Source organism: Clostridium sp. UBA4395, assembly GCF_002390995.1.
GTDB lineage: Bacteria > Bacillota > Clostridia > Clostridiales > Clostridiaceae > Clostridium_J > Clostridium_J sulfidigenes.
Window position 1 is genome coordinate 1 of sequence record NZ_DGRF01000050.1, and the last position, 57671, is coordinate 57671.

Here is a 57671-nt window from a genome sequence, read left to right on the forward strand (position 1 = left end):
GTGTTTTTGCACTATTATAGTATATTATTAAAAATACATATTATATCCATATACTCATATCTATTATATACATTTTTATAGATTTAAAACCCAGGAACAATAGCTCCTTTATAATTATCTTCGATGTATTTTTTTACTTCTTCAGAAGTGGCTGCCTTTGTTAAAGCTCTTATTTTATCCTTTTCTTTATCTTCAGTTCTAACAGCAATGATATTTGCATATGGACTATCTGTACCTTCAATTACTAAGGCATCTTTTAAAGGGTTAAGTCCTCCCTCTAAAGCGTAGTTAGTATTTATTACTGCTAATTCTACATCTTTTAGAACCCTTGGTAACTGTTCTGCATCTAGCTCTGTTATCTTAACATTTTTAGGATTTGAAGTAATATCTTTTGCAGTTACTAGATCCCCCTCCGAAATTTCAATTACTCCATTTTTAGCTAAAAGTTTTAAGGCTCTTGCTCCATTAGATGGATCGTTAGGAATTGCTATTTCCGCACCATCTTTAATAGCCCCTATATCATCTAATTTTTCTGAATATACTCCCATTGGTTCTAGGTGTACCTTTGTTGTATAAGAAAGATCATAAGATTTTTCCTTTACTGTAGCTTCTAAAAAAGGTACATGCTGAAAATAATTTGCATCTATTTCACCTTCTTCAAGGGCAGTATTAGGTAGTACATAATCTGAAAATTCTACTACTTCTACTTTATATCCTTGATTCTCCAATAGTGGCTTTATAGCATTTTCCACTATAGCTTTATGAGGCTCTGGAGATACTCCTATAGCTATAACCTTATCTTCATCCTTATCCTGTGAGCCTACCTTTCCTTTAGAACCACAGCCTACTAAAGTCACCCCTAAAGCTAATGTTAACGTTAAACTTAATAATTTCTTTACTGATCTTTTCATGTATATATTCCTCCTTGATTATAAATTTCTAAACTTAAATTTTGAATACTAGCTTAGTTTCTTATATATGTAGTTTCCTAAGCTTTGAATAAATTGAACAAATATAATTAAAACTACCACTGTAAATATCATAATTGGAGTATTAAATCTATTATATCCATAGGTTATAGCTGCTGCTCCAAGACCGCCTCCACCAATAGAACCAGCCATGGCAGAATATCCTATAATGCTTATAATAGTTAAAGTAAGACCTGACACAATAGATGGTAAGGCTTCTTTTATCATTATTTTAAATATTATTTGAGTCTTAGTAGCTCCTAAGGATTGAGCTGCTTCTATAACTCCTTTATCTACTTCTTTTAAAGAAGTTTCAATAATTCTTGCAACAAAAGGAGCTGCAGCTATAGTCAAAGGTACTATGGCCGCTGTAGTTCCTATGGATTTACCTACAATAACTCTAGTAACAGGAACTACTACTACCATCAATATTACGAAAGGTAAACTTCTTAAAGTATTTATAACCCCATCTAATATTTTATATATATATTTATTTTCCATTGGACCTTCTTTGGTTGTTAGTATTAAAGCTATGGCTAAAACCATACCAATAATTACTGCAAAGATCGTAGATATCACTACCATTATTAAAGTTTCTATTAGTGCACTACTAAGGATCCCTATAATTGCTTCTGCTGTCATAACTATAACACCTCCCATTGGAATTTATTCTTTTCTAAGTAACTAGTAACAACTTCCTTCCACTGTTCATCAACTCTTATGACTAATGATCCCAATATATTTTCCCTAAATCTTTCTAACTTGCCCCACACAATAGAAAAATTTACATTCAAATCTCTAGCCATGTTGGTTATAAATGAATTTTCACTTTTATTTGCCGGAAAATATATCTTAATATTGACTCCATCTTGAAATAAAATTTCTTCTTCTTCTCCTAAGAATTTTCTTAGAGAATATCCTGGTCTTAAGAACAGTTCATCTACATTTCCTTCAGCTTTAACTTCTCCGCCTTCTACAAGCACTATTCGCTGGCATATAGACTTTACTACTTCCATCTGATGAGTAACCATTACTATGGTAATCCCCATTTCTTTATTAATTTTAGATAACAGCTCTAATATGTCCTTTGTAGTTTTAGGATCCAGTGCTGATGTTGCTTCATCACAGAGTAATATTTTAGGTTCTAAAGCTAAAGCTCTTGCAATTGCTACTCTTTGCTTTTCTCCGCCACTTAACTCTTTAGGCATAGACTTTATCTTGTGGGATAATCCAACAATTTTCAACAATTCTTCTACCTTTTTTTCTATATGCTCTTTATCATATCCCCATAGTTGTAATGGTAATGCTACGTTATTATATACATTAGACCTTTTAAGTAAGTTAAAATTTTGAAATATCATTCCAACATTTTTTCTAAACTCTCTAATATCTCTTTCTGTCATAGAGGAAACTTCTTTTCCCATAACTTTCAAACTGCCTTCATCATAACATTCTAATCCATTTATACATCTTAACATGGTAGATTTTCCAGCTCCACTGTGACCTATAATTCCATATACTTGTCCCTCTTCTATGGTAAATGATACATTCTTTAAAACTTTTAAACTCTCAAAACTCTTATTGATATGTGATACCTCTATCATTATCTAGCACCGACCTTTACTGTAGATATCCTATTTACTTTAAATCTAGATTTAATTATTTGGGGCAAAATTAAAAGCACTAGAGAATAAATCTCTAGTGCATAAAACTTCATGCATGCCAATTCATTCTCTTATCTTCCAGCTCAAAAAAGCTGCAGGATTTAGCACCATGACGCACATATAAAGATATATGATTCAATATATATACACAGGTTGCTGGGTTTCAAAGGGCCAGTCCCTCCACCGCTCGTGATAAGACAATATTTACTTTTACCTTGGCACTAATTATACATAACAATAAATAAATAGTCAACATAAAAATACCAAATTTTTTAGATTTTTTTGAATACAAGAATAAAGGTGCAAATATCTTCTTCGACCACCAAAGAGTTGATTTCTTTTATTTCATCCATCTTACCTAAATCACTAAGTAAATTTTTAAAAGTAGTAAAATCCCCCTTACACTTGATAGTTACTTCACCCCAAGAGTCATAAACAACAATGTTATTTAAAGAAATATCATTATAACTTCTTAATCTATTTAAGAATTCTCCAAGTTTAAACTCTTCCTTTTTATTTTCTTCTACAAGGTTACTTACAACTAAATTTCTATGATTTTTAGCATTATTTAAATCTATTTGTGTTTTACCATAGGCTATTAAGAGTATTATAGTTGCTATAACTATAGTAATATTAATTAATTTATATTTTCTAGTATCCATTAATCTTTACCTTAGCTGTAAAATATAGCTCTTCCTTCTCTTTGAGAATAGATGAAACTTCAACTATTGAAAACTTTTCTTCTAAAGTTTTAATACACATTGAATAATCTTCCTTATCTTTAATCTTTATATTAAATCCTATATTATTGTCATCTATATTCATAGAATTTATCTCAAGCTCTTCCTTTGAAATTATTTCATAAATATAGTTATATGCAAAGGTTGTAATACTTTTTTTGTCATTATTTAATTCTATGTTTTTGTTATACTGCACTTTACCTACAATATTTAATCTCTTATAATAATTTCCTAATATTCCCATGGAAATAATTATAAATAATACAGAAAAATATATCAAAGTCCTTATTATATTTTTCTTATAGATGTACCTTAAACTCTCTATATACCATTGAGGATAATATCCTTCTTTCATTGTCTCCCTCCCTTTCATAAATTAAGAATTTACAGGAAAACTCCTTTTCATCTCATATAAATTAGCGACCTTAACCTTTTCCTTTTTCTCATTTGTAATGATGTAAATTCCCTTATTATTATGTTCTTCTCCATTAATCTCTCTCAAAAATGCTAAGATTTCTATATTTACATTTTCGTTACTTCCATTTATAACTCTATTTGCTCTTATAGTTCCATTTTCTACTTCAATGATATAAACATACTTATTTCTATATATTATTAAAGTGAATTCTCCATTTTTAATCTTTTTGTTGTATTTATTTGTATATAACTGTTGTATAGGTATTATAGAATTTATATTTGCTCCTAAAAACAATTCTCCATTCATTAAAAGTGAATCCTTTACATTTATGCAGTATATGGCTACCTCTAATTTTCCTCTTTTATTCCCAATAATTTCATAGTTAAATATTATATTTTCTATATTATAAAAAATTTTTATTACTTGATTTTTAACAATTAAATCTAGTTTATTTTTATTTACTTTAGGCACAAAAATATTATGTACAAATATCTCTTCTCCCTCTAAAATTATGTCCAAATTAAGCTTTCTTAAATTTTCCTCAACTGCTACATCAGTGTCTTTATAATTTTTCTTACAGCAATATGTGCAGTAAAAATTCTTATCCTTTTTTAAATCTTTAATCTTTTCTTTTACAAACTTTATTCCTTCTTCACTTATTTCAATCGTACACCTTTTCTTCATAACTCTCCCTTCTACTGTACTAAATTCCCCTTAAAAATATATTTAACTTCACTACCACTAATCTCCATAGCGAACCTATAAACTCTATTTAATCCATTGATTTGAAAATACTTATTACTTAAATCATAGGTTATATAACTATTATAATAGGTGATTAGTTTTTCACCAGCCTTCCTTTCAAAGTATTTCGCTGGAGTCTCTGCATTTATAGTTTCTATATTTTCTAGTACATAACTATTAAAATTAGCTATTAAGTGCTCCTTATAGCTATGGTCCTTATTTTCTTTCAAGTTATATTCCACATAATTTTTAATATAAGAATTTCTATTAATAAAGGATTTCATAGAATAACATATAGTTAGGGAAATAATCATTCCTACAATTACCACATAAGTTAATATCCACCCCCTATGAATTTTTCTATACTTGCTTAAACCTGTTTTATATTTTACCAATTGCTCTCTCTCCACTAATTCCTTTATTCGTAACTATTTTAATGAATATAACCTTACCATTTTGCCTAACTTTAAATTCTCTCACATCATATAAAAGAGGCTGATTGGTGTGGCCTACTCCATGTTTATTCTTGAAAAAAAACCTAAGTTCATTCCCATCTAAAGAAACATAACTTTCTCCTACAGATGTAGGTATAATTATATCCCCCTCTTTTAAAAAACATCCTTCACCTCTATAATTAACATAATTCTCTATATACATAAGTGCTTCATAAATCCCTGTAATTTCACTAGAATAATACACTCGTTCCTTATAGCTTTTCATCCAAATACTATAACTGCTAATAATAACTGTAATTATTAACGAGGAAATGCTTAAAGCCGCTATTAATTCTAATATAGTAACACCTTTAGCTTTTCTCATAATTACCCTTGTAAAATACATAATTTATTTCCTTTCCATCTTGAAACCTATATAAAACCTGTATTTTTATAATTTCTTTACCAGTTTCTTCAGTTCCCATTAACATTATAATTGGGTATTGCTTTACTTCATCCTTTATAATATATTTTATATTTATACTACCTAGAGCTTCCTCTGATAAATCACTAGTATTTATGAATCTAGTTTTTTCAACTATTTCTTCTTTAATATCACCATAATCCATATTGCATAAAATAAGCTTTTTAACTGCATCTATCTGAAAAGTGGCCTTCATTTCCTTTTTCTCTTCTTCTTCACACCTTCCCATTACACCATAAAAAGTAAGTGCTCCTATGAGAATAGTAGATATAACTAACATGCTTATTATAGTTTCTAACAGTGTAATTCCTTTATTTTTGCTTACTAACATAATCTGTTCCTACCTTTATGGTTATAACTTCTCTACGTCCCTCTGGATCATATATATTTATAGACCTTCCCAAAGATGTATTTCCGTCAATATCTAATGGTATAGTTATACTAGCATCATTAGATATATGTATCCTTAGTGAATCTGGTAATAGATAACTCTGTACTTTTACAGTTCCATGATATAGATTTAATTCTCTACTTTGGATAACTAATCTAAAGAGTTTCCTATTATCATAATTATTTCTTGCATACATCTTACAGCTATTTATAAATTCAATTGTGCCATTAACCCCATGTTCCATTTCCATGGCTAACTTCTTTTCATCATAGGAGTTTAAATGAGGATATATTATAAATGAACATATAGATAATATACCTAATACCACTATTAATTCTATTAGTGTAAATCCATTTTTCTTCATAGTTTTCTACCTTAATACCTTTTAAAACTTTGTATTGTACATATTAAACAATGGAATCATAATTGCAATAATGATAGATCCTATAAATAGACCTACAAAGACTATTAGTAGTGGCTCTATTAGGGATGTGATCCTATCTAATTTCCCTTCAAGTTCTTCTTCGAAAACTTCATTACAACATTGCAACACCTCTTCAACACTTCCATTAATTTCTCCTATATATATTGTTGATAGAAAATAATTTGAAAAAATATTGCACCTCTTAAGGCCCTCATAAAGGCTATCACCTCTTTCTAATCCTTCTATACATCTATTTAACCGCTCCTTAATGTAAATGGCATTTTCACAATTTCTCAGTAAGATTAAAGAAGATTTTATATCAATACCACTACCTATCATCATTGAAAGGGCCATAGTAAATTTACAACAAAATCTATTTTTCTCTAAATTTCTCGTTAGTGGATTTTTATATTTTAAATTATAGGTTATCCCTTTCCCCTTTAGATAGATATGTATAAAGCTTATGCCTATAAAAATCCCTATGCCTATTGGTACTACAAGTATACCTAGACTATTTATAACTCTAGATAATCCTAAATAAAATCTAGTTATGTAAGGAAGTTTCATATTTTCTATATCCATAGAATTAAAAAATGTAGGTACTAACTTGTAAATGGCAATCATGCCCATAATTAATACAAATACAAATAATCCTATAGGATAAGTACTTACGCTAATAATTTTCTTTCGCCTTTTATATTCCTTCATATAGTACTTTTCCATGAAAGTTAGAATCTGCTGCAATCTACCACTTTCTTCTCCAAAATGAATTAATGTTATAAAAAATTCAGGGAAAACACTTTTAAACTTCTCTAAGCTTTCTGAAAAGGATAAACCACTTTTTATATTATTTATAACTTTATTTAGAATTTCACATAACCTTTTATCCCCTAAATGCTCTACTAATAGTTTCAAAGCATTAACTAAAGGAATTCCCGCCTTTAAATTATTCTTTAAATTTCTGCAAAAAGTAGATAAATTTTTTTCTGAAATCCTTCTTTTAAACAAATATGTATTTTCTTTATGCAATTCTTTATATTTAATACAATATATTTCTTCCTCTTCTAATCTCTCCATTAAACTCCAATGATCTTCTACTATAACTTTTCCTGATACAATTTTCCCCTTTACATTTATCCCCTTATACTTATACTCCATAATCCACTCCTAAGGCTTTTTCAATGTTATAAACCTGCATATTTCCATAATACTCTTCCACTGAAGTACTTCCCTCTACAACTAATTCCTTAAAATATTCATTCATAGTAATCATTCCCTCTTCAATAGCTATGTTTCTTAATATATCACTATCCCCAATATCCATAGACTCCTTTAATCTCTTTCCCATAATCATAATCTCATAGGCTACAGTTCTTCCTCTGTATCCAGTGCTATTACATTTAATACATCCAGTTCCTCTATAGCCTTCTTCAATCCTATCCATGGCTAGAAGCTTCTTTTCTTCCTTGGATAATTTATATTTCACCTTACACTTTTCACATATTAATCTTGTTAACCTTTGAGCAATTACAAGAACAAGAGAACTTTTAATTATATCTCCATCTATCCCCATGTTAGTTAGTCTATTTATAGCACTGCTAGCATCGTTAGTATGCAAGGTAGTTAAAACTAAGTGACCTGTTAAAGATGCTCTTATAGCTACTTCAGCAGTTTCCTTATCTATAATTTCACCAACCATTATTACATCAGGATCCTGTCTTAATACTGCCTTTAATATATTTCCATAGGTAGCACTACCTTCTCCTATGGAAACTTGATTAATTCCCTCAACTTCACACTCCACCGGCTTTTCTACAGTGACTATATTCCTAGTTTCTTCGTTCAACTCATTTATCATAGAATATAAAGTAGTAGTTTTTCCACTTCCTGTAGGACCTGTAATTATGATTAACCCTTGTTTAAACTTTAATATATTTTTTAAGAGTCGATAATCTTTAGGTGTAAAACCTAGCTTATTTATATTTAACAAAGGTGCATTTCTTTGTAATATTCTTATTACAAATTTTTCTCCGTGAACAGTAGGCATTGTAGATATTCTTAAATCATAAATATGTTCCTTTACTTTAAGATTTATCTCTCCATCTTCTGGAGTATATTTATTAGTAATATCCATATTTGCCATAACTTTTATTCTCGTTGCTATAACCTCATAAATATTCTTAGGTAAAGTACTAAAAATATTTAAAACTCCATCAATTCTATACCTTACAGTGATTCTATCCTTCCATGACTCTATATGTATATCACTTGCACCTTTTTCAATACCTTCTCTAAAAATTGAATCAACTAAAGAAATAATGGGTCCCTTTACTTCTTTATCAAGCTCCTTTCTAGGATACTCTTCACCTTTAAGTCCCTTAACTATTTGCTTTCTATAAATTTCTTCATAATATTTATCTAAATAAATCTTAAATTGATCTATAGTACATAAGTTAAATATAATTTTTTTCTTTAAAATAAATCTTAATATATTAATTTCTTCATTGGAATGCTCCATAAAGGTAGCTAAATAGATCTCATTATTTTTTATGTCATAAGGTAAAATGCTATACTCTTCACACACTTCCTTGGAAAGCATAGACATAGCCTTCGTATTTATTGCTATTGAATCTAAATCTATTTTGTTGATCACCAGTTTATCTCCTTAAACATATTAAAAATATAGATTTCTTTTATCACAACTATAATTATTACCATTTATTTCAAATATAATTCTATAAATAAGTAAAAAAGGGGTTATATTAAAACAAATTTATAAATTGTTTAAATATAAACCCTTAATGTTCACTTATACTGCTATTTCACCCTTAAATACATTCTCCGCTGGCCCCGTCATCATTATTCCACCCTCAGTTATTTCTATAGTTAAAATACCTCCTGGAGCCATAACCTTCACAGATTTATCTACTAAATTTAATTTATTACAAACCACCACCGATGAACAACATCCTGTTCCACAGGCAAGGGTTGGCCCTGCGCCTCTTTCCCAGGTATTAACCTTTATTTCCCCTCTATTCACAACTCTACAAAAGTTAACATTGGTCCCTTGTGGAAATAATTCATGGGTTTCTATGGCTGCACCTTCTTCAACCTTAAACCCTCCCTCTTCAGTTAATAAAACAGTATGGGGAACTCCAAGTAATAATGAAGTTATATTATAGTTTTTTTCATTGGCACATATATCTTTTTTAATAATTTCTTCCTCTCCTAAGGCAGGAATAAACTTTGGATTAAAACTCTCTCTTCCCATATTTATCTTAACAGCTTTTACCTTATTATCTTCTATGAACAGATGACAAACCTTTATACCATCTCCTGTTTCAACGGTAAACTCACTTTTTCTTACTATGTTGTTTTCATATACGTATTTTGCAAAGCATCTTATTCCATTTCCACACATACCAGCATAGGAACCATCACTATTTATTATTATCATTTGAATATCAGCAATTTTACTTCTTCTTACTACTAATATTCCATCTCCTCCTATGCCAAAATTTCTATCACATAACTTTTTAGCTAAAGTATCTAAATCATTGTGTTTTACTTCCATATCTTCAAAAACCACAAAATTATTTCCTGCTCCCTGCATCTTTGTAAATTTTAAAATTTCCATAATATTCTCCTCTTAAAAGTAATTCTTAAGTATAACAGCTCTTATAGATTCATAATTAATTGTCTTAGGTAACTCTGCCTTTACCTTACTAACCTTATCATAGCCAACTCTTTCACAAACTTCCATGATAATTTTTTCTTCATCTTGGTTAAAAAATTTATTTAAAGGAATAGTAAACTTAGGTCTTCCATACTCCTCTATATACTCTGTAACGTATCCAAGTATAGTTGAAATTGATACCTCAATCTCTTCTGCAATATCCTCAATTGCAAAGTCTTCATTTAACATGTCTAAAGCTATTTCCTTATTCTTTCTTTCATCTCCATCTATAACTAATCTTTTTTTCTTTTTTTCTTCCCATATAGGAGTTATTCCCTCTTTTTCTATGTATGTATTTACTGCTTCTATTAAAGTCACTCCATATTTTTCTATCTTCTTAGGCCCCATACCTCCTATATCCTTTAGCTCTTCTAAGGTTTTAGGATATCTTCCACTTATCTCTTTTAGAGTATTTTTTGCTATGATATTCTGTTCCATAGCACCTTCTACCCTGCTTAATTCCCTTCTCACTAAAACTAACCTTTCAAATAGTTTTTTATCAGTATTTACATAAAAATCCACTGATTCCTTATTAATACTTCTATCTTCTTCTGATTTAGTTACACTAGCTTCTTCATAACTTTTGTCAGGGTTATTCTTTTCATTAACAGTTAGATTGTTAGCTTCAACATACTCTATAATAGCACCTTGAAATTCCTTACCATACTTACTATACTTAGTTTCTCCCACTCCAGATATCTCTAAAAACTCCTCCTTATTTGTAGGATGCTTAACACTCATTTCCCTAAGGGTTCCATCACTAAAAATTATATATGGAGGAATTCCAGCAGCCTTTGCCATGCTATATCTAAGTTCTCTTAATATATCAAAGAGTTCATTTCTTACCTCTGCATTTACTTTAACTTTAAATTCTTTAAAGTGAACTACTTCCTGACCTCTAAGTACTTCCATAGACTTATTATTTAATGCAAGGACAGGATAAGTTCCTTCAACTTGATTTATATATCCATGAGAAATTAATGTGTTTATAAAAGTTTTTAGATTTTCACCTGAATAATCCTTCATTATTCCATAGGTAGATAGCTCTTGAAAATTAAACTGTGTAACCTTTTTATTTTTTGATCCTCTAAGTACATCTATAAGCATAGTTGCACCATAGTTTCGTTTCATCCTATATATACAAGATAGTACCTTTTGAGCATCTACAGTTTTATCAACTATCTCTCCTTGATTTAAACAATTACTACAATTGTTACAGTCATCTTCATAGCTTTCTCCAAAGTAATTTAAAATATATTTTCTATAACAATCATTACTATAAACAAAATCCACCATCTGCTGAAGTGCTTTATACTGATTGTTTTTTCTCTCTGGATTTTCTATACTCATCTCTATTAAATACTTTTGAACATGGATATCTCCTGGAGAAAATAATAATATACACTGACTCTTCTCACCATCTCTACCAGCTCTTCCAATCTCTTGGTAATAACCTTCTATATTTTTAGGCATATTATAGTGAACCACATATCTTATATTAGACTTATCTATTCCCATACCAAAGGCATTAGTTGCCACCATAATCTTAACTCTATCATAAATAAAATCTTCTTGATTCTCTTTTCTTTCCTCATCAGATAAACCCGCATGATATCTAGCTATATTATATCCCTTACTAGAAAGCTCTCTATAAATATTATCTACTTCCTTTCTAGTAGCTCCATATATAATACCAGAGTTCTCTTTATTGTCTTCCATAAATTTAAGAAAATATTTCTTCTTATTCTCAGATTTAACTATATTTATAGACAAGTTTTCTCTATCAAAGCCAGTAATAAATATTTTAGGACTTTGAAGCTTTAAAAGTTTTACTATGTCCTGTCTTACTTCTTTAGAAGCTGTAGCAGTAAAGGCTGTAACTATAGGTCTCACCATAAGCCTTTCTATAAAACCTGCAATTCTTTTATAGCTAGCTCTAAAGTCATGACCCCATTGAGATACGCAATGGGCCTCATCTATAGCTATCTGGCTAATAGGTATCCTAGAAATTACATTATAAAATTCTATATTATCTAACCTCTCAGGGGCTATATAAAGTATTTTATATTTTTCTTCCTTTATTCCATCTAATACTTCCTTAAAATCTTTACTGCTTAAGGAGCTATTAATATAGCTACAAGGTATACCCATGTCCTTAAGTGCATCTACTTGATCCTTCATAAGGGAAATTAAAGGTGAAATTACTATAGTTAATCCCTGAAGGATTAAAGCAGGCACTTGGTAACATATAGACTTACCACTACCTGTAGACATTATAGTAAGTGCATCCTCTCCCTTTAAGATAGATTCTATAACTGGCTGTTGACCTGTCCTAAAGCTTTTATATCCATAATATTTTTCCAAAATTTCTTTCATTGCTTCTTTCAAAACTACACATCCCTTAGCTTGTTTAATTTAGTAAATTTATCTCAAGTTTAATTAAATCATACTCTTTTGTAAAAAGGTTTTTATCATACATACATAAGCATCATGACCTATTATAAGTGATTCTTCATTAAAATCAAAATGAGGATTATGATGCGGTGCCACAATAGAAGATGGAATTATAAAATACATTCCCTTTCCACCTTGCTTTTCCACCTCTTCTAACATATAAGTTATATCCTCAGAGGCTCCAAATGAAAACTCTTCAATAATATCTATAGGTAAACTTCTAAGATTTTTTACTACTACCTTAGAAAATTCATTATCGGGGCTATTATATGCCCTTGCAGAACCAACTACTCTTATATTATATTCCACATTGTAGGAAATTGCTGCACCCTTAACTACTCGACAAACCATATCCATGATTCTATCATTAATTTCGTTAGTATCGCCCCTTGTTTCCAACTGTAAAACTGCTTTATCTGCTATAACATTTTTTCCAGTTCCTCCATGAAGAGTTCCTACGTTAAGTCTTCCTACTCCTTTTCCAAATTGCACTTGGCTATGAAGATTTAAAATGCAGCTTGCTCCTGCTAAAAGAGCATTCCTTCCCTCTTCTGGGCAAAGTCCTGCATGGGCAGATTTACCTAAGAACTCTACCTCTACTTTATTAGTAGCAAGCAAATTTTTAACTTTAACAGCTATGGCATTATTTTTATCAATAAAGCCCATGTGACCAGAAAATAAATAATCTACATCTTTTAAAACTCCAGCTTCTACCATAGACTTAGCCCCTCTAACCTCTTCCTCTGCCGGTTGAAATATGAGCTTTATTTTTCCTGCTAATTTTTCTTTCATCTCTACAATAGTATTTGCAAGCTGAAGGCCCATAGCTATATGAGCATCGTGACCGCAACAATGACATATTCCTGGATTTTTAGAAGAAAACCCTTCTTTAAAAGGTCTATGATTTTCCTTAGCTTCCTCAACCTTAAGACCATCTATATCAAATCTAAAAGCCATGGTAGGACCCGGAACTCCTGTATCTATAGTTGCTACTACCCCAGTATAGCCTTGTAGAATTTCATCTACATTATAGGACTTGTTTTTAATTGCTTCACTACACTCTATCCTATGATTAGCAAGTATTTCTTCATCAGCCATACCCATTGGATTACTATGTATTTCCTTACCATATTGTAGATTATATCCGAGTTTTTTCAAGTAATCCATTATTTTTATGGTGGTTTCAAATTCTAACCACCCTGCTTCTGCACATCTATGAAATTCCCTTCTTAATTTAATGATACTTCCCCTTAATTCCATTTATATCCACCCTGCCTTTATAATTTTTTTCTATATATGTAACTCTTATGTAAATTCATTCTTATTACTTCTTAAACAACTACAGTTCCTTTAACTTAAATATTCCTTAAATGCAATATTACTTTTATTATATCATCTTCAATTAAGGAAATTATCCTTGTCCTAACTTATTTTGTATTTTATTTATAAAATAATAGTGATATACTGTAAAATATATGCTTAAATGAAAGGATGATTTATATGGCACTAGATGGATTATATTTGCGCTCTCTAGCCAATGAAATAAAAAACACTCTAATAAGCAGTAGAATAGATAAAATAACCCAACCTGAAAAGGATGAAATAGTACTGAGCTTTAAAATAAATAGGAAACCTGTTAGACTACTGCTAAATGCTAACGCTTCTTATCCTAGAATAAACTTTATTGATTACTCTAAGGAAAGCCCACTTAAGGCACCTGTATTTTGTATGGTTTTAAGAAAATATCTCAATACTGCAGTTTTAAAAAATGTGACTCAATTAAATAATGACAGAATCCTACTTTTAGATTTTGAAAGTAGTGATGAATTAGGCTTTAACAGTATATATACCTTAATAATTGAAATCATGGGTAGACACAGTAACATTACTTTGATAAGAAAAAGAGATGGACTCATCATGGATTCCATAAAACATATTACACCAGATATAAATAGCTATAGAGTACTCTATCCTGGTATTGAATATGTATATCCTCCTGAAAGTAATAAACTTGATATATTCAACGCTACCTTTGAATCATTTCAAGAAAAAACTTTTAGTCTATATGAAGATGAAGTTCTAAATGAAAAATTCTTTACTAGAGTTTTAGATGGAGTAAGTAATCCTATAGCTAAAGAGATTTCTTTTAGGCTAAATAAAAGAAATATTCCTTTAAGTAAAAATAACCTAAAGGGAATCTATGAATTCTTAATAGAGTTTTTTGATAAATCCAAAGATAATAATTATGACCTTTATAGCTATTCCATAAATGATGAACTAAAAGATTTCCACTGTATAAGGCTAGAACATATTTTAGATGATGGTGGACAATGTGAAGAATATTCTTCTCCTAGTAGTCTTCTAGAAAGCTTCTATCATGCAAAGGATAAAATAAATAGACTTCAAAGCAAAAGTCATGATATGCAAAAGCTAGTTATAAATAACATAGACAGAGTTGAAAAAAAATTAAACATTCTAAAGAAAACTTTAATTGAATGTGAAGAAAAGCAAAAATATAATCTATATGGAGAGCTTATAACTGCAAATATTTATAATATCAAAAAGGGTGATAAAGAGGTTGAAGCATTAAATTACTATAGTGATGAAGAAGAATATATTAAAATTCCTTTAGATGTAAATAAAACCCCTTCTGAAAATGCTCAAAAGTATTTTAAAAAATACAATAAATTAAAAGCTGCAGAAGAAAATGCTTATATCCAAATAGAATTAGCTGAAGAAGAGGATGAATATCTTCAATCAGTACTTAGTAATATTGAAAATGCTGATAACTATAAAGATTTAGAGGATATAAAAAATGAGTTAGTGGAAACTGGCTACATTGCTTTCAAAAAGTCTATGAAAAGTAAAAAAACTAAGCCTTCAAAACCACTCCACTTCATATCTAGTGATGGCATTGATATATATGTAGGTAAAAACAATCTAGAAAATGATTATTTAACTCTGAAGTTTGCTCATAACAATGATATTTGGCTTCACATAAAAAATATCCCAGGTTCCCATGTAATCATTAAAAACCATGGAGAAGTACCTGATTCCACCCTTCTTGAAGCTGCTACCTTAGCCGCCTTCTATAGCAAGGGTAAAAACTCTACAAAGGTACCTATAGACTACACAGAAATTAGAAATGTTAAAAAAATGGCTAAAGGAAAGCCTGGTATGGTAACCTACTCCACAAACAAAACCATCTATGTAGATCCTATAAAACTTGATTTAAAGCAAGTTTAAAACAAAGACTATCTCAAAACTTTTTGAGATAGTCTTTAATTTATTTCTTCGGATTATATTGATAGTAATAACACTGAATTCTTCCATTATAAAGTTTCCTGTTTTTATCAGCCTTTTTTCCAAATACCTTTTGAAAGTCATCATAAGATGTTAGTACATAGCAAGACCAATCCTCTAGTCCTTCATACACATTAGAAAAAGTTTTGTAGAGATACTTAACCTCATCTTCATCTAAAAGTCGCTCTCCATAAGGTGGATTAGTTATTATCATACCACCTTTTTTTCTATTTCTTACATCCTTCATATCAAGTCTTTGGAAGTTAACATACTTCTCTACACCTGCTTTTTTAGCATTATCCATGGCAGTTCTAAGTACTCTTCCATCTATATCAGAGCCTTGAATAACGAAGTCTTTTTTATTAACACTTCTTTTTGCTCCTTCGCGTACCTGCTCCCAAATTTCTTTGTCAAAGGTAGGCCAAGTTTCACTTACAAAGTGTCTATTAACTCCTGGTGCTATATTTTTAGCTATCAGTGCAGCTTCTATAGGTATAGTTCCTGATCCACAAAATGGGTCTATTAAAAGCTCATCTCCATTGAATTTGGCTATCAAAACTAAGGCTGCTGCTAAGGTTTCTTTCAAAGGAGCCATTCCTGCATTTTCCCTATATCCCCTCTTATGAAGTCCTACTCCAGAGGTATCTACTGCAAGGGTTACCTTATCCTTTAGAATTCCAACTTCTATCTTATATACTGGTCCATCTTCACTAAACCAATTAGTATCATATTTTTCTTTCATTTTTTCTACTACAGCTTTTTTTACTATACCTTGACAGTCAGGTACACTATGTAAAGTAGATTTAACAGATTTTCCTATAACATGCATCTTACCATCAATAGGTATTAAGCTACCCCAGTCAACTTTTTTAGTTCCTTGAAATAATTCTTCAAAGGAGGTAGCTTCAAATTCTGCCATCTCTAGAAAAACTCTCTCTGCAGTTCTTAAATGGATATTACAGATAGCAACATCCATTTCATCTCCTTCAAAGGTTATCTTTCCATTTTCTATTTTTAAGTCTTCATATCCTAAATTCTTTAGCTCCTTGCCTGTAATAGCCTCTATACCAAAGGTAGTAGTTACAATTATTTTATACATAAATTTTTTCTCCTAATTATTCTCGTATAGACTTACAGAGTCCACTCCATCTTTTTCTACTAGTTCAACAGATATATCCTCTTTTCTTGAAGTTGGTATGTTTTTCCCCACATAATCAGCTCTTATTGGTAGCTCTCTATGACCTCTATCTACAAGTACAGCTAGCTGAATCATTTCAGGTCTTCCTCTATCTATGATTGCATCTATTGCCGCTCTTACACTTCTTCCTGTAAATAAAACATCATCCACTAGAATTATTCTCTTCCCAGTTATGTCTACACCTAATTCTATACTATTATGTTCCTTTAAGTTTTCAGGTTTTTTTAGGTCGTCTCTATATTTAGTTATATCTACACTACCTACTTCTACCTCTTCACCTTCAAACATGTTGATTAGTTCAGCAATTCTATTAGCTAGTGGCACTCCTCTACTTTTAATTCCTAATATAACTAAGTTTTCTGTACCTTTGTTTTTTTCTATAATTTCATGAGAAATTCTCGTCAGAGTTCTCTTAATTGCTTTATCGTCCATAAGTACTGATTTCAGTTCCATAACAGTCCCTCCCTAAACTTCTTTTCTTAATTTATCTAATATATCCTGAAAATATTCTGGAAGTTGTGAATCAAATTCCATATACTCTCCTGTGGTAGGATGTATAAAGCCTAAATTTTTCGCATGAAGTGCTTGACCTTGCAATTTAAACTTCTGTTTTTTATATCCATATACTTGATCTCCAATTAGTGGATGATGTAAATGAGCCATATGAACTCTAATTTGATGTGTTCTACCTGTTTCTAATCTACATTCCACCAAGGTATTACTTTTAAATCGCTCCAGCACTTTATAATTAGTAATAGCTTCTTTTCCATTCTTAACTACAGCCATCTTTATTCTCTCTACAGGATGTCTTCCTATGTTGGTTCTAACAGTACCCTCTTCCTCCTTTACTATACCTTCTACTATGGCATAGTAAGTTCTCTTCATGGAGTGGTCCTTTAGCTGCATAGCTAATGAATTATGCGATTTATCATTTTTAGCAACTACTAATACCCCAGAAGTATCTTTATCAATTCTATGCACTATGCCAGGTCTTATAACTCCGTTTATACCTGATAAGTCCTTACAATGATAAAGAAGACCATTAACAAGAGTTCCAGTATAATTTCCTGGGGCAGGATGGACTACCATGTCCTGTGGTTTATTTATTACTATAACATCACTGTCCTCATAAATTATATCTAAAGGAATATCTTCAGCCTCTACTTGAAGTTCCACTGGCTCAGCTAGTTCTACTTGAACCTGATCCCCTACTCTTAATTTGTAATTACTTTTTTTTATCTGTCCATTGACTTTCACTTGTTGTTTTTCAATGATTCCCTGGACAAAAGATCTAGACATATCTACTTCATTTTCACTTACAAATAAGTCAAGTCTCTTCCCTACATTTTCTTCTTCTATAATATAATTTTTAAAATCCATTAAATCTCATCCTTCAGTATACATATTAATAGAAAAAATGTTCCTATACAAACTAGCATATCAGCCACATTAAAGGTTGGAAAATAATATACATCCCTATAATGAACCATAATAAAATCCACTACATAATTATAACTTATTCTATCTATAAGATTACCTATTGCTCCCGCAATTATCATAGCAATAGATACATATACTAACTTGAACTTAGGCTTATACTTTAATAAATAGAATATCATTCCTATAACTACAACTATAGTAATAACAATAAATAACCACTGCTTATTTTGAAGCATTCCAAAGGCAGCTCCACGGTTTTCTAGATAATCAAGAGTAAAGAAATCCTTAATTACAGTTAATCCTTCTGAACCCTTTAAGGTACCTATAGCCCACCATTTTGTTCCTCTATCTATTATTAGACCTAATACTACTATTATTATTCCTAAAGTCAAAACCACTCCCCCTTATCTTAACTCGGATAAAATATTTTTAATGGCATTAGACTTATTTATAATTTTTTTTAAATTTTCTACATTAATAGTTTGTCTTGCATCTGATACAGAATTATCAGGATTTACATGACTTTCTATAATTAATCCATCTGCACCAGCTGCCACAGCAGCTAAACTCATAGCTTCAACTAACTCACGCCTTCCAGTTCCATGACTAGGGTCCACAATAACAGGAAGTCTATAATTTTCCTTAATCACTGCTACAGAGTTTAAATCCAAGGTATTTCTAGTGGTAGTCTCAAAGGTTCTTACTCCTCTTTCACAAAGTACTACTTGATTATTACCTTCCTTTAAAACATATTCAGCTGCATAAATCCATTCAGCTACAGTTGCACTTATCCCTCTTTTTAGAAGTACAGGTACTTTAAGCTTTCCTAATTCCTTCAAAAATGTATAGTTATACATATTTCTAGAACCAACCTGTATCATATCTACATAAGGAAGAGAAATTTCTATATCTCTAGCATCCATTACCTCAGATACTACTGGCAAACCAAATTCATTTCCAACTTCTTTAAGTATTTTTAGTCCCTCTATACCGAGACCTTGAAAATCATAGGGAGATGTTCTAGGCTTGAAGGCACCTGCTCTCATCACATGTGCTCCCTGGTCCTTCAAGGCTCTTCCTATCTTTATCATTTTATCATAGTTTTCCACTGCACATGGTCCAGATATAAACACTAAGTCATCTCCACCAATGATTACATCCTTAACCTGTACTGTAATTTTTTCTCCACTATTTTTTTCTGCAAGTATTCTTTTCATATAATATCACCTTATAAAGTTTTTAACATAGAACGTAGTATGGTATTTGAATTTTTAACTGATATTTCTTTAAATTTTTCATAGTCCATATGTGCTCCATTATTAGCATTGTCAGAAATTGATCGTATTATAACAAAAGGTTTATTATTAAGATAAGCTGAATGAGCTATACTTGCTCCTTCCATCTCACAAGATAGCGCATTAAACTCGCTTTTTAACCATCTTATCTTCTCTATATCAGCTATAAATTGATCTCCAGATACTATTCTACCAGTGAAAATATTTATATCTTTTATACCTTCACAAGCACTTTGGGCTTTTTCTACTAATCCCTTATCACATTTAAAGTCAAAGACTTCCATATTAGGAACTTGACCTGGTCTATCTCCAAATTTAGTTGTGTCCATATCATGCTCCACTAAGTCTGTTGCAATAACCACATCTCCTGGATATATATCTTCTCCAATACCACCAGCTATACCAACATTTATAACAGCATCCACATTGAAATCATCAACTAAAATTTGTGTACAAACTGCTGCATTTACCTTACCTATTCCACTTCTAACTATTACAACATCCTTATCGTAAATAGTTCCATGATTAAATGTCATCATTGCTCTTGTAACTTTTTTCTTTATTTCCATATCAGCTATTAGAGAACTTACTTCCTCTTCCATAGCTCCTATAATTCCTATTCTCATGCTAAAATCTCCTCTTTTCTTCCTAGGTACAAATAATTCTAGGTACTTTTCTTTAATACAAATTTAGGTCATCAATTATGTTAATACATATTCAAATATAATTTTTCACATTAATTGGGTACAACTACATCTATTATAATATACATGTTCCGGGATATGTCAATAGCTTTCAGTAGATAAAAAAATCTCACCCTAAAGTGAGATTAAAGAGCTGCTACGTCCCTGGATAATGATTTTTCCTAAAAGACAACGAATTATAAGTATGAATAAATTCATACTTATAATACTATTAATAACCTTCAGTGAGAGTAAAAACTCTCTCTAAAGCAAAGAACTCGGTTTATACATTAATCATATTTACCAAAAATTACACAATATATGTAAATAAAATTTCAATACTACTTATCTACAAAAAAACTTTTTATATCCTCTAATTCAGCTGTATTATATTCAAAGCTTTCTACATCCTTCTCAGAAGCAACTTCTAATACTGGCTCATGCACCTTTTCTTCCATTACAGTTGAAATATTATAATTTTTATCAAAATCTTTTTCTAGTGCTTCAAACATTTCCATTTGTGTAACTATAAAGTTTCTAAACTTGCTCCTAAACTTAGCAAATTCCTGTTTTGTTCTATCGAATTCATCATTGATATTTAAAACATCAGTGTGAGCTTTATCTAAAATTCTTTTAGCACTTTCATTTGCATTTTTAATTATAAGTTCAGCTTCTGATTGAGAACTTTGCTTTGCCTGTTCTGCAGCATTTTGTGCTAATAACAAAGTGCTTTGAATAGTAGTTTCCATCTTTGAATAATGATCTAATTTATCTTGAAAAACATCTAATTTTTCCTTTAAAATAGCATTTTCCTTATACACGGTTTCATAATCCTCAGAAATTTGTTCTAAAAATTCATCCACCTCATCCATGTTATATCCTCTCATGGCTTTTTTAAAATCTTTGTTCATAATGTCCATAGCTGTCATCTTCATATCCTTCACCCCGCATTAAATATATTTACCTATTAATAATTTAATTCGTCCCTTACTAGTTTCTCCTTCAATTGAATTAATTTTATACTTTCCAAATCCCCTTATGGTAATAGTATCCTTCATTTCTATTAATTTATCCTTTCTATTACATTTAAGATAATTTAATAATACAGACCCATTACTTATAAGGTCTGTGCCCTTAGCCCTAGACATATTGCAAATACTAGGTACCACATTATCTAGTCTAAGGGATGTAACCATTATAATCTTTTCTTCAAATTCAATCTTTGGGATATCTTCACTATTTATATCTATTCTATCAATAGTACATGGACAATTTCCAATGTTAGTTAAATTATATTGAACATATTGAGAAACTGACCTTGTCATTGGAACAAAGCAAGCACCTCCTTTTACTACTAAGTCTCCGAATAAGCTTCTCTTAACTCCTAAAGCCATTATAGAGCCTAAATAATCTTTATGCTTAAGTTCTTTAAACTTTGATTTATTTTCTATCTTAACAATATGAATATCATAGTCCAGAGTTTCATATGTATTAGTAGAAAAACATAACATCTTTCTCTCACAATCCGCAAGCACACCAGTACCATGAACAAAAACCCCAAGTTTACTTTGGTTGTTTTTTATATTCATATAGATATCCGGAGTCACAAACTCCTTTGTATATATAGGAATTTCTATGTTCTTACATAGTTCTATGTCCTCATATATACTTGAAATATAATTTTTATCGTGGTCTTTAAATATATCTAAAAATGCCTTCTTCTCCATAGCTTTCCTCTAATTCATTATATATTATTATATTAATTATGATTCCTCTTAATACTGTTCATGTTTTTCAAGCTATATTCTACCACTCAAATATATAAAAAATTAACCACGTAATACTTTACCAAGTTCGAGTACTAGACTTATTTGAAGGAACTAAAAATTCCTTTGTTTGTAAGCTCATTTTTTAATTCATTACTAACTTCAATATTAGATGGAGTTAATATAAATACTCCCTTTTCTACAGGTTGAAGACCTCCCTCTAATGCGTAAATAGATCCTATTAGGAAATCAAGTATTCTTTGACCTTCCTTAGGCTCTACTCCATTTAAGTTAACAATAACTATTCTTCTAGACTTTAAATTGTCTACAATAATTTTCCCCTCATCATAATTTGAAGGCTTACTAATTACAACCTTTGAGGATGATGCAGTATGAATATTAACTATTTTATTTTGCTTCTTGCTTACGAAAGGTTCAATTTCAATCTCCTCTTCACCTTCATCATAGTTTTCTTCCCTGTTCTCTAATAATTCTTCATCATCTTCTTCATCAAATCCCATCATTCTACTTATTCCTTTGAAAAATTCCATAATAAACCTTCCTCCTACTTTAATTTGTTATAATCTCTTTTCCCAAAAACCCCTTCACCAATTCGAATCATATTTGATCCTACTTTTAAAGCTTCTTTATAATCTCCACTCATTCCCATAGATAAAATCTCCATGGTAATATTTTTATAGCTTTTAGTTTTCAGGGTATCAAATACTTCTTTAGTCTTAGTAAAATAGTAATTACAACTTTCAGTATCTCCTTTTGGAATAGTAGCCATAATACCTTTCACCTTGACGTTTTTACACTGTTCACAAGCATTTATAAGTTCATCTAAATCTTCCATCATAATCCCAGTTTTAGACTCTTCTCTACCTATATTAATTTGAATTAATACATTTGCAATAAGTTCCTTACTTGAAAATTGTTTTTCAATCTCCTGTAAAAGTCTAACACTATCTAAAGAATGTATTAAATAAACTCGTCCAACTAAATATTTAACCTTATTTCTTTGAAGATGACCTATTAAGTGCCACCTAATATCCTTAGGTAAGATTTCTTGCTTTTCCATTAACTCTTGAACTTTATTCTCTCCAAAATTTCTTTCCCCTAATTCATATACATTTTGTATTTCAGCTATAGATCTAGTTTTTGATACTGAAATCAATGTAACTTCTTTTGGCAACTCATTCTTCAATTTTATAAATTTTTCTTCAATAGACAATTTTATTCCTCCCGTCTCATATACAAACTCTAGCTTATAATGGAAAATATATGCCCATATAATTTATTCTCGATATAATCTAAAAAACCTTTAATATTATTAATTTTTTCTAGCTTTTTATTTTAATTTTAGATACTCACTTTTTAACTCTCCATTATAGCCTGGCAACTTTTCATCATAAACTGATTCAATATCTACATAACAGCCTCTTGCCTTCAAACTCTTAAGTTGATTTTGTTGATTTTCAAGAAAACTATTTATTACATCCTGATTTCCAATAGCTGTAATGTAAAAAGGAGCTATTACTTTTATCCCATCTAACTCTATGGTTGCTCCAGCACAAAGTCCAGCTGTTGAACCTATTATTCTATATCCATTAATAGCTATTGCCTCTGCTCCTGCCGCTCTTAAATCATTAACAACCATTGTTAAATCCGAATCATGAATTAACATATAAAGGGGTACATCTTGCCCTAAAATCGCAGCTTCCGGTGCATCATTTAAAGTAATCTTTACACCATTTCCCACCACTGGAAGCAAACCTAATGCAAGTTTATTTTTGCTTATCTCTCCAATCATCTCTTTTCTAACTTCATCCTCAGATATACTACTTCTTTCATATTTATTAATTTTATCATTAATTTCAACATATTGGTCTTCTAAATTACTTATTTCATTTTGTAACTTTGTCCTACTATCATATGCCTTTTGATACTGCTCTACATCTAAAAATTTAGTTTTTCCTCCTAAATTTACATTCATAGCTATTAAAATACCAATTATAATGGTAGCTATAAGTAAAAATATATTAGCTTCATTAACTCGCATTTAATTATCTCCTTAATGATGTGTTTTTATTCTATCCATCAATAACCTTCTTATAACAGCAAAGTTTGTAAATATCCTCTGTCCAAAAATTATAATTGCTGCAATATACACAGGTATACCTAGCTTATCCCCTAGATAAACCATCCCTGCTGCTAAAAATGCATTTCCAAAGAATCCTGATATAAATATATCTGGTCTAAAATCCTTATTTAAGGTAGCTCTAATAGCCCCAAAAGTGGAGTCTATACAAGCAAATATTGCAACAGATATATATGGTGATAATTTAAGTGGAAAATTTATGTTGAAAGCTATTCCTAATATAATTCCTATTATAAGTCCTATTAATGCAATCATTTCATCACTCCTACTTTTAGTTTTCTTGTACTTCTTTTATGTGTTCATATTTTACTGGTATACTTGCCTTTTTAATTTTAATACTATCCTTTGTTTCCGATGTAACCTCACAGATTCTTTTCACTCTATTAGGAATGAACCATCCCATAGCCCCTTCTAATATAGTCTTATTTCCTATAGCTTTTATAACTATACGCTCCTGTTGTGAAATTCTTTCTCCATTAATTCTAATACTATTTCCTGCTATCCTTATACTGCTGTTTCCAATAAGTCTTATATCATTTATAGATACAGCTTCAGCACCTGCAGCATATAATTCATTAACGATATACAGTAACTCATAATCTTGTATAGGATCATCTTCTACTTGTGGAGTGAATAAACTAGTTTTAGGATCAATATATATTGTAATACCTGGCCCCTCAACATTAGTTAATCCCGCTCTAAGTCTAGTATTATTTAGCTCTTCAAGGAGCCTTTGATTCTTTGTATCTTCTGTTGCTTCCTTTTCGTATTCAGCCGCCTTCACCTCTAGTTCCTCAACAGCCTTTTCCAATTCTTCCTTTTGTTTTTTTAATTGCTCATTTTCTAATAATATTTCTGGACTTTGTGAACCCTCAACTTTATCTGTACTTTGCTCTCCTATAGTATTAAGTTGAGTAATTATAACAAATCCAAACATTAAAAATATAAGTCCGGTACTTAGCTTGGAAATAATACTTTTCACTTACCCTACCTCCCAATAAAATCTTTCTTGAACTATGATGCTTTTACTTTTTAATCTTTTGATCTATTTTTCCTTATAAATAACTGGATTGCCTTCAAAACTTACATCCACATATCCCTTCATCTCTCCAAGGGTCGCACTTTCTATTATGCTAAACCCCCTAGCAACTTTACTATTAACTTTATCAACAGTTCCAAGTTTCATGTATAAATTATTTACGTATAATTTTAAGTCTACAAAGTCATTAACTTCCAATTTTATTATGTTATATTTTTCAAACAAACTATTTTCTTTTATAAATTTATGAATATTGCAAATTGCCTTTATTTTATCTTCGTCTATATTTTTAATCTGTTCACCTATTTTTAAACATGTTTCATCAATTCCTTCAATCTTTAAAGCTTCTATGCCTTCGATAGATTCCTTTTTTTCCAAAACCACACCCTTATCATCAATCACATAGAAACCTCCTGATATTTCTGTGTAGAAAGCAATCTTTCTCTCATTGATAGCAATAGAGAGTTTGTTAGGGTATTTTCTAATAATGGTTGCTTCTAATATGTAAGGGTTTTTCTCTAACTCTTTTTCTATTTTTTTTGTTTTTATCTTGAATATATTGGTACCCTTTTGAAGCTTTGTAGTTGTTTTAACACCGTCTTCAGATAAATTTACCAATCCACTAACTAAAATCTCTGATAAATTAAAAGTAGGTAAAGTTAAAGCCAAAGTTATTAAAATAGAAATCATTACTACAAGTAGTAACATGGTCTTTTTTAATTTAATTATTTTTTTCTTTCGCTTTAATATCTCTTCTTTATTATCTATTATATAATTACCATAACTCTGTTTAGTTTTTTTTGCCACATCTTCACCACCAAATTACAATATATGAACATGAAAGTAAATTAATACACCTTCTATCATACCATTTTTATATTACAAATTCATTACAAAAATATTAAATATTACGACATATGTTTAATTAACTACAGAGCCAAAATAATAGGACTGAAGAATACAAAGCATCTTCAGTCCTATTATTTCTATGAAGTTTTTTTATTGTTCTGCCGAGTTATATTAAGAAGTATTCCCATAAATAACATATTAATTACTAAGGAAGACCCTCCATAGCTTATGAATGGTAGAGGAACCCCTGTTACTGGCATAGAGCCTGTAACAACAGCAATATTGATTAAGCTTTGAATAACTACTACAGAAGTTATTCCTGTAGCTAATAGGGAACCGTACATATCCTTTGCCTTAGATGCTGCAATAACTCCCCTCCATAGAAACAGTATAAACAATATAATTATAAAGGCACAGCCTATAAAACCTAGTTCTTCACCTATAACTGACAATATAAAATCATTATGAGGTTCAGGAATATAAAAACACTTTTGTCTTGATTGACCTATTCCAACACCAATAAGTCCTCCAGAACCTAATGCTAAGAGAGATTGTACCAATTGATATCCATCTCCTTGAGAATCACTCCAAGGATTAGTAAAACTTAAAAGTCTTCTAAGTCTATATTCCTCTGTTAAAATAAAAACAGCCCCTAAAACTCCTACAGTTCCTATTAGTCCTCCCATATGAATAACTTTAGTTCCAGCTACAAATAACATTATAAGACTAACCACCATAGTGACTGTGGCAATACTAAGATTCTTTTCAAGAAGAATCATTCCTGCTATAAAACCTGCAAATAAAAGGTTAGGCACTACGCCCTTCCAAAACTTTTTTATATTTTGAGGATTGCTTGATATATATTTTGCTACAAAAAGCACTACCACGTACTTTGCAATCTCCGATGGTTGAAAGGATAGAGGTCCAAGTCTAATCCAACGCTGAGCTCCCTTTACTGGTGGAAATAAAAACACTAAGCAAAGGGCTATAAATGTAAAGATTATTAAAATTCTTGTATACTTTTTATACTTATGGTAATCGATATTTAATGTGATCATCATTCCAACAAGTCCAAGTCCAGCCCATTGAAGCTGTTTCCATAGAAAGTATTCTGCATCATCATATTTAAAGGCTGAAAAATATGAACTAGCACTATATACCATGACAACTCCCACTGTAACTAACATAATAATTACAGCAAAAAGTAGAAAGTCCACATCTCCCAATTTCATTTTGGGTTTTTTCATATTAAATTCCTCCTACGCCATTTTAATAAGTTAGTGCAAGGAATCCTATTAAACATAGTATAACTGTTATTATGGAAAATACTGCTACTATCTTACTTTCATGCCATCCCTTTAATTCAAAGTGATGATGTAGAGGTGCCATCTTAAATACTCTCTTTCCAGTAAGTTTAAAGTAAGCAACCTGAATAATTACTGAAAGAGTTTCTAATAAATAAACTCCACCTACAATTATTACTATAAGCTCTAGCTTTAGTATCATAGCAATAGCTGCAACAGCTCCTCCAAGAGCTAATGAACCACCATCTCCCATGAAAATTTGTGCTGGATAAGAGTTGTACTTTAAGAATCCAAGAATAGCTCCAGCTAGAATTCCACAGAAAATTGCTAAAGTATAATATACCATGCCAAAACTTACAAGAGCAAAGAAAGTCATAATTAAAAGGGTAATAGAACTACAAAGCCCATCTAATCCATCTGTAAGATTAACCGCATTAGTTACCGCTGCAAAGTATACTACTATAAAAGGTATAAATAGCACTTTTAAATCCCAAGTTACTGTGCCTAGGAAAGGTATCATAATATCCGTTCCTATTTTATCCTTAGCATAATATCCAAAGACTATAGATACTATTACTAAAAGCAACATTTTTTGATAGCTTTTTAAGCCTTCATTCTTCTTCTTGATTATCTTTAGACCATCATCTAAAAATCCAATAGCTCCAAAGGCAATAAGGGCATAAAGAGCAAGCATTGCTTCATCATGAGGATTTCTAACCATTAATATCATAGTAATACAAGTAGAAATAATAAATATTATTCCTCCCATGGTTGGAGTTCCCTGCTTTTTCAAATGACTTTGTGGTCCATCTTCTCTAATGTTCTGACCAAATTTCAACTTGTGTAATCCTGGTATTATAAATGGTGCTATTGCAAAAGATATTATAAATGCTACTAAAATAGAATATATTAATTTATTCATATTCCATCCCTCCCTATATATTTTTCTTTTGTAATTCTTTAATTATATTTTCAAATTTCATAGATCTAGATGCCTTTATTAATAAAATATCATCACCTTTAATAGTTTTCTTTAATTCTGCTATTAGTTCCTCCATGGAATTAAAATCCATAAAACTTTCACTGCCATAGCCCTTTTTAAAGTTCTCACTGAACTCTCCTAGGGTAAATAATAAATCTATGCCCCTTGCCTTTGCATAAGCTCCTACCTGCTCATGAGCTCTAGCAGAATCCTCACCTAGTTCCTTCATGGTTCCAAGTACAGCAATTTTTCTTCCAGTATATTGTTTTAAGACCTCTAGAGCAGCCTCCATAGAATCTGGACTTGCATTATAAGCATCATTTATTATAGTATAGTTATCTAAATTTAAAACATCCAATCTCATAGATGTAGCCTGTAAATTTTCTATTCCTCCTTGGATTTCTTCATAGGTAACCTTAAGCTCTCTAGCTACAGCTATTGCCAATAACGAATTAAGCACATTATGTTTTCCTGGTACTGGTACTTTTATAGTAGCATTTACATCCTCACCATTTTCCTTAACACCAAACTCTATACTGTCCTTATTTATAATTATTCTACAACCTTTAAAATTATAATCACTATCTATACCAATTTTTACAATTTTATATTTATCTGTGTAATAATTGTGAAGCATATCATTATCTCCATTTATAATTAACACATTTTCTTCTGTAAAATTATTTGCTATTTCTAGTTTAGCTTTTAAAATATTTTCTCTAGTCTTTAAGTTTTCTAGGTGAGATGTACCTATATTAGTTATGACCCCTATAGATGGTTTTGCTACTTTTGCCAAGGTATCAATTTCTCCCAAATCGCTCATCCCCATCTCTAAAATTGCAACCTGGTAAGTTTTATCTAATTTAAATATCATCAAAGGAAGTCCAATATCATTATTAAAATTCCCTTGGGTTTTAAACACCTTATATTTTTTGCTAAGAGCTGCTGCCATTAAATCCTTTGTGGATGTCTTACCAGTAGAACCAGTAATTCCTACCACCTTTATATCTAAAGTACTAATATAGTAGGATGCTAAATCAAGAAGGGCCCTCTTAGTATCCTTAACTAAAATTATAGATAAATTTTTTTCATCTAAATCTTCATATTGTTCTTTTTCATGTACTATACAAAGTTTAGCTCCACTATCTATAGCTCCCTTTACAAATTTATGACCATCAAAGTTTTCTCCCTTGATTGCTATAAAAATATCTCCCAAAGAGACATTTCTACTATCTATGGTTACATTAGAAAACTCTTCTGTAGCTCCACTAATTAATATTTCTCCGGATATAGCCTCAGCTATTTCCTTTAACCTTATAGTTTCCATCTAAAGCTCCAACTCCTCTATCAATTCTAATACAACTTCCTTTTCATCAAAATGAATAGTTTCATTTTTAAGGATTTGGTAAGTTTCATGTCCTTTTCCTGCAATTACTATAATATCATCTTTTTCCCCGAGGAGTAAGGCTGTTTTTATGGCTTCTCTTCTATTTTCAATAAGTTTATAGTTAGATTTCTCAACCCCAGCCTTAATATCTTCTAATATCATATAAGGATCTTCACTTCTTGGATTATCAGAGGTTATTATGGCTATATCACTGAGTTCTGTTCCTATTTCACCCATGATAGGTCTTTTTGTTCTATCTCTATCACCACCACACCCAAAGATACAAATCAACTTTCCTTTAGTAAGTTCTCTAAGATTTTCTAAGATATTTTTTAAGCTATCTGGAGTATGAGAATAATCTCTAATTACTTGAAAACCTAAGTTCATCCCTAAAGTTAAGTTCTCACATCTTCCAGGCACAGTAACCTTAGAAAGTCCTTCAACAATAGTATCCATATCTATACCTTCATCTAAGGCAGCTCCAATACAACCTAGTGCATTATAAACATTATATCTACCTGGTATAGGCAACTGAACTTTATATGTTTTTTCATTTCCTTTTAAATTAAATATAATTCCTGTAGATTCTAAATTAATGTCTATTCCCTTTAAATCACTTTCTTTTTCAATAGAATAAGTTGTTACCCTTGAATTTATTTTTTCAAGAAGCTTAATTCCATAACTATCATCTACATTTACCACAGAATGTTTACAAATTTTAAACAACTTGCTTTTTGCATTGAAGTAGTTTTCAAAGGTTTTATGGAAATCTAAATGGTCTTGAGTTAGATTTGTAAATATCCCTTGTGAAAATTCAATCCCATAAACTCTATCTAAGTCTAAAGAGTGAGATGAAACTTCCATAACACAATAATCTATATTACTGTCTACCATATCCTTAAAAAGCTTTTGCAATTCCAAAGATTCTGGAGTAGTTTTTTCTGTATGAATCTCCTTATTCCCTATATAGTTAGCTATGGTACCTATTAGCCCAACTTTATACCCCTTTGCCTCTAATACTCCCTTTAACATAAAGGCAGAAGTAGTCTTGCCATTGGTACCAGTTATACCTATTATTTTCATCTTTTTGCTTGGATTATTATAAAAGTTTGAAGCTGCTATAGCTAATGCCCTTCTGCCACTTTCAACTTTTATAAATGTTATGCCTTCAACAAAAGTCACATCTTTTTCAACCACCACAGTTTTAGCACCATTTTCTATAGCCTTTGATATAAAATTGTGTCCATCTACATTAAATCCTCCTATGGCAAAAAACATATCTCCACATTTTATCTTTCTACTATCATATTGAGGATCATTAATTTCTATACTCTCATCTCCACTTAATACTGTATAAGTTGATCCCTTTAATATCTCTTCTATTTTCATCTTGCTCACATCCTTAAAATACTTTTCTTTCTAATTTAAAACATTGTCCAAAATTTAATTTTTATACCTTATAGCATATAAAATCCGGTAGCACAAGTCAACCTGTAACTACCGGATAATCTAATCTACTAAGGTGCCAAGATGGAAGGTTACCGTGGTTCCTTTTTTAATTTCTTGGTTTCCTACAACACTTTGTTCTACCACTAGACCTTCACCTATAAATTCACTCTTTAATCCTAAATCATCAAAAAGCTTTATGATACTTTCCTTTGTAAATCCCTTTAAATCAGGAATTATAACTGTATCTGCGCTTCCATTACTGCCTCCTGCATATAGGATTATTTCTTTACCTTCCTTAAGAGTAAACCCTGGTTTTGGATTTATATCTGTTATAGTGCCTCCACTACCTTCTACTCTAATAGTTAACCCTGCATCAGTTATTATTTTTTTAGCATCTGCAACTGATAGTCCTCTAACCTCAGGAACAATTACATCTGCTTTTAAACTTTCATCAACTTCCATATAGCTTCCATTAGGCTTCATTTCTGTATAATTAAACAAATCATTAAATAACTTTTGTCCAACTGGGGCAGCAATTTGTCCTGCATAATAGAATAATGGATTTGGTTCATCAATAGATACAAATACTGTATACTTTGGATTATCAGCAGGGGCCATCCCTGCAAAGGATGATAGATATTTATCATTTGCATATCCACCATTAACAGTGTCTACCTTTTGTGCTGTACCTGTTTTACCAGCAATTCTATATCCATCAATTTTAGCCTTTGATCCTCCGCCTGCACCAACTACTTGTTCTAAATGAGACCTCATTTCAGTCATAGCCTCTGGAGTAAAACGTTGTTGTTTTTCTATCTTATAGGTTTCATCAACTACTAGCTCTTTTTTATCATCATAATGATTTATTTCCTTCATTAAATGAGGTGTTATCAAATATCCACCATTGGCAATTGCATTGAAAGCTCTCATAAATTGAACTCCTGTAGTTGTATTGCTTTGTCCAAAGGATATAGTAGCTAAGTCTGTTACAGATATATCTTTTGTGGCTTTAACTATACCAGCTGATTCACCAGGTAAATCAATTCCGGTTTTATGTCCTAACCCAAATTTTTCAATATATTCGTTAAGATTTGCAGCACCTAATCTTTCTCCTAAAACCATAAATCCAACGTTACAAGAATTTTTTAATATTTCTTCAAAGGTTTGAGGACCATGACCCGAAGTCTTCCAACAGTGAATATTTCTTCCCCCAATATTAAGTGAGCCTCCACAATTAAAAGCTTCTCCCTCTGTAAGAATCCCTTTTTCTATGGCCGCCGTGGCTGTGACTACCTTAAAAATAGAACCTGGTTCATAGGCATCACTAACTAATCTATTTCTCCACATCTTCTGAATGTCATCATCTGATGTTCCCCCAACCCACGGATTATTAGGATCATAATCTGGCTTATTTGCTAAAGCCAATATTTCTCCTGTATTAGGATCCATAACCATAATTGATACTGCTTTAGCCTCATTATCTGCCAAAGCCTCTTCAGCTAACTTTTCTGCAAAGTTTTGTATATTTTCATCAATGGTAGTAACTACGTTTCTTCCATCAATAGGTTCTGTAAATTCTGAGATTGTATATGGTAATCCCTCACTCTTTTGGTCAATTTCAGCAACTTTAATCCCTGGAACTCCAGATAGATACTTATTATAATAAAGTTCTAACCCCGTAAGTCCTTCTCCATCTGAATTAGTATGACCTAATATATGGGCAGCAAAATTACCATTTGGATAATACCTTTTCGTATCAGGTGATATTACTATACCATTAATGTTATTATTTTTACAAAACTCTCTTACAGCATCTGTTGCATCCTTTTCTATTCTTCTCTTTAATATTGCAGAGCCTCTAGGCCTTCCATTGGGAAGAGGATTAGTTAATATGTGTAATACATCAGCCTGTTCTTCTCCAATTATTCCACTTAGAGTTGTTGCAACTTGTTCCATGGTCATTCCATTATTTTCTATATCTTTCCTTAAAGTGTTCAAATCTAAGTCCGCTCTATAAACATTAGCACTTATTGCTAGCTCATTACCATTTCTATCTAATATCTTACCTCTTTTAGCATTTATCCTAACGTCACTAGTCCATTGCTGTTTCGCCAAAGACTTATAGGTTGATTCTTCAACAAACATAACATAACCTAATCGTATACTTAATCCTAGGAAAACTAAGAAGGCTAATAGCATAGCTAACATCATTCTCTTTTTCATTAATACCTTATCAACAAAATATTTCTTTGCCACCTACAATTACCTCACTAACTAATTAAATAATAAGTTTTTAATTTTACTTAATAAACTAACCCCTTTTTCTTCATTAGTGCTACTTGTAGCTATCTCTTTAATTGCATCAATATCACAATAGATTGCATTAGTACTCTTTGGTTCAATCATTTTTAATTCTTTAGTGGCAACTTCTTCTATGTAGGAAAAATTGTTAAACTTAAGTAGTTTTATTCTCAAATCTTCACTCTCTTCTGTTAGCGTTTGTATCTGCTCTTGAAGAACTATTATTTCCTTTTGATTATTATATATAGCACTGTATCTAGATACAATAATAGCCCCAACTAGTCCTGCTGCTACTATACTTCCATTAAGCTTTAAAAATTTTGCTATCTTTTGCTTCCTAATTTTTCTTAATTCTTCTTTACTTGGGCCTTGTTTAGTAGGAGTTTTTACCCTTTCTCTAGGTAACGGATTTACCTGAGAAGCTAAAGCTGTATTCCCACTTACCCTATTTTTTCTATTTTCTACTACCATTTTACTACCCCCATCTAGTTTTTAGAACTAAATCTTTTTACATCCCCTTAACTTGGCACTTTTACTTCTTGAATTATTATCAAGTTCTTCCTTAGTAGCTTCTATAGGCTTTTTGTTAATTAATTTAATTATTGGCTTTTTCCCACACACACACATAGGAAGATCCTTAGGACACTTACATGGGTCTACTAAATCTCTAAACTTATTTTTTACAATTCTATCTTCTAAAGAATGAAATGTAATTATTGCCATAACTCCATCCTTATTTAAAGCTTCTATGCCATCACCTATAGCCCTATCTAAAATACTCAATTCACTGTTTACTTCTATTCTAATACCTTGAAATGTTCTTTTAGCAGGGTGTCCACCTTCCCTTTTAAACTTGGCAGGTATGCACTCGTCTATAATTTTTACAAGTTCAAGGGTAGTTTCAACAGGTTTTACTTTTCTTTTTTCTACTATCCTGCTAGCAATTCTTCTTGAAAACTTCTCCTCCCCAAAATCTCTAAGAATTCTAAAGAGTTCATCCTCACTATACTCATTCACTACATTATAAGCTGAAAAAGCTTCCTCCCTATTCATTCTCATATCTAAGGCTGCTTCCTTCATATAGCTAAAGCCTCTTTCACCTTGATCCAACTGATAAGATGAAACTCCCAAATCCATGAGTATACCATCAACTTTTTCTATTCCTAAAGACTCTAATATGTCCTTAATATTATAAAAATTATTGTGTACATAGGTAACGTTATTAAAATCCTTTAGCTTTTCCTTTGCAGCCTTAAGAGCATCTAAATCTTGGTCTATTCCTATTAATCTTCCCTTTGGTGAAAGTTTCTTTAAAATTTCCTTTGAATGACCTGCTCCGCCTAAAGTGCAATCAACATATATACCATCTTCTTTAATATCTAACATTTCTATGCATTCTTCTAACATTACTGAAAAGTGTTTAAATTCCATTATATATTCTCCTTTGTTTCGTCTATGGTTTATAAAATATAAACTATAGAATCCATTTATACACTTTTCATTGTACCATAAATAATTCTATAAGTTTACATAAATTCCTTTTAAATATTCCCTAAATGAAAAACTTTTTTTAAACAAATTTATAAATATATACAAAGAATTTTCAACTAATTCCAAATATATTGCATTTATATAATATATTTACTTATTTTTCTACGGCTTTTTCCCTATTACTCTATATAAATTGTAGAATTATTGAAATTCCCTTTTCTGTAGAGTATAATTTAAAAGAATGAAATTTTTAAGTAATAAGCCACATGGTTTACATAGAAAGGACGAATATTATATGAAATTAGGAATAGTAGGTTTACCTAACGTAGGAAAGAGTACATTATTTAATGCCATTACAAAAGCAGGAGCAGAGTCTGCTAACTATCCATTTTGTACTATAGAGCCAAATGTAGGAGTTGTTAGTGTACCTGATAACCGTCTTGATGTATTACAAAAATTATATAACTCTAAAAAACAAGTACATACTGCCATAGAATTTTATGACATTGCAGGATTAGTTAAAGGAGCAAGTAAAGGTGAAGGACTTGGAAACAAATTTTTATCTCATATAAGAGAAGTAGCTTCAATTGTTCATACTGTTAGATGTTTTAAAGATGATAATGTTGTTCATGTAGAAGGATCTGTATCACCTATAAGAGATATTGAAACTATTAATTTAGAATTAATTTTTTCTGATTTAGAAGTACTAGAAAGAAGAATGGAAAAATCTATAAAACTAGTACGCTCAGGGGATAAGACTGCAAAAGTTGAATATGCAATTATGGAAAAAATTAAAAAACATTTAGAAGACAATATGCCAGCTAGAACTTTAGAGTTTACAGATGAAGAAGAAGAATTTGTTAAATCTCTTTTCTTAATAACTTCTAAACCTGTACTATATGCATGCAATGTAAGTGAAGAAGACTTAATGGAGTGTGGCGGAGAAAATGAAATGGTAAAAGAAGTAGAAGTCTATGCTGCTAAGGAGAAATCTGAAATTATCATAGTATGTGCTAAATTAGAAGAAGAATTATCTACATTAGATGATGAAGAAAAGAAAGACTTACTTTCAGAGTATGGTCTTGAAGAATCAGGTCTTGATAAACTAATCCATGCAAGTTATAAACTTCTTGGACTAATGAGCTACTTAACTGCTGGTGTTCAAGAGGTAAGAGCTTGGACAATTAAAATAGGTACAAAGGCACCTGCTGCTGCTGGTAAAATTCATACCGACATTGAACGTGGATTTATCCGTGCTGAGGTAATTTCCTTTGATAAGTTAGTTGAATGTGGTTCTGAAGCTGCAGCTAAAGAAAAAGGCTTCTACAGACTTGAAGGAAAAGAATATATAATGCAAGATGGAGATGTAGTAAACTTTAGATTTAATGTATAATTATTCTAAAATTAAATTCTTCATATAATTTGAAAATGTATGAGTGAAATCCACTCATACATTTTTTATATAATGTATTATTCAATTATAAACTTTGAAATCTCAAATTTTAAAGTTTCAGATAATTCATTTAAATCCTGAGTATATCTTGAAATTTCATCCATATTAGCAGTAATTTCTTCTGTAGAAGCTGATATTTCTTCTGTGGCTGAAGCAGTGCTTTCTGAAATTGATGTAACATTTTCTATTTCTTTTACTACATTAATTTTTTCATATTGAATATTCTCAATAGATTTTTTAATTTCACTTATCTTACTTGATAACTCAAGTACACTTTCAGATATGTTTTCAAAAATTTGTGAAGTTTCACCTACCATTTTTCCTTCTTCATCTACCACTTGTTGAGAGTTATTTATAGCAGATACAGCTAACATAGATTTTTCTTCTATCGCTTTAATCATAACATTTATTCTATCAGTTGAACTCTTTGATTGATCTGCTAATCTTCTTATTTCATTAGCTACTACAGCAAATCCCTTACCTGCCTCGCCAGATCTAGCTGCCTCTATAGATGCATTCAAAGATAATAAATTAGTTTGTTCTGTTATATCAGAAATTGTTTTAGATATAAGATTTATTTGATCCATACTTTCATTTACTTCTTTCACTATATTTCCAACAACTTCAAAAGTATCTTTTATTTTCGTTGAACTGTTTATTAGCTCTGAAACTATTTTACTTCCTTCAATACTATAACTCTTTGTATCTTTAGATATACTATCAATTTCTGTAGAGGAATTTTCTATATTATCAATTCCTTGGGCTAAATCCTCCATATGACTTGCACATTGAATAGTACTTTCAGCTTGATTAGATGCACCTGAAGCTATTTCATCCATGGCTATATGCGTTTGCGAAAGGGCAGTAGTAGTTTCATTAGACATTATAGCTAAATCAGCTGAAGTTTTTAATACCACCTGAGATGACTTGTCCATATTTTTCATTAACAGTGCAATGGATTCCATCATATTGTTAAAGTAATCTCCTAATTCTTTAAAGTCATCTTTGGACTTAATTTCTACTTTACCTGTAAAATCTCCTTTGGCAGCTTTAGATATTACGTTCTTAACCTTTTTCATATTTTTAGCGATGCCTTCTCCTAAAATTATGCTTATAATTATTGCAACTATTCCTATTACAATTATCCCTATTATCAAAAAGCTTCTAACTGCATTAGTATCTTTTAATAATTCTATTTCCGGTATAAATGCCACTAATTTTATATTTTCTAAGGAATTCAAATTATAAACTACAAAATTTCTTTCTCCATTATTACTTAATTCTATAAACCCCGAATTATCATCTACTACAGATTTAAGTTCCTCATCTACCTCTATTAAATTTTTACCTATTAAGCCTTCATCTGTATGAGATATAATATCACCATTACTACTACATACAACTACAACCCCTTCATCACCTATTTTTATGTTAGATATACTTGAACTAAAAACATCTAAAGATAAATCTAATCCAACAACTCCAACAACCTGTCCATCCTTTACTACTGTCCTAGCCAGTGTAACCGTAGTTTTTTGATCTTCAGCACTAGTATATGGAGATGTAATTATATAGGAGTCCTTATTTGCTGTAGCTAAAGTATACCATTCCTTCTCCTTATGATTATATCCATCTGGAAGATTAATTTTGTGGGAAGTATAAAAATCACCATTCTCTGTTCCATAAAACACTGTACTAATATTATAATCTGATACTTCTACATTATTCATATGACTTATTATATCTTTAATACTTTCACTACTATTGTCCAACTCAATAAATTTACTGTTAAGTGTTAGTGAATTTATTTGATTCGCTACTGTATTAAAATAATTTTCTATCCCTCTATTCACCTCTACCAGTGTTTGACCAGTGGAATACTTTAAGTTATCCTTAAGCAAACTATAACATTCATTATAAACCAATAAGGCTATAAAAATTAAAGGGATAATAGATACTCCTAGCAACGAAATTATAAGTTTACTCTTTAAGCTGTTGAAATTCTTTTTCATATACTCATCCCCATTCAAAATTTATTAATATAAAATTTTTTACACTTTATATTTTAATTTTCGCAACATTCATAAAATTCTTTATATAGAATATTTATACTAGTATACAATTATTAATTAGGTATGTAGTTGATTGAAGTGATAAACCTAAAATAGATGTTTCGAAGAGCAAAACCTATATAATTAAACTGCTCTTCTAAAGGCAATCGCTCTATTTTAAATAACTTAATTAAATATAAATGGAGGGTATTATTACAACTCATCACCTTAAAAGTTGCATAATACTCTCCACTTTACACTTATTGTATATTTATTCCCTCAATATTGAAAATATATGATATGCTAATACATTCCTATAAAACTAGCTAGTTATATAACAATATACCTATATTACTATTTCACTATATACCATATTACTATATTAATTTTTACATATATAAATAGTTATATATAGATATAGTTAACTATTTGTTCTATTCATGGGGGTTTCAAGGAATTTCCACCATTTCTTTACCATCATTTCTTCTCATATTCTATACACTGCTTACTTATTAACTCCATTATATTATCCATAGTAATTTCTTCAGCATCAAATATTAACTCCATGGCATCTTCCACAGTTTCTATAGTATATATTTTAAATTTACCTTCAAAGATTGCTCTCTCAACTTCTCTTGAAAGTACTAAATCATCTTTATTAGATAGAGGAATAACAACTCCCTTTCCTTCCGTATCATCCATGATTTTACACACTTCGAAGAATCCTTCAATTTTTTCATTTACACCACCTATAGGCTGTACTTGCCCAAATTGATTTATGGATCCAGTAATTGAAATATTTTGTTTGATAGGAATCTTGCAAAGAACAGATATTATAGCTAATGCTTCAGCTACTGATGCACTATCACCATCTATAACTCCATATAACTGCTCAAAGCTAAGATTAAAATCTACTGGTAGAGTTTTATATCCTCCATTGATATTATTAATATATCCTTTTAAAATATTAATTCCCTTAGTATGAATTTTACCACTTAGGTTGGATTCTCTTTGAGCATCAATGATTTTCCCTTCCCCCTTAAAACAGGTACAAGTTATTTTAACAGGCTTACCAAAACTTGTATATCCCGTATCAATGACAGAAAGCCCGTTAATTTGTCCCACCTTGCTTCCTGAAACATCTATTAACAATTTTTTTTCATCATATAGCTCTAGATATTCTCTTTCTATAGGTTCTTTCCTATAAGCAATGTTCTCTATGTCATCTCCATCAATAAATTCCCTTGCCTCTTCTGCTGCTTTATAATTAGCTTGTATTATAAGGTTTGATAATTCATCATTGTCAAAATGTATCTTATTTTTATTTTCTGCCTTTCTAGATAAAAATTTTGCAATTTCGCTTATGCCACTAGATGTTATAGGTTTAATATTATTTTCCTTAGACAATCTATTTATTTCTTTTATTAATACAGTTTTAACCTTATTCTCAGCCTTCAATACTCCTCTATAGTCAGCCCTCGTCTTAAATATTGTTCTGAATTCTTTATCATAGTTATACAATGCGTCATAAATATCATAATCCCCAATTATTATTACTTTAGTATTAATTGGCATAGGTACTGGTTTTAAACTACTTAAAGTAAATAGTTCTATATATCCTCTGTTGTAATCTAAGTCTACTTTTTCCGATATTATAGCTCTTTTCAAATAATAATAAGACTGAGAATTACTTAGTAGACTACTAGCTCTAAGAATTAGACACCCCCCATTAGCTCTTACATAACTACCTGCTCTTATGGATTTCACTGTAGATACATATATATTATTATGATTTTCATAATCTATAGATCCAAAGAGGTTAGATACACTAGGATCTTCTTCAAAGATTACTGGTGGATACTCAATATCTGAATTATCAACAATTACATTTACATCATATTTATATATAATGTCTCTTATAGCTTCTTCATCATCCTCATAGCTTATAGAATAGTTTTCCTCAAGTTCGCCCTTAATGTCAGTAATTAAGTAATGAATATAAGCCTTAGCCTCACTATCATCATTAAATTCTTTTTCTATTACTAAATTTAATTCCTCCATTTCTTCTTTAAAAAAGTTATCCATTATCTCTCTAATTCTATTTATTTCATCATTTTTCATATTCCTTAACTTTTCTAATATATCATTAGCATTTATCTTTAACTCATCAACTTTATTTAATATTTCAAATTTTTCCTCTTCCTTAAGATTATCGAATTCATCCTCTGTCATTTCTTTTCCGTCAACTAGAGGTATAAATGTAAATCCCTCCCCACTAGTTTTTATTTCAAAACCATACTCTTTAGAAAGTTTAATTAAATCTCCCACTATTTTGCTACGCCTATCTTTAATAGTAGTAATAAGGTGTTCTTTTTCTTTGTTATCTATTCCATTATAAAATTTAAATATACTTTCTGCATAAAATTCTTGAATCTTGTCTACTACCTTTTTAAGCTTATTTCCATTTCCATTGTTAACAAACAACGGAACAGGCTCCTTTGGATTTCCTTTTATAACATAACATATATCCTTTGGTGGCTTTCCACCCGTCAATATATGTTTTACATAGCTAACAATATGTTTTACTCTATCCTTGCAAAATTCATCAACTAAGTAAATATTATAGCCTTCACCATTTAAAAGAAGTGAGGTTTTTATTTTATTATATGCATCCTTATATTGTGGCAATATAAATTCGCCTTCTATTTCTCTATCTTCAACAATTTCAAAATCGTACAAAACTTCACTGGGTTTTAAAACTCTTTTCATACTGTCCTCCCAAATAAAATCATTTAGTATATTAATATTCTTATAAAAGGACTTTTGGAACAAAAACATAAAATTTCATATTATAATTTTTTAAAATTAAACATAAACTTGTTATAACAACTTAATTATTATATAATAATGATATTGTGTAATATTATACACTTGAATACAGTCAGATATTATACGTAGTTATTTATTCTTCATGTAAAGGAGTTATTCATATGGGATTCAAAGACAAATTATCACAAAGTTATTCTAATGCTTTTATAAATAGATATGGTGATAGAATAACACAAGTTCAAGGAAGGGCTTTATCTGTTAAAACAGAGGAAAAATCTTTTCTTGGAATTTTAAATACTATTATTGTTACTATTGTAGTAAAACAAGACAGTGCTAGAACTATAGCAACTTGTGTTTATAAGAAAAAGAGATGGTTTAAAAAGCCAGAATTCATTCCTGTATCTCAAGGTCATTCTTTATTAATCCAAGGTTTAAAACCTGATTATTCTAAAAAGAAAAAGAAGAAAAAGAAATTTAAGGACTACATAAGCATAATGAACGTTATGAACCTTACTAATAAGAGAGACTTAGTTCCTGTTGAAGGTGGTCAAAAGAAGATACAGAGAGTAAAACAAGATAGAAGATTTAAATAAGTAATGAAGCTCCCTTAACTGGGGCGTAATAGGAAAATTTAACTTTTTAGTTAGCACAGGATACTACTTGTATCCTGTGTTTTTTTGACATACCTATAAAAAAGATGTACAATTCTAAATTGGTAGTACCAATTTAGAAAGGGATGTTTATATGAAGTATTTTCGTCAATTTGGAATTATTTTGGCAGTAACTTTTATTGGAGAAATATTAAAATGTATTATTCCATTACCTATTCCTGCTAGTATATATGGTTTAATTCTCATGCTTATAATTTTAAAAGCAAAAATAATTCCCCTTGAACAAGTGAAGGAAACAGGAACTTTTTTAATAGAAATTATGCCTCTTATGTTTATACCAGCAGCAGTTGGTTTATTAGTTTCTTGGGATGTACTAAAGGATATTTGTATTCCTGTTATTACAATAACTATTTTAACAACAGTTATTGTAATGATAGTGACAGGTAAAGTTACCCAGTTTATGATTAAGCTAGAGAGGATGAATAAAAATTGAAGGATTTATTATGTAATTCAGCATTTTTCGGAGTAGTGGTCAGTATTCTAGGCTATGAAATAGGGTTGTTTTTAAAAAAGAAATTTAATAATGGGATCTTTAATCCCTTACTTATTTCAATTCTTTTTGTAATGGCAGCTTTAGTTATTTTTAAAGTAGATTTTGAAAGTTACAATAATGGAGCAAAATATTTAAGTTATTTACTAACTCCTGCTACAGTATGTCTAGCAATCCCTTTATATGAGCAACTGGATTTATTAAAAAACAATTTTAAAGCTATTATAATAGGAATTTTTTCAGGAGTAGCAGCCAGTCTTATAAGTGTATTTTTATTCTCTTTGCTTTTTCAGTTTACCCATGAGCAGTATGTAACCTTACTTCCAAAATCCATTACCACAGCTATAGGAATGGGGATTTCAGAAGAGCTAAATGGAATTGTTACAATTACAGTAGCTGTCATTATTGTAACTGGTATTATTGGTAATATCCTTGCTGAAGTTATTTGTAAGGTATTTCATATCCATGAACCAATTGCTAAAGGAATTGCCATAGGAACCTCTTCCCATGCCATAGGAACTTCAAAGGCAATGGAAATTGGAGAAATAGAAGGTGCTATGAGTGGTCTTGCAATAGCAGTGGCAGGTTTATTCACAGTAATTGGTGCCTCCATATTTGCTAATCTTTTATAATTATAAGTCTCTACTAAAAATTACAGTGATATAATTGTCCAAGCTATTAAATTCTCTTAAACTTATATCACTTTAACAAGCTATAGAGCATATAAATAGCCAAGGTATCTAGAGTGATATGCTTCCCTTATGGTGGACAGTTTAAATAATAAAACTGTTTATTATAAGGAAGATCATATTATAAAGTACCCTGGCTATTTTTCACTTAAAATATTCTTAAGTTCTGTTTCCTACAAAAGTAGCAATGCTATTAATAAAGGATATTATTCCTGAGAAAAATACAATGATTGCCCACTGTCCAACACCTATAGACATGGTATGGAATATACCTTGTAACATAGGAACATATATTACTAATAAAAGTGCTGTCACTGAAATAATAACAGAACCCAATAAATACATATTGGTAAATGGATTGATTTCAAAGAGAGAATACTTTTCACTTCTACATTCAAATACGTGAATTAACTGTGAGCAAATTAAAGTTCCAAGGGCTAAAGTTCTACATACTCCTAATCCATATCCATAATACTTACCCGCTAAGAATGCAAGAACTGTACAAACACCAATTAATGCACCTCTAATTAATATCTTTTCTTTTAATCCCCTTGCAAAAACACTTTCGCCTTTTTTTCTTGGCTTTTCATACATTATATTTTTATTTGGTGGGTCTACTCCAAGAGCTATAGCTGGAAGTCCATCAGTAACTAAATTTACAAATAAAATTTGAATTGGAAGCAGTGGTACTTCTAAATAAAACAATGAAGCTAAGAACATAGTCAATACTTCACCTAAGTTACAAGATAGTAGATATCTTATAAATTTTCTAATATTATCATATATAACTCTACCTTCTTCTACTGCAGTTACAATAGTAGCAAAGTTGTCATCTAACAATATCATAGATGCCGCTTCCTTAGTTACATCTGTTCCTGAAATTCCCATAGCTATTCCAATGTCAGCTTCTTTAATAGCAGGGGCATCATTAACTCCATCCCCAGTCATAGCTACAATATTACCTCTACTTTTAAAAGCTTTTACTATTCTTAATTTATGTTTAGGGCTAACCCTTGCAAATATCCTATAATCGTCTATGGATTTTTCAAGTTCTTTATCATTTATTCTATCAAGTTCAGCTCCTGTAATTACTTCCTTGCTTTCATTACATATATTTAGATCTTTCCCTATGGCAAAGGCTGTATTTTTGTGGTCACCCGTGATCATAACCGGTCTTATTCCTGCAACTCTGCACTTTAAAACTGCATCCTTTACTTCTTTTCTTGGTGGGTCTATAATTCCAGCCACCCCTACAAAAATTAAACCATTTTCCACCTTGTCTCCCTTAATTAAGTTATTATCTTTATACGCACCTGCAATGCATCTAAGTGCTCTAAAGGACATATCATCAATAAGCTTTTCTACACTTCTTCTATAAGGTATAGTTAATGGCTCTACCCTTCCATTTACTAATATATGTGAACATCTATCAAGTACTCGCTCTGGAGCTCCTTTAACATAACATACATCCTTCTTAGTAGTTACGTCCTTCACAATTACTGTCATCATTTTTCTTGTAGAATCAAAGGGGATATCAAAAATCCTCTCTACTTTACTATTAAATTTTTCTATTTCAGAAACCTTTTTAAAGAAGCCTTTTATTAAAGCAGTCTCTGTTGGGTCTCCCATTAAAGCCTTTTCCATGGAATTAGAAGAATAATTATAGTTACAATCATTACAATATACAAATATTTTTTTTAAAATATCATGGTCAAAACTTTTATCTTCATCAATATCATGAATTTTTCCATTATGAAGAAGTGCTGTTACCGTCATTCTATTTTCTGTTAAAGTTCCTGTTTTATCACTACATATTACAGATGTACATCCTAGGGTTTCAACCGCTGGTAACTTTCTTACTAGGGCATTTCTCTTAAGCATTCTTGATACTCCTAAAGCAAGGGCAACAGTTACTATAGCTGATAGCCCTTCTGGAATAGCAGCAACGGCTAAACTAACCCCAGATAAAAACATGTCATAGACATTTTCACCTCTATAAATACCTAAAAAGGTTACTACTGCACATATAGTTAAGCAAAGAACTACAAGTACTTTTCCAAGGGAATTTAATCTTTCCTTTAGTGGGGATGGTTCATCTTCTATAGAGTGAAGCATATGAGCTATTCTCCCCATTTCTGTATTCATTCCAGTTCCATATACCTTTGCTTTTCCCCTACCTGTCAATACGATAGTCCCCATATATATATTATTATCACTGTCCTCTGGATTCTTGTGCACTCCTACGGATTCACCAGTTAGAAGAGATTCATCCATCATAAGATTATTTCCTTCAACTAAAATACTATCAGCAGGTATCCTATCCCCACTTTCTAATATAACCAAATCTCCTGGTACTAAATATATGGAATTAATAACTTCAATTTTTCCATCCCTTATTACCTTAGCAGTAGGTGAGGATAATTTTTTTAACTGTTCTAAGGATTTTTCAGTTTTATATTCTTGTACAAAACCTAAAATTCCATTCATTACTATAATTATTAGAATAGTTATAGCGTCTGCTTTATCCCCCATAAAACCCGATATAACGGTTGCCACCATTAGTATCCAAATAATCAAATCATTAAATTGCGACAAGAATATTTTTATAGGTGACACTTTTTTCTTACTCTGTAACTCATTTAGTCCGTATTCTTTCAGCCTATCTTCTATTTCATTGGTAGATAGCCCTCTATATTCTTTAGCACTCACATTTTTTCCCCCTTACATTTTTTTATTTATAGTTAGAAATAATCTATCATTAAAATATATGTACCATCCTACCAGTATATGAAAACTTTAACTTTACATAAGGTAAATAAACCTTTAAAATACTAATTATAAATAAGAATAGATATTATAAAGGAAGGTTATTCATGGTAAATAAAGTATACATAACAGGTCATAGAAATCCTGACTCTGATTCTATTTGTGCAGCTATTGCTTATTCAGAGTTTAAAAATAAAACTCAACGAATCAATGCTATTCCAATTAGACTAGGGGAAATTAGTAGAGAAACTCAATTTATCCTAGATTACTTTGGAGTTCAGCCACCACAGCTTGTTCAAACTGTAAAACCTCAAATTATAGATTTAAAAATAGATACAGTAGCTCCTATTGCTTCAGACATATCCTTAAAAATGGCTTGGTCTATAATGAAGCAAAAAAACATTAAAACTCTCCCAGTTATATATCCTAATGAAAAATTAGCTGGAATTGTATCTGTATCAAATCTGGCAGCTAGTTATCTAGACATTTGGGATAATTACGTTTTAGCTAAAAGTAAAACAAGTCTAAGTAACATTTTAGAAACTCTATCCGCTAAAATTGTTTACTTATCAGATGAAAACTTAGAACTTAAAGGGAAAGTTGTAGTTTCTATGATGGAACCAAATGATAGAAATTTAATAGAAGCGGAAGATATTTGTATCTGTGGAGACCGTGAGTTAGTTCAAGAATTTGTATTAGATTGTAATGCTAGATTAATGATAATCACTAATAATACAAATCCCTCTGAAAAAATTATTGACCTAGCTAAAGAAAAAGGATGCACTATAATCACTACTCCCTATGACTCTTTTACTGCTGCTAGACTAATACCTCAAAGTATTCCTATAGAATACGTAATGACTAAAAATAATTTAATTACCTTCTCTACTAGTGACTTCATTGAGGAGATTAAAGATATTATGCTAGAAACTAGATATAGAAGTTATCCAGTTTTAGATGAAGATGGTTCCGTGGTTGGAAGCATTTCTAGATATCATTTAATAACCCAACAAAGAAAGAAAGTAATTTTAGTGGATCATAACGAAAAGACTCAGTCTGTAGACGGTCTTGAAGATGCAGACATTTTAGAAATTATCGACCACCATAGAATAGGAGATATTCAAACAGGTCAACCAATATACTTTAGAAATGAGCCTGTAGGAAGTACTTCTACCATTGTTGCTAATATTTTCTTTGAAAACGGAATTAGACCATCTAAAAAAGTAGCTGGATTATTATGTGGCGCTATTATTTCCGATACTCTACTATTAAAATCTCCAACAGCAACTATTGTAGACGAAATCATACTAAAGAGATTAGCTGAAATAGCAAGTATAGATATAGAAAAATTTGCTCAAGAGATGTTTAAAGCTGGAACTTCATTAGAAGGAAAAAGTTCAAAGGAACTTTTATACCAAGATTTTAAAATCTTTAATATGGGTAATTTTAAAGTAGGTGTTGGACAAATAACAACTACTTATATGGATGGATTTACTCCACTAATTAATGATTTAAAAACTGTAATGAATGAAAAAGCAAATCAAGGAAAGTTTGACCTAATTATTCTTATGGTTACTGACATATTTAAAAGTTCTTCTTTATTCATTGTGTGTGGCGAACACAAAGAAGTATTCTCAAGAGCCTTTAACATTAAGTTAAACAATGGAATAGCATATATTGACCAGGTAGTTTCTAGAAAGAAACAAGTTATTCCACCTCTTACAGAGGTTATAAACCAAATTAAGTAATTCTTTAGCTCCAAAGGAGGCTGTCCATAAAGACAGCCTCCTTTTGTTTACTGTACCACTAATTTTAGAATTGATCCCTTATTAATAATATAAATCCAAAATATAACAAAGAAAATAAAACACACGCCATATATCACAGTTAAAAAATCCTTAACACATAAATCATCAATCTTTCCTTGATATACCCCGTAACTTTTTAGATAATGTACCCCCTTATCTTCTATATAGTAAAAATTAACTGATTCAATATATGCAGCAAAAATATAAATGTTTAAAAGTGGATTAGTAAATAGATTTTTCAAAAAATCCCCCTTGAAATTAATTTTAAAGGTTTTATTTCTAATAATATAGACAATATATAAGAATATTCCACCTATTAGAGTTGGAATAATATTTAACACATTCAATATACCATTAATAAACTTTAGACTCTCATCGTCACTGATGTAATATATTAATGTATATATTACTCCCCCCCCATTACCTATGATTAGAATATAAATTAAGGGTGCTAAAAAACCACAAATCAATGATTTGCTAATTAAGGATAAAGTATTGTAAAACTCCTTTTTTTCAGTGGATTTTTTAATTACTGTTTTTCTTTCACTATTGCTTATCTCAATAACAAAGAAAGCTACAATAGCATTAAAAATCTCCCTATTAGATATAAGACTTATAATTACCCCTATGGTAGGTATAAGTATAAAGTATATCCATTGTAAAACTACTTTGCTTCTTATTTTAGCACTAAATTTCTCATTGACTTTTATTGCTAATCTATGTCTATCAAACTTCCAAAATAATATACTTAGCAAACATCCAAATAAATATCCTACCCCATAATATCACCCCTTCTATTTAAAATTTATCCTTTGTTAATGTTATATTATATGTTTGAAAATATAAAAAAAGAATGAAAAACTATGTCTTTCATTCTTTTCTATTTCCATTGCTATCTTAAGTTATTTATCATTCCCCACATATCATCTGCCGTTTTTAATGCAGAGGAGCTTAATTGAAAAGCTCTTTGGGCTACAATCATGTCAGTCATCTCAGTAGTCATATCTACATTAGATCTTTCCGTAAATCCTTGATAAATATCTCTATCCGTAGTCTCCATTACAGTAGCTCCTTCTATTGGAACAAATAAGCTTTGTCCTGAAGAAATAAAATCTGTATCACCTATGGTCTTATAAGTTTTAATATCTCCAACTTTTATAGAGTTTCCATCATTATCTAAGGATAAAGCCCCATTTGCATCTATAGAAAACTTATCTTTAGCAAAGTTAATTGGACCCCCTGGCACATTTATCTCATTACCATTAGCATCAGTTATAGATAATCTATACCCATTATTATCTACTAAAATTCCTGAAGCATCTACTTTGAAGTTTCCATTTCTAGTGTAGGCTGCACTTCCATCTTGTTTATATACTTTAAAGAATCCTTCTCCATCTATAGCTAAATCTGTAGATATCTTTGTATTAGTTAAGCTTCCTTGAGTTTTTATTCTAACTTCATTAGTAGATTTAACCCCTGTACCAACATAAAGTTCAGTATTTGCATTCTTAGACCATGGTACTCCTAGTCTTTCTAATGAACTGGTATAAAGGTCTTGGAATGTAGATGTTACTTTTTTATATCCAATAGTACCGGAATTTGCTATATTATTTGATACTAAGTCTAATTTATTCTGTTGTGCCTCCATTGCACTTCTATTGGTGTAAAACATACCGTACATAAACTCACTCCTCAAATTTTTCTTTCTCTATTAATTCTATCTAGCTTTACCTATTTCATTTACAGCCTTGTCCAAGGTAGAATCTAAAACCTTTAAAATAGTTGCATTGCTTTCAAAGTTTCTCATAACAGTCATCATGTTACTAGTTTCTTGAACTACGCTAACATTAGATCCTTCAAGGGATTTATTAACTACATAAGGATTATTAACAAAGGTAGGATTAACTCCTTCATAAAGATTATATGTAAATTCATTTAGATTTTCATATTTACCTTGGTTATCCTTTGGAAAATTAACTACAGCTAATCTGCCTGCTTCTCGTCCATCTACAGATATATTCCCAATATTGTCTGCAGAAATACTTCCTTCACCTATATATATCGGTGCTAGTCCATTCCCACTCCTACTAAGTACCCTATCTCCATTAGATGTCACTAAATATCCTGAAGTGTCTACAGCAAAATGACCATCTCTTGTATAATAATTTGTAGCTACATTAGCGGTTTGTCTTTGAACTACAAAAAATCCTTCTCCCTGAAGGGCAAAATCAGTTGTTACTCCTGTATCCTTTATAGTTCCTTGTGAGAAATTAGTGGTTCGATCATTTATTTCTACTCCGTTATTCATAGCTCCAATGGTTACTCTTTCATTGTTTTTTCCATCCTTATTAGAAATATATACCTCATCAAAACTCTTCATGGACAAAATCTGTGATTTATATCCTGTAGTGTTTATATTTGCTATATTATTCATAATAGCACTTTGATTTTTTTCACTGGTAATTATTCCTGAAGCTACTGTATACAATCCTCTAATCATTGTTTGCACCCGCCTTTATATCAATTTTAATCTGGTCTGGATAGGTCATTCCTAATTTTTTTGCTCTTATTTCAATTTCACCATCACTAAGTTTATAATCTATTTTTGCAGGGATACTAAAAAACATTCCTAGTATTATGCCAATGCCTATACCAAATAAAATTTTTCTATCACTTAAAACTTTAATAAACCTTTTTATTTTAAATATAATTCCTTTATTAATAAGACCTCACCCTTTCCTATATTCAGCCGTTGTGCTATGCCTTCTTCACTTAAGCCTTCAGCTAATAAGGCTTTTACCTCTTCTACTTTTAAGCTATTACCCTTTATATCTTTTTTAGGATTACTGTCTTCTTTTTCTTTTTTAGGATTACCATCTTTTTCTTCTTCTTTTAAATCGTCCATTAATTCATCCATATTTTCTCCTTGAAGAAGAATATCATCATCTAAGGAATCAATCTTATCTACCAAGGTATTTATGTACTCATCATTACTAATATTTTTATCTGAATCATCCCTTTTTTCTAATAATTCATTTTTAATAAATTCAGTATGATTTACTTTTTTTAAGTCATTTATTTCTCTTTGTAATTCTGTAATTGTTTTAGCAAACTCACTTCTTATTTCAACAAGTCTCATGTCTACTTCATCTATATTAGATTCTGCATCCATCATAGCTTTACTAAAGTCATTTTCTTCTCTCATTATAGCCCTTATATTTGTAGCAATTAAAGCCACTCCAATAATAATTAATAAAATATACATATTCTCACCTATCTTCTATGACTTAATATCATATTGGAGTTTCTCAATTTCTTTTCTTAAATTTAAAATAGCTCTACTATGAAGTTGACAAACTCTTGATTCTGATACTTCTAGCACTGCTCCTACTTGTTTTAAAGTAAGTTTTTCAAAGTAGTATAGATTTAGTATAAGTCTATCTCTTTCCTTTAGATTATCCAAGCCTCTCCTCAAGTATTCTAGCATTTCTTTTTCTTCCAAAGACTTTTGTGGAGAAGGACTTTTAGTATCCTCTATGGAATTGATTAAAGACATTTCCTCATCATCACCAAATAAAATAGTTTCTAAGGACATCATTGAAATATAGTTTACATAACCTTGTATATCTGTAAGCTCCTTTAAACTTATTTCCATCCTTTCAGCTACTTCAATATCTTTTGGTTCTCTGTAAAGCTTATTTTGTAATTCTTCCACTACCTTATTGTATCTATTAAGCTTATCGATAGCTCTTTTAGATATAGGACTATTTTTTCGTATTTCATCTATAATACTTCCATTTATTCTTATGGCAGCATAGGTGGAAAATTTCATACCCTTAGTGTCATCAAACTTATTTATAGCATCCATAAGCCCAATCATTCCATAACTTATTAAGTCTTCATATTCAACATATTTATTTTTTCCTACGATAATCTTGGAAGCAATATACTTTACAAGAGGTATATTTTTTTTAATTATTTCTTCTCTAACATCTACATCACAAGCTACAGACACATCATTTCCCTCCTACTTTGTTTTCATTAACTTTCTCATATTCTTAAAAATAAACTGTATTATATTTTCCCTTACCTTATCATCAATAAATTGAAATTTTACTCCATATACATATTCATTTTTATTTTGTGTTTCATCTCTAACGATTTTACCTAAGGCTAATATATCTTCGTTATTAATCTTAGTATTCAACATGACTAGTTGCCCTAAATTAAGACTTTCCTTTACCTTTATTCTAATACCTCCACCACTTAAATCTAAAGTTTGTCCTTCCCTATAATTGCAGTTTTCAATATCCCTAAGGACACTTTCATTATACTTATCTATTGGTGAATATTTCATAGCATTTATAAATGGCAATCTTACATAGTCTCTTCTTTGTACCTTATGCAATTCACTTTCTCTTTCCAATGTAATCAAGGCTATTTTATCAAATTTTCTCCCTTTCACCTTAGCTTGAAAATTATATATATTACCTTTTCCATCATTATAATTACACTTAACTGTGTCTCCAGTACTTAAGGGATAACTTATGCCATTTAGTATAGGTGTAGCTATAGCTATATATATACCATCTTCATCAATATCCTGAATTTTTGATTTTGCTAATTCTCGATTTTTTGTATAAATCTCTATTTTATTATTGATTTCCATCATATTATTAGCTTTCATACTCTCCTCCTATGAAAAAATATTAAGCATTTTTTTAAATATACCCTGGATGCTATTTCCCTTATTATAAGATATACCTTCTAACCCCTTTGCAATAGACTCAATGTTTTCACTTACTTCACTTTTAGGGAAAGACAATACCACAGGTCTTTGCATCCTTACAGCTTGCACTAATTTTTTATCTTCAGCGATGTTTCCTAAATGCACTAGATTAGCTCCTAGAAATCTATTTGCTGAACTATTAAGTCTATTAAAAGTATCATTTCCTTCTTCCTTGCTTAAAACCTTATTAACAATAATTTTTGCTCTATTTTTCACATTATGATTACATATGGTTTTTAATAAGCTATATGCATCCGTTAATGCTGTTGGTTCCGGAGTAGTCACAATAAAAACTTCATGACTACACTCTATAAAAGCCATAACTGTTCTATTTATGCCTGCTCCTGTATCAATTAATATATAGTCAAAATCTTTTATTTCTCCTAACTTATTAATTAAAACTTCTCTTTGCCACCTATTTAAGTCATCTAATCTAGAAAGTCCTGTACCTCCACATAAAATTTTTATACCTAAAGGTCCATTTATTACTACCTCATTAACAGATTTATTATTTAATATTATATCAAAAATGGTATATCTAGGTATAGTCCCTATTAAAACATCTACATTGCCCATACCTAAATCTGCATCTAGTACTAAGACCTTTTTCCCTAGTTTTTTAAGAGAAATTGCTAAATTAATTACCATATTACTCTTCCCTACCCCCCCCTTACCGGAAGTTATAGTAAAGATTTTAGTATTATTATTGCTTTCTTCCATAGTATCTTGCTTTTCAAATACCATTTGTCTTAATCTTGAAGCCTGGTCTAACATATACTATTTTCCCCTAACACCAATTTTATTATCTCATCCTCCAATGGTACCTTTATATCATCTGGTACATTCTGGCCTACAGTGATAAATTTAATAGGAACCTGAGTCCTTCTACATATATTTAGTATGGAACCATAAGTTGAAGTCTCATCTAACTTAGTTAGTATTAGTCCCTTGTAATTTATATTAGAAAATCCATTAGCTATGATGTCCATGTCACCACTCTTAGTAGTAGCACTGACTACTAAATAAGCATTATCCACCTTAGCCCTATCTAGAAAAGCCTTCAATTCTAATACTTGCATAGTATTTTTACTACTCCTGCCAGTAGTATCTAATAAGATCACATCACAGTCTTTCATTGAGTTTATAGCTTCTTCCATCTCAGCTAATGAAAATACCACTTTAAAATCAATATTCATAATATCTGCATAGGTTTTTAACTGTTCTACTGCTCCTATTCTATAGGTATCTACAGTAATTAAACCTACCTTTTTCTTTTTTACAAGAGCTAGCTCCCCTGCTAGCTTCGCTATAGTTGTAGTTTTTCCTACTCCTGTAGGACCCACTAAAGCTATGGTTCCATTTATTTCACTAGAATCTATTTTTATAATAGCGCCAAGTTCCTCTTTAATTCCATTCATGATTTCATCAATGGAAGACACTTGTTTATTTATTTTTATAGTTTCTATTAATTCTTCAACTATATCTTTAGATACATCTAATTCTCTAAGTCTTTCCTTGGCTTCTTTAAAATAAATTTCACTATCACTAGCCTTTTCTTGTTGCAACTCACTTTCTTCTTTGTTTTTGTTATCTAATTCTTCTAATTTAATTTCCTCATTTATAGAATTATTGCTTTGAGTAGAAAAATAGGAATTTATAAGACTCTTCATTGTTTCAACTTCTTGTCTTAGCTCCAATTCATCATTTTCCATTATATCTACTGGTAAAATACTCTTACTGTTTATTTCTTTATCATCCCAACCTAAATCATTAGATTTAGATTCAACAGCTGCGGTTATCTCCACTACTTTAGGAGAAAACAACCCTTTAATACCAGGCTTTCTTATAGCTCTCTGACTTATAATTACAGCATCTTTGCCTAACTCCTTACCTATCTTACTTAATGCTTCCTTCATGGTAGAAGCTACATATTTCTTTATAATCATTAGATAGATACAACTCCTTCGGTCCTTATCTCTACATCATTAGGTATTTCATTTAAAGACAATACTACAATACTTGGAAATACCATTTCTATAAGCTTTCTAAATGCTGGCCTAATTCTTGGAGAAACTAGAATTATAGGTATATTAGTTGGAAAGTGGGTACTTTCTAACATTACCTTAATACTATTAAATATCTCTGTTGTAATATCTGGATTTATTGCTGGGAAAGAACCCTGCATAGATTTTTGGATATTACTTCCTATTAGTTTTTCTATATCTGGAGATATGGTTACTGCTGTAATTCTATGTTCATCATCCACTAGATCATTGCAAATAGTTCTACTTAGTGAAAATCTCACATATTCCGTTAACATTTCAATATCCTTAGTATTTCGTGAATTATCAGCAAGACATTCTAATATAGTTACCATGTCTTTTATAGATACCTTCTCTTTTAAAAGTCCTTGTAAAACCTTTTGAATTTCTCCTATGGTCATAAGATCTGGTACAAGTTCCTCTACCACAGTAGGATACTTTTCCTTTACAGAATCTAAAATAACTTTAGTTTCTTGACGTCCAAGAAGTTCATAAGAATGAGCTTTAATAGTTTCCGTAAGATGAGTAACCATAACTGTAGTTGGATCTACCACAGTAAGTCCCTTTATCTCTGCATCTTCTCTTTGATCCTTATTTATCCATAGAGCATCTATTCCAAAGGTAGGCTCTATGGTCTTTATTCCCTGCATATTTATATCTTCTCCAGAAGGATTCATACATAAAAACATGCTTGGCATTATGTCCGCTCTAGCTATCACTGTTCCTCTTATTTTTATTACATATTCATTATTTCTAATTTGCAGATTGTCTCTAATTCTAATAGGTTGAACCACAATTCCCATCTCTATAGCACATTGTCTTCTCACTGATGAGATTCTCTGCAACAAATCTCCTCCTGAGGATTCATCAGCCATAGGAATAAGTCCATAGCCTATTTCTACCTCTAATGGCTCAACAGAAATTAAATTCATCACATTTTCTGGCTCTCTACTCTCACTCTCTACAATTTCCTTTTCTTCTATTTCTATCTTCTGCTTAGCTTGTTGCTTTTCATCCTTATACATTAGGTATGCACTTGTTCCAGCTGCTGCAGATAGAGCAAAGAATACTAGTGTAGGCATTCCTGGAATTAATCCAAGAATAAATAGTACTAGAGATGCAATTGCTATAACTACTGGAAATGCTGTCAATTGTGATGAAACCTGTGTTCCAAAGTTATCATCACTTCCTGAACGAGTAACTAAGATACCCGAAGCTGTAGAAATTAACAGTGCAGGTAATTGACTTACAAGTCCGTCTCCTATGGTGAGTTGTGTAAACTTAGCAGCAGCTTCGCCTATACTCATATCCATCATTACTGCCCCTATAACAATACCGCCTAAAATATTTATTATAGTAATTATAATACCTGCTATGGCATCACCTTTAACAAATTTAGATGCACCATCCATAGCTCCATAAAAATCTGCTTCCCTTTGAAGGTCAAGTCTCTTTTTCCTAGCATCTTCTTCTGTAATCATTCCTGCATTTAAATCTGCATCTATACTCATCTGTTTTCCTGGCATTGCATCTAAGGTGAATCTTGCTGAAACCTCAGATACTCTTCCAGCACCACTAGTTATAACTAAAAACTGTATAATAACAATAATTAAAAATATTATTATTCCAACAAAATAGTTACCACCAATTACGAACTCTCCAAAAGCCTGCACTATTTTTCCTGCATCTGCTTGTCCTAAAATTAGTCTAGTAGAGGATACATTTAGTGCTAATCTAAATAGAGTAGTTACAAGTAATAATGTTGGAAATACTGATAATTGTAATACATTTGTAGTAAACATTGTAAGTAACATTATAATTATAGATATTGAAATATTAATGGCAAAGAAAAAATCAAGTATTTCTGGGGGCAATGGTATAATTATCATTAGTACAATAAGAATTACCCCAAATGCTACTATTATATCTAAGTTATTCTTAATACTAAATCCCTTATCTTTAAGCATAATTATCATCCTTTTTTACGTTATTTCTTCATTTTATAAACTAATACTAATATTTCTGCCACTGCTTTATACATATCAAAGGGAATTTCCTTATCTAAATCCACTTCTTTGAACATGAGTCTAGCTAATGGTTTATTTTCTATAATTGGTACATTATTTTCAATAGCCTTTTCCTTAATCTTTAACGCCACATACTCACTGCCCTTTGCCACAACTATCGGTGCTTTTCCACTATTTTCTTTATATTTCAAAGCCACCGCAATGTGAGTTGGGTTTGTAATTACAACAGTAGCATCTGGTACTGATTGCATCATTCTTCTCATAGCCATTTCTCTTTGCTTTTGTTTTCTTTTCCCCTTAACTATAGGGTCTCCTTCTTGTTGTTTATATTCTTCCTTTATCTCTTGTTTAGTCATTTTTAAATCCTTATTATGTTGGAATTTCTGATATAAAAAATCTATGCATCCTATTATTAATAAAGCTATCCCAACTTTAACAAAAACATTAATTATTAAACTAGCCAATTCAGTAAGTATTGTTCCTGTTTTAAGATTTCCAAAGTTCAAAAGACTATAGTAATTATCTATAACAAACTTATATCCTATATATCCTACAATAGAAACAATACTCAAATTTTTTACTAAATCCACTAAGGATCTTATAGAAAACATTCTTTTAAATCCACTTATAGGATTTAGTTTGCTAAACTTAGGTTTTAATGGATCTCCAGTATATATAAAACCCGTTTGAATTATTGATCCAATTACGCCTATAACCATAATAGGAACTGCCACTGGTATAAATATTTTAAATATATCTATGAATACCTTTATTAAAAGTTCTACTAAACTCTCCTCACTTAATTGAAAATTTAAGTAGCTCCCTAGATACTTTGTCATACTGGAGCTTAATACCTTTAGCACAAAGCTACTTAAGATAGCTATAACTAAAGTAGCTGCTAAAAGAGTTAAGGCAGAAGATAATTCCTTACTTTTAGCTACTTGACCTTTT

General features: G+C 30.6%; 56 protein-coding genes and 1 riboswitch (1 of these 57 running past the window's edge). Of the genes, 6 read left to right on the forward strand and 50 right to left on the reverse strand.

Annotation, left to right across the window (positions count from 1 at the left end):
* Positions 1–83 precede the first annotated feature (83 nt).
* The 15 genes from B2694_RS08270 to B2694_RS08340 form a co-directional block, all read right to left on the reverse strand.
* Positions 84–911 (reverse strand): MetQ/NlpA family ABC transporter substrate-binding protein, encoded by an 828-nt coding sequence (locus B2694_RS08270; protein ID WP_346885325.1) that lies wholly within the window; start codon positions 909–911, stop codon positions 84–86.
* Positions 912–959: 48 nt separating this feature from the next.
* Positions 960–1610: a methionine ABC transporter permease gene (locus B2694_RS08275; protein ID WP_414632725.1), complete on the reverse strand. Its 651-nt coding sequence runs from the start codon at positions 1608–1610 to the stop codon at positions 960–962.
* Between the two features lie 2 nt (positions 1611–1612).
* Positions 1613–2572, reverse strand: a complete 960-nt coding sequence (locus B2694_RS08280) for a methionine ABC transporter ATP-binding protein (protein ID WP_346885326.1) — start codon at positions 2570–2572, stop codon at positions 1613–1615.
* Between the two features lie 128 nt (positions 2573–2700).
* Positions 2701–2831, reverse strand: a riboswitch (SAM riboswitch).
* A gap of 73 nt (positions 2832–2904) precedes the next feature.
* A complete protein-coding gene (locus B2694_RS08285; protein ID WP_346885327.1) occupies positions 2905–3294 on the reverse strand; it encodes a hypothetical protein in 390 nt (129 codons plus the stop codon).
* Positions 3284–3727, reverse strand: coding sequence for a hypothetical protein (locus tag B2694_RS08290; protein WP_346885328.1), 444 nt, complete (start codon positions 3725–3727; stop codon positions 3284–3286). The genes B2694_RS08285 and B2694_RS08290 overlap by 11 nt, the downstream gene beginning before the upstream one ends.
* Before the next feature lie 21 nt (positions 3728–3748).
* Entirely contained in the window at positions 3749–4474 is a 726-nt protein-coding gene (locus B2694_RS08295) for a hypothetical protein (protein ID WP_346885329.1), read from the reverse strand.
* Positions 4475–4485: 11 nt separating this feature from the next.
* Positions 4486–4929, reverse strand: coding sequence for a hypothetical protein (locus B2694_RS08300; protein ID WP_346885330.1), 444 nt, complete (start codon positions 4927–4929; stop codon positions 4486–4488).
* Positions 4916–5353 carry a hypothetical protein gene (locus B2694_RS08305; RefSeq protein WP_346885331.1) on the reverse strand — a complete coding sequence of 146 codons (438 nt, stop codon included), beginning with the start codon at positions 5351–5353 and terminating at the stop codon, positions 4916–4918. Before B2694_RS08305 ends, B2694_RS08300 begins: the two co-directional genes overlap by 14 nt.
* Positions 5340–5783 carry a hypothetical protein gene (locus B2694_RS08310; protein ID WP_346885332.1) on the reverse strand — a complete coding sequence of 148 codons (444 nt, stop codon included), beginning with the start codon at positions 5781–5783 and terminating at the stop codon, positions 5340–5342. The genes B2694_RS08305 and B2694_RS08310 overlap by 14 nt, the downstream gene beginning before the upstream one ends.
* Positions 5764–6207: a type II secretion system protein gene (locus tag B2694_RS08315; RefSeq protein ID WP_346885333.1), complete on the reverse strand. Its 444-nt coding sequence runs from the start codon at positions 6205–6207 to the stop codon at positions 5764–5766. Before B2694_RS08315 ends, B2694_RS08310 begins: the two co-directional genes overlap by 20 nt.
* Positions 6208–6228: 21 nt before the next feature.
* On the reverse strand, positions 6229–7425 hold the full coding sequence (locus B2694_RS08320; protein WP_346885334.1) for a type II secretion system F family protein: 1197 nt from the start codon (positions 7423–7425) through the stop codon (positions 6229–6231).
* Positions 7415–8920: a GspE/PulE family protein gene (locus B2694_RS08325; protein ID WP_346885335.1), complete on the reverse strand. Its 1506-nt coding sequence runs from the start codon at positions 8918–8920 to the stop codon at positions 7415–7417. The genes B2694_RS08320 and B2694_RS08325 overlap by 11 nt, the downstream gene beginning before the upstream one ends.
* A 156-nt stretch (positions 8921–9076) precedes the next feature.
* Positions 9077–9904 (reverse strand): diaminopimelate epimerase, encoded by an 828-nt coding sequence (dapF, locus tag B2694_RS08330; protein ID WP_346885336.1) that lies wholly within the window; start codon positions 9902–9904, stop codon positions 9077–9079.
* Positions 9905–9916: 12 nt separating this feature from the next.
* On the reverse strand, positions 9917–12379 hold the full coding sequence (gene recQ, locus B2694_RS08335) for a DNA helicase RecQ (RefSeq protein WP_346885337.1): 2463 nt from the start codon (positions 12377–12379) through the stop codon (positions 9917–9919).
* 63 nt (positions 12380–12442) lie between these two features.
* The gene (locus tag B2694_RS08340; RefSeq protein WP_346885338.1) at positions 12443–13717 is read right to left on the reverse strand and encodes an amidohydrolase; all 1275 of its coding nucleotides are present in this window, start codon (positions 13715–13717) and stop codon (positions 12443–12445) included.
* Between the two features lie 240 nt (positions 13718–13957).
* Here B2694_RS08340 and B2694_RS08345 point away from each other — a divergent pair, with 240 nt between their 5' ends.
* Positions 13958–15703: an Rqc2 family fibronectin-binding protein gene (locus tag B2694_RS08345; RefSeq protein WP_346885339.1), complete on the forward strand. Its 1746-nt coding sequence runs from the start codon at positions 13958–13960 to the stop codon at positions 15701–15703.
* Positions 15704–15743: 40 nt separating this feature from the next.
* Here B2694_RS08345 and B2694_RS08350 read toward each other — a convergent pair whose 3' ends face one another.
* The 21 genes from B2694_RS08350 to rsmH all read right to left on the reverse strand — a co-directional run bounded on the left by B2694_RS08350 (position 15744) and on the right by rsmH (position 35045).
* Positions 15744–16859, reverse strand: coding sequence for a class I SAM-dependent RNA methyltransferase (locus B2694_RS08350; protein WP_346885340.1), 1116 nt, complete (start codon positions 16857–16859; stop codon positions 15744–15746).
* 12 nt (positions 16860–16871) lie between these two features.
* Positions 16872–17411 carry a bifunctional pyr operon transcriptional regulator/uracil phosphoribosyltransferase PyrR gene (gene pyrR, locus B2694_RS08355; RefSeq protein ID WP_035129314.1) on the reverse strand — a complete coding sequence of 180 codons (540 nt, stop codon included), beginning with the start codon at positions 17409–17411 and terminating at the stop codon, positions 16872–16874.
* A gap of 12 nt (positions 17412–17423) precedes the next feature.
* Positions 17424–18338 carry an RluA family pseudouridine synthase gene (locus B2694_RS08360; protein WP_346885341.1) on the reverse strand — a complete coding sequence of 305 codons (915 nt, stop codon included), beginning with the start codon at positions 18336–18338 and terminating at the stop codon, positions 17424–17426.
* The gene (gene lspA / locus B2694_RS08365; RefSeq protein WP_346847929.1) at positions 18338–18790 is read right to left on the reverse strand and encodes a signal peptidase II; all 453 of its coding nucleotides are present in this window, start codon (positions 18788–18790) and stop codon (positions 18338–18340) included. The genes B2694_RS08360 and lspA overlap by 1 nt, the downstream gene beginning before the upstream one ends.
* Before the next feature lie 12 nt (positions 18791–18802).
* Positions 18803–19615: a 3-deoxy-7-phosphoheptulonate synthase gene (aroF, locus tag B2694_RS08370; RefSeq protein ID WP_346885342.1), complete on the reverse strand. Its 813-nt coding sequence runs from the start codon at positions 19613–19615 to the stop codon at positions 18803–18805.
* 11 nt (positions 19616–19626) lie between these two features.
* A complete protein-coding gene (locus B2694_RS08375; RefSeq protein WP_346847927.1) occupies positions 19627–20319 on the reverse strand; it encodes a 5'-methylthioadenosine/adenosylhomocysteine nucleosidase in 693 nt (230 codons plus the stop codon).
* Between the two features lie 398 nt (positions 20320–20717).
* A complete protein-coding gene (locus B2694_RS08380; RefSeq protein ID WP_346847926.1) occupies positions 20718–21311 on the reverse strand; it encodes a DivIVA domain-containing protein in 594 nt (197 codons plus the stop codon).
* A gap of 15 nt (positions 21312–21326) precedes the next feature.
* Positions 21327–22103: an RNA-binding protein gene (locus B2694_RS08385; protein ID WP_346885343.1), complete on the reverse strand. Its 777-nt coding sequence runs from the start codon at positions 22101–22103 to the stop codon at positions 21327–21329.
* A 140-nt stretch (positions 22104–22243) separates the two neighbouring features.
* The gene (locus tag B2694_RS08390; RefSeq protein ID WP_346885344.1) at positions 22244–22693 is read right to left on the reverse strand and encodes a cell division protein SepF; all 450 of its coding nucleotides are present in this window, start codon (positions 22691–22693) and stop codon (positions 22244–22246) included.
* Between the two features lie 14 nt (positions 22694–22707).
* Complete coding sequence (locus B2694_RS08395; RefSeq protein WP_346885345.1) at positions 22708–23376, reverse strand: YggS family pyridoxal phosphate-dependent enzyme; 669 nt, start codon at positions 23374–23376, stop codon at positions 22708–22710.
* Positions 23377–23493: 117 nt separating this feature from the next.
* Positions 23494–24204 carry a DUF881 domain-containing protein gene (locus tag B2694_RS08400; RefSeq protein ID WP_346885346.1) on the reverse strand — a complete coding sequence of 237 codons (711 nt, stop codon included), beginning with the start codon at positions 24202–24204 and terminating at the stop codon, positions 23494–23496.
* Between the two features lie 12 nt (positions 24205–24216).
* Positions 24217–24558 (reverse strand): small basic family protein, encoded by a 342-nt coding sequence (locus B2694_RS08405; RefSeq protein WP_035129303.1) that lies wholly within the window; start codon positions 24556–24558, stop codon positions 24217–24219.
* A 16-nt stretch (positions 24559–24574) separates the two neighbouring features.
* Positions 24575–25285, reverse strand: a complete 711-nt coding sequence (locus tag B2694_RS08410) for a DUF881 domain-containing protein (RefSeq protein ID WP_346885347.1) — start codon at positions 25283–25285, stop codon at positions 24575–24577.
* A 63-nt stretch (positions 25286–25348) separates the two neighbouring features.
* Entirely contained in the window at positions 25349–26149 is an 801-nt protein-coding gene (locus B2694_RS08415) for a cell division protein FtsQ/DivIB (RefSeq protein WP_346885348.1), read from the reverse strand.
* Positions 26150–26328: 179 nt separating this feature from the next.
* Positions 26329–27438 (reverse strand): stage V sporulation protein E, encoded by a 1110-nt coding sequence (gene spoVE, locus B2694_RS08420; RefSeq protein ID WP_150844857.1) that lies wholly within the window; start codon positions 27436–27438, stop codon positions 26329–26331.
* Positions 27439–27460: 22 nt separating this feature from the next.
* On the reverse strand, positions 27461–28417 hold the full coding sequence (gene mraY, locus B2694_RS08425; protein WP_346885349.1) for a phospho-N-acetylmuramoyl-pentapeptide-transferase: 957 nt from the start codon (positions 28415–28417) through the stop codon (positions 27461–27463).
* Between the two features lie 13 nt (positions 28418–28430).
* Complete coding sequence (locus B2694_RS08430) at positions 28431–29804, reverse strand: UDP-N-acetylmuramoyl-tripeptide--D-alanyl-D-alanine ligase (protein ID WP_346885350.1); 1374 nt, start codon at positions 29802–29804, stop codon at positions 28431–28433.
* A complete protein-coding gene (locus B2694_RS08435) occupies positions 29805–31253 on the reverse strand; it encodes a UDP-N-acetylmuramoyl-L-alanyl-D-glutamate--2,6-diaminopimelate ligase (protein WP_346885351.1) in 1449 nt (482 codons plus the stop codon).
* Between the two features lie 120 nt (positions 31254–31373).
* Entirely contained in the window at positions 31374–33569 is a 2196-nt protein-coding gene (locus tag B2694_RS08440; protein ID WP_346885352.1) for a stage V sporulation protein D, read from the reverse strand.
* Positions 33570–33587: 18 nt separating this feature from the next.
* Positions 33588–34085, reverse strand: coding sequence for a septum formation initiator family protein (locus tag B2694_RS08445; protein ID WP_346885353.1), 498 nt, complete (start codon positions 34083–34085; stop codon positions 33588–33590).
* 27 nt (positions 34086–34112) lie between these two features.
* Positions 34113–35045: a 16S rRNA (cytosine(1402)-N(4))-methyltransferase RsmH gene (gene rsmH / locus B2694_RS08450; protein ID WP_346885354.1), complete on the reverse strand. Its 933-nt coding sequence runs from the start codon at positions 35043–35045 to the stop codon at positions 34113–34115.
* A 355-nt stretch (positions 35046–35400) separates the two neighbouring features.
* Between rsmH and ychF the strand changes: the two genes are divergently transcribed.
* Complete coding sequence (gene ychF, locus B2694_RS08455) at positions 35401–36498, forward strand: redox-regulated ATPase YchF (protein ID WP_346885355.1); 1098 nt, start codon at positions 35401–35403, stop codon at positions 36496–36498.
* Between the two features lie 77 nt (positions 36499–36575).
* On the opposite strand, the gene B2694_RS08460 is transcribed toward ychF, so the two are convergent.
* Both B2694_RS08460 and B2694_RS08465 read right to left on the reverse strand, forming a co-directional pair.
* A complete protein-coding gene (locus tag B2694_RS08460; RefSeq protein WP_346885356.1) occupies positions 36576–38570 on the reverse strand; it encodes a methyl-accepting chemotaxis protein in 1995 nt (664 codons plus the stop codon).
* A gap of 516 nt (positions 38571–39086) precedes the next feature.
* Entirely contained in the window at positions 39087–41378 is a 2292-nt protein-coding gene (locus B2694_RS08465; protein WP_346885357.1) for an AAA family ATPase, read from the reverse strand.
* Between the two features lie 221 nt (positions 41379–41599).
* On the opposite strand from B2694_RS08465, the gene B2694_RS08470 reads away from it, so the two are divergent.
* The 3 genes from B2694_RS08470 (at position 41600) to B2694_RS08480 (ending at position 43231) form a co-directional block, all read left to right on the forward strand.
* A complete protein-coding gene (locus B2694_RS08470; protein ID WP_346885358.1) occupies positions 41600–42031 on the forward strand; it encodes a hypothetical protein in 432 nt (143 codons plus the stop codon).
* Between the two features lie 151 nt (positions 42032–42182).
* Positions 42183–42542, forward strand: coding sequence for a CidA/LrgA family protein (locus B2694_RS08475; RefSeq protein WP_346885359.1), 360 nt, complete (start codon positions 42183–42185; stop codon positions 42540–42542).
* On the forward strand, positions 42539–43231 hold the full coding sequence (locus tag B2694_RS08480; protein WP_346885360.1) for an LrgB family protein: 693 nt from the start codon (positions 42539–42541) through the stop codon (positions 43229–43231). Before B2694_RS08475 ends, B2694_RS08480 begins: the two co-directional genes overlap by 4 nt.
* A gap of 216 nt (positions 43232–43447) precedes the next feature.
* Here the strand turns inward: B2694_RS08480 and B2694_RS08485 are convergent, their stop codons facing one another.
* Positions 43448–45997 (reverse strand): calcium-translocating P-type ATPase, PMCA-type, encoded by a 2550-nt coding sequence (locus B2694_RS08485; RefSeq protein ID WP_346885361.1) that lies wholly within the window; start codon positions 45995–45997, stop codon positions 43448–43450.
* 164 nt (positions 45998–46161) lie between these two features.
* Here B2694_RS08485 and B2694_RS08490 point away from each other — a divergent pair, with 164 nt between their 5' ends.
* Entirely contained in the window at positions 46162–47802 is a 1641-nt protein-coding gene (locus B2694_RS08490; protein ID WP_346885362.1) for a putative manganese-dependent inorganic diphosphatase, read from the forward strand.
* Between the two features lie 47 nt (positions 47803–47849).
* On the opposite strand, the gene B2694_RS08495 is transcribed toward B2694_RS08490, so the two are convergent.
* The 11 genes from B2694_RS08495 to B2694_RS08545 form a co-directional block, all read right to left on the reverse strand.
* On the reverse strand, positions 47850–48617 hold the full coding sequence (locus B2694_RS08495) for a hypothetical protein (RefSeq protein ID WP_346885363.1): 768 nt from the start codon (positions 48615–48617) through the stop codon (positions 47850–47852).
* A 137-nt stretch (positions 48618–48754) separates the two neighbouring features.
* Positions 48755–49543 carry a flagellar hook-basal body complex protein gene (locus B2694_RS08500; protein ID WP_346885364.1) on the reverse strand — a complete coding sequence of 263 codons (789 nt, stop codon included), beginning with the start codon at positions 49541–49543 and terminating at the stop codon, positions 48755–48757.
* Between the two features lie 36 nt (positions 49544–49579).
* Entirely contained in the window at positions 49580–50362 is a 783-nt protein-coding gene (locus tag B2694_RS08505; RefSeq protein WP_346885365.1) for a flagellar hook-basal body complex protein, read from the reverse strand.
* The gene (locus tag B2694_RS08510) at positions 50355–50489 is read right to left on the reverse strand and encodes a hypothetical protein (RefSeq protein ID WP_346885366.1); all 135 of its coding nucleotides are present in this window, start codon (positions 50487–50489) and stop codon (positions 50355–50357) included. Before B2694_RS08510 ends, B2694_RS08505 begins: the two co-directional genes overlap by 8 nt.
* A 68-nt stretch (positions 50490–50557) precedes the next feature.
* Positions 50558–51127 carry a hypothetical protein gene (locus B2694_RS08515; protein WP_346885367.1) on the reverse strand — a complete coding sequence of 190 codons (570 nt, stop codon included), beginning with the start codon at positions 51125–51127 and terminating at the stop codon, positions 50558–50560.
* Between the two features lie 15 nt (positions 51128–51142).
* Positions 51143–51877, reverse strand: a complete 735-nt coding sequence (locus B2694_RS08520; RefSeq protein ID WP_346847904.1) for a FliA/WhiG family RNA polymerase sigma factor — start codon at positions 51875–51877, stop codon at positions 51143–51145.
* A 12-nt stretch (positions 51878–51889) separates the two neighbouring features.
* Complete coding sequence (locus B2694_RS08525; protein ID WP_346885368.1) at positions 51890–52549, reverse strand: flagellar brake protein; 660 nt, start codon at positions 52547–52549, stop codon at positions 51890–51892.
* Positions 52550–52558: 9 nt separating this feature from the next.
* Positions 52559–53425: a MinD/ParA family protein gene (locus tag B2694_RS08530; protein ID WP_346885369.1), complete on the reverse strand. Its 867-nt coding sequence runs from the start codon at positions 53423–53425 to the stop codon at positions 52559–52561.
* Positions 53419–54597: a flagellar biosynthesis protein FlhF gene (gene flhF, locus B2694_RS08535; protein WP_346885370.1), complete on the reverse strand. Its 1179-nt coding sequence runs from the start codon at positions 54595–54597 to the stop codon at positions 53419–53421. The genes B2694_RS08530 and flhF overlap by 7 nt, the downstream gene beginning before the upstream one ends.
* On the reverse strand, positions 54597–56660 hold the full coding sequence (flhA, locus tag B2694_RS08540; protein ID WP_346885371.1) for a flagellar biosynthesis protein FlhA: 2064 nt from the start codon (positions 56658–56660) through the stop codon (positions 54597–54599). The genes flhF and flhA overlap by 1 nt, the downstream gene beginning before the upstream one ends.
* Positions 56661–56680: 20 nt before the next feature.
* Positions 56681–57671, reverse strand: the 3' portion of a protein-coding gene (locus tag B2694_RS08545; protein ID WP_346885372.1) for a fused FliR family export protein/FlhB family type III secretion system protein. 845 nt of this gene lie beyond the right edge of the window; the window shows 991 of its 1836 coding nt (coding positions 846–1836); its start codon lies beyond the right edge, outside the window; it ends in the stop codon at positions 56681–56683.

Coding starts and splice junctions, on each gene's coding strand:
- B2694_RS08530 (WP_346885369.1), bottom strand. CDS start 53,425: ATGTTAGACCAGGCTTCAAGATTAAGACAAATGGTATTTGAAAAGCAA.
- aroF (WP_346885342.1), bottom strand. CDS start 19,615: ATGAAAAGAATACTTGCAGAAAAAAATAGTGGAGAAAAAATTACAGTA.
- B2694_RS08315 (WP_346885333.1), bottom strand. CDS start 6,207: ATGAAGAAAAATGGATTTACACTAATAGAATTAATAGTGGTATTAGGT.
- spoVE (WP_150844857.1), bottom strand. CDS start 27,438: ATGAAAAAACCCAAAATGAAATTGGGAGATGTGGACTTTCTACTTTTT.
- B2694_RS08470 (WP_346885358.1), top strand. CDS start 41,600: ATGGGATTCAAAGACAAATTATCACAAAGTTATTCTAATGCTTTTATA.
- B2694_RS08380 (WP_346847926.1), bottom strand. CDS start 21,311: ATGAAGATGACAGCTATGGACATTATGAACAAAGATTTTAAAAAAGCC.
- pyrR (WP_035129314.1), bottom strand. CDS start 17,411: ATGGAACTGAAATCAGTACTTATGGACGATAAAGCAATTAAGAGAACT.
- B2694_RS08275 (WP_414632725.1), bottom strand. CDS start 1,610: ATGACAGCAGAAGCAATTATAGGGATCCTTAGTAGTGCACTAATAGAA.
- B2694_RS08465 (WP_346885357.1), bottom strand. CDS start 41,378: ATGAAAAGAGTTTTAAAACCCAGTGAAGTTTTGTACGATTTTGAAATT.
- B2694_RS08295 (WP_346885329.1), bottom strand. CDS start 4,474: ATGAAGAAAAGGTGTACGATTGAAATAAGTGAAGAAGGAATAAAGTTT.
- B2694_RS08280 (WP_346885326.1), bottom strand. CDS start 2,572: ATGATAGAGGTATCACATATCAATAAGAGTTTTGAGAGTTTAAAAGTT.
- B2694_RS08525 (WP_346885368.1), bottom strand. CDS start 52,549: ATGAAAGCTAATAATATGATGGAAATCAATAATAAAATAGAGATTTAT.
- B2694_RS08305 (WP_346885331.1), bottom strand. CDS start 5,353: ATGAGAAAAGCTAAAGGTGTTACTATATTAGAATTAATAGCGGCTTTA.
- B2694_RS08375 (WP_346847927.1), bottom strand. CDS start 20,319: ATGAGAATAGGAATTATAGGAGCTATGGAAGAGGAAGTAAGTTCTCTA.
- B2694_RS08500 (WP_346885364.1), bottom strand. CDS start 49,543: ATGTACGGTATGTTTTACACCAATAGAAGTGCAATGGAGGCACAACAG.
- B2694_RS08445 (WP_346885353.1), bottom strand. CDS start 34,085: ATGGTAGTAGAAAATAGAAAAAATAGGGTAAGTGGGAATACAGCTTTA.
- B2694_RS08320 (WP_346885334.1), bottom strand. CDS start 7,425: ATGGAGTATAAGTATAAGGGGATAAATGTAAAGGGGAAAATTGTATCA.
- ychF (WP_346885355.1), top strand. CDS start 35,401: ATGAAATTAGGAATAGTAGGTTTACCTAACGTAGGAAAGAGTACATTA.
- B2694_RS08435 (WP_346885351.1), bottom strand. CDS start 31,253: ATGAAAATAGAAGAGATATTAAAGGGATCAACTTATACAGTATTAAGT.
- B2694_RS08400 (WP_346885346.1), bottom strand. CDS start 24,204: ATGCGAGTTAATGAAGCTAATATATTTTTACTTATAGCTACCATTATA.
- B2694_RS08490 (WP_346885362.1), top strand. CDS start 46,162: ATGGTAAATAAAGTATACATAACAGGTCATAGAAATCCTGACTCTGAT.
- flhF (WP_346885370.1), bottom strand. CDS start 54,597: ATGATTATAAAGAAATATGTAGCTTCTACCATGAAGGAAGCATTAAGT.
- B2694_RS08385 (WP_346885343.1), bottom strand. CDS start 22,103: ATGGAGAAGAAGGCATTTTTAGATATATTTAAAGACCACGATAAAAAT.
- B2694_RS08390 (WP_346885344.1), bottom strand. CDS start 22,693: ATGGAATTTTTCAAAGGAATAAGTAGAATGATGGGATTTGATGAAGAA.
- B2694_RS08475 (WP_346885359.1), top strand. CDS start 42,183: ATGAAGTATTTTCGTCAATTTGGAATTATTTTGGCAGTAACTTTTATT.
- B2694_RS08510 (WP_346885366.1), bottom strand. CDS start 50,489: ATGTTTTTTAGTATCCCTGCAAAAATAGATTATAAACTTAGTGATGGT.
- B2694_RS08515 (WP_346885367.1), bottom strand. CDS start 51,127: ATGTATATTTTATTAATTATTATTGGAGTGGCTTTAATTGCTACAAAT.
- rsmH (WP_346885354.1), bottom strand. CDS start 35,045: ATGGAATTTAAACACTTTTCAGTAATGTTAGAAGAATGCATAGAAATG.
- B2694_RS08350 (WP_346885340.1), bottom strand. CDS start 16,859: ATGTATAAAATAATTGTAACTACTACCTTTGGTATAGAGGCTATTACA.
- B2694_RS08430 (WP_346885350.1), bottom strand. CDS start 29,804: ATGGAAACTATAAGGTTAAAGGAAATAGCTGAGGCTATATCCGGAGAA.
- dapF (WP_346885336.1), bottom strand. CDS start 9,904: ATGGAAATTTTAAAATTTACAAAGATGCAGGGAGCAGGAAATAATTTT.
- B2694_RS08290 (WP_346885328.1), bottom strand. CDS start 3,727: ATGAAAGAAGGATATTATCCTCAATGGTATATAGAGAGTTTAAGGTAC.
- B2694_RS08340 (WP_346885338.1), bottom strand. CDS start 13,717: ATGGAATTAAGGGGAAGTATCATTAAATTAAGAAGGGAATTTCATAGA.
- mraY (WP_346885349.1), bottom strand. CDS start 28,417: ATGAATAAATTAATATATTCTATTTTAGTAGCATTTATAATATCTTTT.
- B2694_RS08505 (WP_346885365.1), bottom strand. CDS start 50,362: ATGATTAGAGGATTGTATACAGTAGCTTCAGGAATAATTACCAGTGAA.
- B2694_RS08360 (WP_346885341.1), bottom strand. CDS start 18,338: ATGGATTTTAAAAATTATATTATAGAAGAAGAAAATGTAGGGAAGAGA.
- B2694_RS08285 (WP_346885327.1), bottom strand. CDS start 3,294: ATGGATACTAGAAAATATAAATTAATTAATATTACTATAGTTATAGCA.
- flhA (WP_346885371.1), bottom strand. CDS start 56,660: ATGCTTAAAGATAAGGGATTTAGTATTAAGAATAACTTAGATATAATA.
- B2694_RS08270 (WP_346885325.1), bottom strand. CDS start 911: ATGAAAAGATCAGTAAAGAAATTATTAAGTTTAACGTTAACATTAGCT.
- B2694_RS08345 (WP_346885339.1), top strand. CDS start 13,958: ATGGCACTAGATGGATTATATTTGCGCTCTCTAGCCAATGAAATAAAA.
- B2694_RS08310 (WP_346885332.1), bottom strand. CDS start 5,783: ATGTTAGTAAGCAAAAATAAAGGAATTACACTGTTAGAAACTATAATA.
- B2694_RS08460 (WP_346885356.1), bottom strand. CDS start 38,570: ATGAAAAAGAATTTCAACAGCTTAAAGAGTAAACTTATAATTTCGTTG.
- recQ (WP_346885337.1), bottom strand. CDS start 12,379: ATGAAAGAAATTTTGGAAAAATATTATGGATATAAAAGCTTTAGGACA.
- B2694_RS08405 (WP_035129303.1), bottom strand. CDS start 24,558: ATGATTGCATTAATAGGACTTATAATAGGAATTATATTAGGAATAGCT.